The 57,671-nt window shown below is 69.5% G+C and carries 45 protein-coding genes (1 of these 45 running past the window's edge); 17 read left to right on the forward strand and 28 right to left on the reverse strand.

Annotated features, from left to right (window positions below; translation table 11 throughout):
- Nucleotides 1-7: 7 nt before the first annotated feature.
- Together B0F77_RS30890 and B0F77_RS30895 are read left to right on the forward strand one after the other, a co-directional pair.
- On the forward strand, nucleotides 8-820 hold the full coding sequence (locus B0F77_RS30890) for an aldo/keto reductase (protein WP_143466989.1): 813 nt from the start codon (nucleotides 8-10) through the stop codon (nucleotides 818-820).
- Between the two features lie 188 nt (nucleotides 821-1,008).
- A complete protein-coding gene (locus B0F77_RS30895; protein ID WP_086666531.1) occupies nucleotides 1,009-1,437 on the forward strand; it encodes an MgtC/SapB family protein in 429 nt (142 codons plus the stop codon).
- Nucleotides 1,438-1,442: 5 nt separating this feature from the next.
- Here the strand turns inward: B0F77_RS30895 and B0F77_RS30900 are convergent, their stop codons facing one another.
- Nucleotides 1,443-1,751, reverse strand: coding sequence for a DUF1540 domain-containing protein (locus B0F77_RS30900; RefSeq protein WP_086666532.1), 309 nt, complete (start codon nucleotides 1,749-1,751; stop codon nucleotides 1,443-1,445).
- 116 nt (nucleotides 1,752-1,867) lie between these two features.
- A complete protein-coding gene (locus tag B0F77_RS30905) occupies nucleotides 1,868-4,192 on the reverse strand; it encodes a DUF7617 domain-containing protein (protein WP_245848866.1) in 2,325 nt (774 codons plus the stop codon).
- A gap of 278 nt (nucleotides 4,193-4,470) precedes the next feature.
- Between B0F77_RS30905 and B0F77_RS30910 the strand changes: the two genes are divergently transcribed.
- Nucleotides 4,471-5,310, forward strand: a complete 840-nt coding sequence (locus B0F77_RS30910) for an AfsR/SARP family transcriptional regulator (RefSeq protein WP_158102864.1) — start codon at nucleotides 4,471-4,473, stop codon at nucleotides 5,308-5,310.
- Here B0F77_RS30910 and B0F77_RS30915 read toward each other — a convergent pair.
- Genes B0F77_RS30915 through B0F77_RS30925 form a run of 3 tightly spaced genes read right to left on the reverse strand, consistent with a single transcriptional unit; the run spans nucleotide 5,281 to nucleotide 9,116 of the window.
- A complete protein-coding gene (locus B0F77_RS30915) occupies nucleotides 5,281-5,799 on the reverse strand; it encodes a flavin reductase family protein (RefSeq protein WP_143466981.1) in 519 nt (172 codons plus the stop codon). The genes B0F77_RS30910 and B0F77_RS30915 overlap by 30 nt on opposite strands.
- A gap of 11 nt (nucleotides 5,800-5,810) precedes the next feature.
- Complete coding sequence (locus B0F77_RS30920) at nucleotides 5,811-7,886, reverse strand: tetratricopeptide repeat protein (RefSeq protein WP_086666535.1); 2,076 nt, start codon at nucleotides 7,884-7,886, stop codon at nucleotides 5,811-5,813.
- 24 nt (nucleotides 7,887-7,910) lie between these two features.
- Nucleotides 7,911-9,116, reverse strand: coding sequence for a hypothetical protein (locus tag B0F77_RS30925; RefSeq protein WP_086666536.1), 1,206 nt, complete (start codon nucleotides 9,114-9,116; stop codon nucleotides 7,911-7,913).
- Between the two features lie 304 nt (nucleotides 9,117-9,420).
- On the opposite strand from B0F77_RS30925, the gene B0F77_RS30930 reads away from it, so the two are divergent.
- On the forward strand, nucleotides 9,421-10,389 hold the full coding sequence (locus B0F77_RS30930; protein WP_245848868.1) for a threonine ammonia-lyase: 969 nt from the start codon (nucleotides 9,421-9,423) through the stop codon (nucleotides 10,387-10,389).
- On the opposite strand, the gene B0F77_RS30935 is transcribed toward B0F77_RS30930, so the two are convergent.
- Nucleotides 10,371-11,591 carry an extracellular catalytic domain type 2 short-chain-length polyhydroxyalkanoate depolymerase gene (locus tag B0F77_RS30935; RefSeq protein WP_086666537.1) on the reverse strand — a complete coding sequence of 407 codons (1,221 nt, stop codon included), beginning with the start codon at nucleotides 11,589-11,591 and terminating at the stop codon, nucleotides 10,371-10,373. The two genes, B0F77_RS30930 and B0F77_RS30935, sit on opposite strands and share 19 nt — an antisense overlap.
- Before the next feature lie 266 nt (nucleotides 11,592-11,857).
- Between B0F77_RS30935 and B0F77_RS30940 the strand changes: the two genes are divergently transcribed.
- Complete coding sequence (locus tag B0F77_RS30940; protein WP_086666538.1) at nucleotides 11,858-13,225, forward strand: alpha-amylase; 1,368 nt, start codon at nucleotides 11,858-11,860, stop codon at nucleotides 13,223-13,225.
- Nucleotides 13,226-13,259: 34 nt separating this feature from the next.
- On the opposite strand, the gene B0F77_RS30945 is transcribed toward B0F77_RS30940, so the two are convergent.
- Entirely contained in the window at nucleotides 13,260-14,291 is a 1,032-nt protein-coding gene (locus tag B0F77_RS30945; RefSeq protein WP_086666539.1) for a LacI family DNA-binding transcriptional regulator, read from the reverse strand.
- A 247-nt stretch (nucleotides 14,292-14,538) separates the two neighbouring features.
- Here B0F77_RS30945 and B0F77_RS30950 point away from each other — a divergent pair, with 247 nt between their 5' ends.
- From B0F77_RS30950 to B0F77_RS30965, 4 genes are read left to right on the forward strand one after another with little or no spacing between them, the layout of a single operon-like run.
- Complete coding sequence (locus B0F77_RS30950; RefSeq protein WP_086666540.1) at nucleotides 14,539-15,795, forward strand: ABC transporter substrate-binding protein; 1,257 nt, start codon at nucleotides 14,539-14,541, stop codon at nucleotides 15,793-15,795.
- A 9-nt stretch (nucleotides 15,796-15,804) separates the two neighbouring features.
- Complete coding sequence (locus B0F77_RS30955; RefSeq protein ID WP_086666541.1) at nucleotides 15,805-16,740, forward strand: carbohydrate ABC transporter permease; 936 nt, start codon at nucleotides 15,805-15,807, stop codon at nucleotides 16,738-16,740.
- 4 nt (nucleotides 16,741-16,744) lie between these two features.
- Nucleotides 16,745-17,632 carry a carbohydrate ABC transporter permease gene (locus B0F77_RS30960; RefSeq protein WP_086666542.1) on the forward strand — a complete coding sequence of 296 codons (888 nt, stop codon included), beginning with the start codon at nucleotides 16,745-16,747 and terminating at the stop codon, nucleotides 17,630-17,632.
- Nucleotides 17,633-17,645: 13 nt separating this feature from the next.
- Nucleotides 17,646-19,016: a GH1 family beta-glucosidase gene (locus B0F77_RS30965; RefSeq protein ID WP_086666628.1), complete on the forward strand. Its 1,371-nt coding sequence runs from the start codon at nucleotides 17,646-17,648 to the stop codon at nucleotides 19,014-19,016.
- Here B0F77_RS30965 and B0F77_RS30970 read toward each other — a convergent pair.
- From B0F77_RS30970 to B0F77_RS31045, 17 genes are all read right to left on the reverse strand, one after another.
- Complete coding sequence (locus B0F77_RS30970) at nucleotides 18,985-20,370, reverse strand: alpha/beta hydrolase (RefSeq protein ID WP_245848870.1); 1,386 nt, start codon at nucleotides 20,368-20,370, stop codon at nucleotides 18,985-18,987. The genes B0F77_RS30965 and B0F77_RS30970 overlap by 32 nt on opposite strands.
- A gap of 41 nt (nucleotides 20,371-20,411) precedes the next feature.
- A complete protein-coding gene (locus B0F77_RS30975; RefSeq protein WP_143466982.1) occupies nucleotides 20,412-22,619 on the reverse strand; it encodes an NACHT domain-containing protein in 2,208 nt (735 codons plus the stop codon).
- Between the two features lie 55 nt (nucleotides 22,620-22,674).
- Nucleotides 22,675-22,818: a hypothetical protein gene (locus tag B0F77_RS48125; protein ID WP_158102865.1), complete on the reverse strand. Its 144-nt coding sequence runs from the start codon at nucleotides 22,816-22,818 to the stop codon at nucleotides 22,675-22,677.
- Nucleotides 22,819-22,889: 71 nt separating this feature from the next.
- A complete protein-coding gene (locus B0F77_RS30980) occupies nucleotides 22,890-24,269 on the reverse strand; it encodes a hypothetical protein (RefSeq protein ID WP_086666545.1) in 1,380 nt (459 codons plus the stop codon).
- 46 nt (nucleotides 24,270-24,315) lie between these two features.
- Complete coding sequence (locus B0F77_RS30985) at nucleotides 24,316-27,636, reverse strand: CHAT domain-containing protein (protein WP_143466983.1); 3,321 nt, start codon at nucleotides 27,634-27,636, stop codon at nucleotides 24,316-24,318.
- A gap of 55 nt (nucleotides 27,637-27,691) precedes the next feature.
- On the reverse strand, nucleotides 27,692-28,648 hold the full coding sequence (locus B0F77_RS30990; protein ID WP_086666547.1) for a catalase family protein: 957 nt from the start codon (nucleotides 28,646-28,648) through the stop codon (nucleotides 27,692-27,694).
- An 8-nt stretch (nucleotides 28,649-28,656) separates the two neighbouring features.
- The gene (locus B0F77_RS30995) at nucleotides 28,657-30,405 is read right to left on the reverse strand and encodes a lipoxygenase family protein (RefSeq protein ID WP_158102866.1); all 1,749 of its coding nucleotides are present in this window, start codon (nucleotides 30,403-30,405) and stop codon (nucleotides 28,657-28,659) included.
- Between the two features lie 127 nt (nucleotides 30,406-30,532).
- On the reverse strand, nucleotides 30,533-31,066 hold the full coding sequence (locus tag B0F77_RS31000) for a phosphotransferase-like protein (RefSeq protein WP_086666549.1): 534 nt from the start codon (nucleotides 31,064-31,066) through the stop codon (nucleotides 30,533-30,535).
- 58 nt (nucleotides 31,067-31,124) lie between these two features.
- Nucleotides 31,125-32,486: a condensation domain-containing protein gene (locus tag B0F77_RS31005; RefSeq protein ID WP_086666550.1), complete on the reverse strand. Its 1,362-nt coding sequence runs from the start codon at nucleotides 32,484-32,486 to the stop codon at nucleotides 31,125-31,127.
- A complete protein-coding gene (locus B0F77_RS31010; RefSeq protein WP_086666551.1) occupies nucleotides 32,486-33,553 on the reverse strand; it encodes an LLM class F420-dependent oxidoreductase in 1,068 nt (355 codons plus the stop codon). Before B0F77_RS31010 ends, B0F77_RS31005 begins: the two co-directional genes overlap by 1 nt.
- Nucleotides 33,550-34,740, reverse strand: coding sequence for a cytochrome P450 (locus tag B0F77_RS31015; protein WP_086666552.1), 1,191 nt, complete (start codon nucleotides 34,738-34,740; stop codon nucleotides 33,550-33,552). Before B0F77_RS31015 ends, B0F77_RS31010 begins: the two co-directional genes overlap by 4 nt.
- Before the next feature lie 27 nt (nucleotides 34,741-34,767).
- On the reverse strand, nucleotides 34,768-36,471 hold the full coding sequence (locus B0F77_RS31020; protein ID WP_086666553.1) for an acyl-CoA dehydrogenase family protein: 1,704 nt from the start codon (nucleotides 36,469-36,471) through the stop codon (nucleotides 34,768-34,770).
- Nucleotides 36,468-38,168: an acyl-CoA dehydrogenase family protein gene (locus tag B0F77_RS31025; RefSeq protein ID WP_086666554.1), complete on the reverse strand. Its 1,701-nt coding sequence runs from the start codon at nucleotides 38,166-38,168 to the stop codon at nucleotides 36,468-36,470. Before B0F77_RS31025 ends, B0F77_RS31020 begins: the two co-directional genes overlap by 4 nt.
- The gene (locus B0F77_RS31030; protein WP_086666555.1) at nucleotides 38,165-39,934 is read right to left on the reverse strand and encodes a fatty acyl-AMP ligase; all 1,770 of its coding nucleotides are present in this window, start codon (nucleotides 39,932-39,934) and stop codon (nucleotides 38,165-38,167) included. The genes B0F77_RS31025 and B0F77_RS31030 overlap by 4 nt, the downstream gene beginning before the upstream one ends.
- Nucleotides 39,935-39,978: 44 nt before the next feature.
- Nucleotides 39,979-40,239, reverse strand: coding sequence for an acyl carrier protein (locus B0F77_RS31035; protein WP_086666629.1), 261 nt, complete (start codon nucleotides 40,237-40,239; stop codon nucleotides 39,979-39,981).
- Between the two features lie 44 nt (nucleotides 40,240-40,283).
- Nucleotides 40,284-40,988 carry a 3-oxoacyl-ACP reductase FabG gene (gene fabG / locus B0F77_RS31040; protein WP_086666556.1) on the reverse strand — a complete coding sequence of 235 codons (705 nt, stop codon included), beginning with the start codon at nucleotides 40,986-40,988 and terminating at the stop codon, nucleotides 40,284-40,286.
- A 26-nt stretch (nucleotides 40,989-41,014) separates the two neighbouring features.
- Entirely contained in the window at nucleotides 41,015-41,953 is a 939-nt protein-coding gene (locus tag B0F77_RS31045) for a cytochrome P450 (protein WP_245848872.1), read from the reverse strand.
- 867 nt (nucleotides 41,954-42,820) lie between these two features.
- Between B0F77_RS31045 and B0F77_RS31050 the strand changes: the two genes are divergently transcribed.
- From B0F77_RS31050 to B0F77_RS31070, 5 genes are all read left to right on the forward strand, one after another.
- On the forward strand, nucleotides 42,821-44,611 hold the full coding sequence (locus B0F77_RS31050) for an ABC transporter ATP-binding protein (RefSeq protein ID WP_086666558.1): 1,791 nt from the start codon (nucleotides 42,821-42,823) through the stop codon (nucleotides 44,609-44,611).
- Nucleotides 44,608-46,437: an ABC transporter ATP-binding protein gene (locus B0F77_RS31055; RefSeq protein WP_086666559.1), complete on the forward strand. Its 1,830-nt coding sequence runs from the start codon at nucleotides 44,608-44,610 to the stop codon at nucleotides 46,435-46,437. Before B0F77_RS31050 ends, B0F77_RS31055 begins: the two co-directional genes overlap by 4 nt.
- 103 nt (nucleotides 46,438-46,540) lie before the next feature.
- On the forward strand, nucleotides 46,541-47,323 hold the full coding sequence (locus B0F77_RS31060; protein ID WP_086666560.1) for an SDR family oxidoreductase: 783 nt from the start codon (nucleotides 46,541-46,543) through the stop codon (nucleotides 47,321-47,323).
- A gap of 18 nt (nucleotides 47,324-47,341) precedes the next feature.
- Nucleotides 47,342-49,327: a carbamoyltransferase family protein gene (locus B0F77_RS31065; protein WP_086666561.1), complete on the forward strand. Its 1,986-nt coding sequence runs from the start codon at nucleotides 47,342-47,344 to the stop codon at nucleotides 49,325-49,327.
- Nucleotides 49,328-49,439: 112 nt separating this feature from the next.
- Nucleotides 49,440-50,144 (forward strand): hypothetical protein, encoded by a 705-nt coding sequence (locus B0F77_RS31070; RefSeq protein WP_143466984.1) that lies wholly within the window; start codon nucleotides 49,440-49,442, stop codon nucleotides 50,142-50,144.
- On the opposite strand, the gene B0F77_RS31075 is transcribed toward B0F77_RS31070, so the two are convergent.
- Genes B0F77_RS31075 through B0F77_RS31090 form a run of 4 tightly spaced genes read right to left on the reverse strand, consistent with a single transcriptional unit; the run spans nucleotide 50,123 to nucleotide 55,513 of the window.
- Nucleotides 50,123-52,510, reverse strand: coding sequence for a bifunctional salicylyl-CoA 5-hydroxylase/oxidoreductase (locus B0F77_RS31075; protein ID WP_086666563.1), 2,388 nt, complete (start codon nucleotides 52,508-52,510; stop codon nucleotides 50,123-50,125). The two genes, B0F77_RS31070 and B0F77_RS31075, sit on opposite strands and share 22 nt — an antisense overlap.
- The gene (locus B0F77_RS31080; protein WP_086666564.1) at nucleotides 52,507-54,093 is read right to left on the reverse strand and encodes an AMP-binding protein; all 1,587 of its coding nucleotides are present in this window, start codon (nucleotides 54,091-54,093) and stop codon (nucleotides 52,507-52,509) included. The genes B0F77_RS31075 and B0F77_RS31080 overlap by 4 nt, the downstream gene beginning before the upstream one ends.
- 38 nt (nucleotides 54,094-54,131) lie before the next feature.
- Nucleotides 54,132-55,034 carry an acyl-CoA thioesterase gene (locus tag B0F77_RS31085; RefSeq protein ID WP_086666565.1) on the reverse strand — a complete coding sequence of 301 codons (903 nt, stop codon included), beginning with the start codon at nucleotides 55,032-55,034 and terminating at the stop codon, nucleotides 54,132-54,134.
- On the reverse strand, nucleotides 55,031-55,513 hold the full coding sequence (locus tag B0F77_RS31090; protein WP_086666566.1) for a cupin domain-containing protein: 483 nt from the start codon (nucleotides 55,511-55,513) through the stop codon (nucleotides 55,031-55,033). The genes B0F77_RS31085 and B0F77_RS31090 overlap by 4 nt, the downstream gene beginning before the upstream one ends.
- Nucleotides 55,514-55,553: 40 nt before the next feature.
- Here B0F77_RS31090 and B0F77_RS31095 point away from each other — a divergent pair, with 40 nt between their 5' ends.
- The 3 genes in view from B0F77_RS31095 to B0F77_RS31105 are tightly spaced (at most 33 nt apart) and all read left to right on the forward strand, a layout consistent with a single transcriptional unit that may run on beyond the window.
- Complete coding sequence (locus B0F77_RS31095; protein WP_086666567.1) at nucleotides 55,554-55,967, forward strand: RidA family protein; 414 nt, start codon at nucleotides 55,554-55,556, stop codon at nucleotides 55,965-55,967.
- 33 nt (nucleotides 55,968-56,000) lie between these two features.
- Entirely contained in the window at nucleotides 56,001-56,882 is an 882-nt protein-coding gene (locus B0F77_RS31100; RefSeq protein ID WP_086666568.1) for a fumarylacetoacetate hydrolase family protein, read from the forward strand.
- Nucleotides 56,791-57,671: the 5' portion of a PaaX family transcriptional regulator gene (locus B0F77_RS31105; protein WP_245848874.1), read on the forward strand. The gene runs 31 nt beyond the window's last position; 881 of the gene's 912 nt are visible here — the first part of the coding sequence; it begins with the start codon at nucleotides 56,791-56,793; its stop codon lies off the right edge, out of view. Before B0F77_RS31100 ends, B0F77_RS31105 begins: the two co-directional genes overlap by 92 nt.

Raw genomic sequence — 57,671 nt, forward strand, 5'->3', positions numbered from 1 at the left:
CGTCGCGCTGCCCTCCGGTGAGACCATCCCCGCGCTCGGCATGGGCACGTGGATGATGGCCGAGAGCCCCGCCAAGCGCTCGGACGAGATCGCGGCGCTGCAGGCCGGCATCGACCTCGGACTCACCCTGATCGACACCGCGGAGATGTACGGCTCCGGCGCCGCCGAGTCGCTCGTGGGCGAGGCCGTGTCCGGACGCCGGGACGAAGTGTTCCTCGTGTCGAAGGTCCTGCCGTCCAACGCCTCCGCCAAGGGCGCTGTGCGGGCCTGTGAGGCCAGCCTGCGCCGTCTGGGCACCGACCGGCTGGATCTGTACCTGCTGCACTGGCGCGGCCGCGTACCGCTCGCTCAGACCCTGGACGGCTTCGCGACGCTGGTCTCGGCCGGCAAGATCCGGCACTGGGGTGTCAGCAACCTGGACCTGGCCGACCTGCGCGAGCTGAGTGAGTTGCCGGGGTTCTGCCAGACCAACCAGATCCTCTACAACCTGTCGAGGCGCGGGCCGGAGCACGACCTGCTGCCGTGGCACGCCTCGGCGGGGATGCCGGTCATGGCCTACTCCCCCGTCGAGCAGGGGCGGTTGCTGGGGTCGCCGGTGCTGGCGGAGGTGGCCGGGCGGCACGGGGCCACGCCCGCTCAGGTGGCGCTGGCGTGGGTGCTGCGGCTGCCGTACGTGAACGCGATTCCCAAGGCCGGCACGGTCGCGCACGTGCGCGAGAACGCCGGGGCGCTGTCGGTGCGGCTGTCCTCAGAGGACCTGGCGGACCTGGACCAGGCGTTCCCGCCGCCTGACGGCCCGGAGCCTCTCGCCATGCTCTGACCCAGAGCTCACACCACGCCCGGTAGCGTGCACGACCGGTCTTACCAACCAGACACGAGGAAGCGAGGTGAGCGACACATGCCAGGCGACAGTAGCCCGTGCGGGTCTTTCACCTCGCACGTCCAATTCGGGCACGCTTCAGTTTCTGGCGTGTGACGCACACCCCTGCACAAAAGGGGAGTCACACGATGCACGTCTTCGACATGACGCTGCGCATTGCCGAGAGCATGGGCCTCGGCGCGTTGATCGGTTTCGAGCGGCAGTACCGCGCGCGGATGGCCGGCCTGCGGACCAACGCCCTCGTGGCGGTGGGAGCAGCGCTGTTCGTGTTGCTGTCCGCGCAGGGTTTCGACGGACAGGGCGGCGACCCCACGCGGGTGGCCGCTCAGGTGGTGTCCGGAATCGGGTTCCTCGGTGCCGGCGTGATCCTGCGCGACGGGTTGTCGGTGCGCGGCATCAACACCGCGGCCACGCTCTGGTGCGCGGCCGCGGTGGGGGCACTGGCGGGCGCCGGAATGCACGCGATGGCGGCCGCCGGCACCGTCGCGATCATCGCGGTCAACGTCGGGTTGCGGGAACTCGGCCGGGCCGTGGACCGCAAGGACGAGGAGAGCTAGCGGCGCTAACGGGGTTGGTAGGTCAGGCAGTTGGCGTGGTGGTCGCCGGCGCCGGGACCGATGCGCACGCTCTGCGCCGTGCATTCCAGCGAGGCGTTGTGCGTGCAGTCGGTGCGGAGACAGGCACCCACCTGCGCCACGACCTTCTCCAGGCCGCCCTTGGTGCTCAGCGGGATGAAGGTGCCGCAGTCGGCGGCGCCGTTGTCGCCGCGCACGGTGATCGCGAACGCGTGGCAGCCGTCGTGGTTGTACGAGCAGTCGCTCACGGTGCAATCGTGGACGGCGGGCATCGCCGGGTTCTCGAGGGTGGTCATGTCCGCTCCTGCCGTGGTGGGAAAGGTTCGGTGATTCGGACCATGCCACCACGGCAGGAGGGCCGCAATTCGAAAGGAATTAGGCGAGCCTATCCTCCAGAAATGCGAGACATCATTTAGTTGAGCACGCAGAGCAGCGAACACGCCTTGGCGGACGACCAGTCGGTGTAGGTCCGCGCGGCGTTGGGCGGGGTGTACTTCGCCTTCGCCTTGTTGGTCATCGGGAACAACGACAGCAGCGCGTAGGTCGAGCAGTACACCTGCTTCGACTCACCCGGCTGCAGGGCGAACGGTCCGGTCTGGCAGGCCGGTTCCACCTCGTCGACCACGTAGGCGTCGGCGATCGGGATCGGGCCGTTGTTGGTCACGGTGACGCGCCAGTACGCGGTCGCGAACAACAGGCCGAGAACACCCACCGGTGCTTCCTTCACCCACGGCCCGGCGCCGCCCGCCTTGCAGTGCGCGGGTGTGTGCGAGGCGCAGATCTCCTTGTTCACCACCACGTTCGGCATGCACGCCGCTCCAGGTGCGACCTGCCGGGTCACGGTGTTGGACGTGAGGGTGCCGGTCGCGTCGGTGCCGCCCGCGGTGTTGGCGATCGACGTGACCGGGCAGTCCGCGGAGATCGTGGTGCGGAAGCACATCTGTGGCGCGTCACCGGTGAACTCCACGACCAGCGACGGCTGGTTGCCGCCGCCGAAGTCCGCCGCGTTGTTCAGCACGAGCGACGCCGTGACGGTCAGCGAGGTGGCCGAGGCGCCGCTCAGGTCGACGGTGCCGTCCGGGGCGAAACCCGGTGTGGTCACCGGGTTTCCGTTCTGGTCGACGACCGCGACGGTGGACGCGCCGAAGTTCACGTTCGCCGGTGTCACGCCCGTCAGGCGTGCCTTCGTGTAGGTGACGGCGCGCGGTTTGCCGTCGCAGTAGAACTGCGACGGGGTGAGCGACACGGAGGCGCCACTGCGCACGCATGGCGACGCCCCCGTGTCAGGATCCATCGAGAACAGCACGCCCGCGTCCCCCAGTCCGATCAGGCAACCGGTGGGAGCGTCGTAGGCGTAGCCGTAATCCCTGGTGACGCCACCGTTGACGTTCGGATGGGTGATGCGCGGTGGCACGCCGGCGCACGACGTTCCGGTGCTCCAGTCGTGGCACACCGCCGCTCCCACGTACGGGCCGTTCCACACCGCGAGGTAGCTGCGCACGCGGTCACCGGTGCGGATCACCTCCGGGTTGAACACCAGCACGCCGCCTTCCAGCCCGGCCGCGGCCGACGGTGCGGGCAGGGACGACCCGTCCACCGCGTAGCAGGTGGTGACGTTCGCGCCCCCGGTCGTGCTGGAACACGCGCCGGCCTCCGCACCCGTTGTGCTGTAGGCGGTGTAGGCGTTGTAGGTGGAGTTGCCGGACGGACCGACCGGTTTCGGGGCCGGCCAGCCCGCGCACGCGGTCGTGGTGCCGGGATCGAAGCAGCCGAGCACGGGGACGCCTCCGCCGGCCGGTGACGACGAGGCGAACAGCTTGCCCGCGGCGACGGTCGCCGCACCGAAGTAGTAGCTGCCGTTGTTGGTGTACGGCACGATCGGCGGGTAGGGCTGGTTCGCGCACGCGCTCTGCGTGGCGGGCGTCCAGCAGAGGACATGACCGGAAGTCGCCACGCCGTAGAGGTTTCCGCCGACCTGGACGAGTCCGGCCAGGTCGGTCGTCTGCCCGCCGCGGGGCATCAGCGGCCAGTAGCCGCAGTTGCCGGGCGCGGCGAGGTCGAGGCAGCCGACGCCGATCGACGCCGCGGTGATCGCCGCGTAGTACACGCGGGCCGGGTTCGCCGGATCGCGGACGTACTGCGGTTCGAGCGGGCTGGCGATGTCGCCGGTGTTGCCCGCGCCGAACGGGCCGGGAGTCGTGTTGAGCGGCTTCGGCCACGGACCACCCGCGCACAGGGCGCTGGTCGTGACGTCGGTGCACACGAGTTTGGGGGCCGCGGCGGCCCCGTGGTGGTAGACGTTCCACGCCTGCAGGCGCCCGTCCGGCGTGCGGTGCAGGATCGGGGTGAAACCGTCGCCACCGGTGGCGGTCGCGCTGGCCTGCACGGGTGGCGTGAGCAGGCTGGACAGCGCCCTGCCGCCGTTGCGCACGGCGGGAATGGTCGCGCTGACCGGGTTGCCCTCGGTCCCGGTCCAGCCGGGCGGCACCTGCAGCGAGCCGGGCAGGTAGGTCTGGCCCGCGCCGATGGTGTCGGTGATGGTGGCGGCACCGGGAGCACCGCTCGCGTACGACACGACCCAGGTGGCGGTGTCGCCGTGACCGGCGGGATCGGACACGCCTTGCACGGACTTGGTGAGCGTGGAAACGGACGGCTGGGCGATCACGGGGACAGCGGCGGTGAGCGTGCTGCCAGCGAGCGCGGTCGCCAGCAACAGCACCGGCAAACGTCTTCGCACGAGCGAGATCCCTTCGGCGGCGGATGAGTTCGGGAACTGGTCGCCGACGCTAGGGACGTGTTCCGCGGCTCATCAACGCCCTCACCCGCGTGCGTGGGATGTCCGCCCCATCAGACGAATGCGCACAGCCGGAACATGTGATTCGACAAGAGATTCCACCACGACCCCGAATCGGATTTCACCTGAACGCCGCCGATCTGCCGATCCGAGAAACCAATGCGCGGCAGTTTCGGGCGGCGCGCTATCTCAAGGTCGGCGGGCTGCCCGACACTGGCCGAGTGAGTCTTCACGACGAACCACTGCGGATCCGGGTTCTGGGAACGTTCGAAATCACCCGCGGCAATCGAAGATGCACGCCGACAGCGCCGAAGCAACGGGCGTTGCTCGCGCTGCTCGCCCTGCACGCCAACGAGTTCGTGGCCACCCGCCGCATCGTGGACCAGTTGTGGACGCGGGGTGCTCCCCGATCGGCCATCGCCGCGTTGCACGGATACGTCACCGCGGCGCGGCGCGCACTCACACCGGGGTGGAAGAGTTCCCGCAATTCACATCCCGTCCTGAACACGCGCCCTTCCGGCTACGTGCTCTGCCTGGAACCGCAGCAGCTGGACCTCACCGGATTCCGTGAACTGGCGAAACGAGCACAGACGGAGATCGCGGCCGGCGACTGCGCGCGAGCACGGGAGACAGTCACAGCGGCGCTGAGTCTGTGGCGCGGCTCGCCATTGGCGGATCTGCGCGAGACCGGCATGTTCGACCACGACATCACTCGCTTGGAAAAGGAATACCTGGAATTGCTGCGCAACCGGTTCGACGTCATGCTCTGTGACGGCGACGGCCACCTCGCGGTGGGCGAACTCGAGGAGCTGTGCACGAACTACCCGCTGCGCGAACGGTTCCACGAACAGCTGATGCTCGCGCTGTGCCAGGCCGAGCGCCGCGCCGACGCGCTGACCGCCTACGCCAGGGCGTACCGCGAGCTGTCGAGTCATGCCGGCATCGAGCCAGGGCCCCGGTTGCGGGCCCTGCACCAGGTCGTCCTCAGCGGGGACGACCCGTTCGACCGCGGGCGCCGGCACCTCGCCGGGCTACGGGTGGCGCACGCCGTTTCTCCTTAACCCCCAGTCGAACAGCCGCCGGTAGCAGACCAGCGGCTCGGCCTCCGTCACCTCGGTCCGGGTGACCTCGCCGATCAGGACGGTGTGGTCGCCGTGGTCGAACACGGCGGTGGTGGTGCAGCGCAGGTAGATCGGCGCCGCGCACAGCCTGGGCACCGCACCGTCCCACTCCCACCCGACGCCGGCGAACTTGTCCGCGCCCCGGCTCGCGAACGTCCGCGCGGTTCGTTCCTCGGTCCGGCCGAGCACGTGCACGCCGAACTCCGCGCAGTGCGTCAGCGGGTCACGGCAGCGCGAGGCGTGATCGACGACCACCAGCACCGACGGCGGATCCACGCTGTACGAGCAGATCGACGAGACGAGCAACCCGCACGGCTGCCCGCTCGCCTGGCGCGTGGTGACCACGGCCAGGCCCGACACCAGCCGGCTCATCGCGTCGGTGAACGTGGCCACTGGGAGGCCGGCGGCCACGTTCTCCGTTGCTGTCACCGCGGTTCCTCCTACCGGGCCGTGGCGGCGGCGCAGAGTTCCCTGCGCTGCCGTGCGTCCTCGTCGTCGGTGACGGCGAGCACCGCGTCGTAGTCGAGGATCGCCGCGCCCAGGTCGCCGGACTCCTCGTAGGCGATCGCGCGGTTGAACCGCGCCTCCGGGTTGTCGTCGAGGGTGATGGCCCGGCTCAGGTAGCTGATCGCGTCGGTGAGGTCGCCGGACGCCACCGCGATCGTGCCGCGGATCGCCCAGGCCTCCGCCAGCCGTTCGTCGCGCCGCACGGCCTCGGCCAGCGCGGCGGAGGCCTCGGCGTACTCCTCCTGTTCGACGAGCAGCTGTCCCTTGAGACACAACAGGTGTGCGTTGTCGGGCGCCAGTTCGAGCGCGGCGGCCACATCGTGTGCCGCCCCTTCGATGTCGCCGACGGCGAGCAGCAGCCCGGCGCGGTTGATCCTGGCGTCGACGTGCCGCGGGTCCAGTTCGATGACGTACCCGAAGTCCGCCAGGGCACCTTCGGTGTCGCCGAGGGCGAGGCGAGCGTCGGCGAGGTTGTAGTACGCCTCGGGGAACGGCGGCGACAGTCGCAGTGCCTCGCGGTAGGCGGCGATCGCCTCCTCGTCGCGGCCGAGCCTGCGCAGGACGTTGCCGACGTTGAAGTGGTGCTCGGGGAAGTTCGGATCGCGTTCGAGGACGTAGGTGTAGTCGGCGAGCGCGTCTTCCAGCCGGCCCATGCCGCCGTAGACCTGCGCCCGGTTGTAGCGCAGCACCAGGCGGTGCAGCGCGTGTTCGTGCGGCTCCAGGTCCCGGTCGAGCCTGGCCATGCCCTCGTTGACGAGGGCGAGCGCGACCTCGGGCTTCCTTTCGCGCACTTCCACGAGGGCCAGGCCGTTGCGGGTGAAGACGGACTGGAACGCCTCAGCTTTGGGATCAGTCAACACTGAAGCCATCGCAATAGCCAAATTCATCCACGCCCGTGCGCGCACATAGTCCCGTTGGGCTTCCGGGTAGTGCCGGGCGTGCAACATCGCCGTCGAGTACGCCATTTCCAGGTGCACGGCCGGATCCGTGGACGCGGCACGACCCTCGACGTACAGCGCTTCCGCCTCGTCCGCCCGGCCGACCGCCGCCAGCACGATCCCGGTCTGCATGGTCAGGTGCCACCAGGTCTCGGTCTCCCGGTCCGCGACCGCCCGGCCGCGCAGGCCGGCGTCCGCGGCGGCCTGGTAGAGCCCGGTCTTGTGGCAGTGGTCCAGTGCGGCGCGCAGGGCCGCGGCACCGGCTCCGGCGGGGTCGCTGCCGTGCTCCAGGTGATATGGGATCGCACCGAGGTGCAACGAGAACTCCGTGGACCGTGCGAGCTCCTCGGCGCGGGCGTCGTGCAGCGCGGCTCTGGCCTCGTCCGACAGCGCGAGGTAGGCGGCGAGCACCAGCGGGTCGTCGTCGGTGCCGTCACTGTCCACATAGGCCTGGGCCGGGTGGTCGGGCAACGGGTGGTCTCCGCCGCAGGCTTCCACGACCTGTGCGTGTGCGGCGACCGTCTCCGCGAGCGACACGTCGATCTCGCCGCGCGGGTCCACCAGCGGTTCCCGGCTCGTGCCGACGACCACGGTGAGGCCGGGCAGGTCGCCGCGGCGCAGCAGGACCGCGATGAACTCCTGGTCCGACGGGTCGGCCTCGTGCGCGTTCTCGAACACCAGCGTGCGCGGCCCACCGCCGAGTGCGGCCAGATAGTCGCGCAACAGCTCGGCCAGGCCGTTCGCGATGTTGCGGGTGTGCAGCCGCGAGTAGTAGCGGGTGCGTTCGCTGTCCTTCACCTCCCACTCCAGCGTGTGCCACGCGCTGGGCACCCTCCCGGCCAGTTCCGGCGTGCTGGTGAGGAGCTCGATGTTGTGCCGCTCCCCCAGTTCCGGACACCGCTCCAGCAGGTCGTCGGCGATCATCCGCACCAACGACCCCGCCGCGGTGTACGGCCCGCGCAGCCGCCGATGCGCGTCGACAGCCGCCCAGACCGGTGGCAGGTCCAGTGCGGCGAGCGCGTGCGTCCGGTCGCCTCGCCGATCCGCGCGGATCCAGTAGCGGCTGTCCATGGTGCGTCCTTTCGGTGAACCGAGTCAGTGGATGACGTGCTGCAAACCGCGGTCCCGGCGGGTCTGCACGCGCTCGCGGACCATGAGCCAGCCGAGCACCGCGCACTGCGCTATCGCCACGCCGCCGAACACCACCGAGTCGAGCAACAGGGGCGCCGGCACCCCGTCACCGGTGATCCGGCCGATCACGCCGGTGGCGAACCGGTAGGCCACCGGGGCGCCGGCGAGCACGAACGTCGTGAGGCTGGCCGTGTACCCGGCCACGACGAGCCACGAGTACCAGCGCGCCACCTGGCGGTCGACCGGGTGCAGCAGCGACTCGTCGGTCTCATCGCGCCCGAACAGCCGCCGGAACCGGTTGCGGACGATCTGGCGGGCCGCGCCGTGCAGGTCGACGCAGCCGAGCACCGTGGTCACGAGGACGTAGATGTCCGTGCGCAGGTAGAAGAAGAACTGCCAGATGACCCGCAGCAGGGCGGCGAACGCCACTGCCAGCAGGAAACGACCCACACCCGACAGCGAACCGTCCGGGTGCCGCGTCAGGTCGGCGGCGATGGTGCACACGGCGATCCCGATGAGGTCGGCCAGCAGCCCGGCCACGATCGGCAGGTACCGCTTGCGCCGCGGCACCGCCACGAGCCCGTCCAGCGAGGTCTCCAGCACGATGAAGTAGAGCCGCCGCCCGATTCTCAGTCGCGATTTGACGCCGAGTCTGCGTCCGGCCAATGCGTGAAATGACTCGTGCATGAGCAGCAGTGGAATTGCGGCGACGAACAGGCCGGCCTGGATCACCATGTAATAGTCGGAGAAGAATATGTTGTGATAACTCGGCCTGAGGTCCGCGTTGAACACCATGACGAACAACGCCCACCCGGCCAGACCCGCGTAGACCACCCAGGCCACCGGGGAGAACAGCGCGGCACCGAGCCGTGAGAAGCGCACCGGCGCGCTCTCCGTGGCCAGTTCGCCGGACCTGCGGATGAGGTCGAGCTCGCCCAGTCCCGCGACGACGTCCTCGATGTCGACGTCTTCGCCGTAGGCCTGCTCGAACCAGCCGGCGGCCTGGCGCGGCGTGTCGCCCGCGACCAGTCTGCGCACGAGTTCGGCGCCCTCAACTGGGAAGATGCCGTAGGAGTCGACGTCGGCCCTGCCGATCGTCACCTCGTCGCCGTCCTCCAGGAACACCAGCGGGTGCAGTGGCACCGGCCGGTCCGGATCGAACTCGGTCACCTCGCTCCTCCCCCTGGTGAGATGCGCTGGGCGCCGAGGCCCAGCGCATCCGCGCCGCGCCTTAGACCGGCTTGGTGTTGTACTGCGAGCAGGCGGCCGCCGTGAGGCGGACCGGCCCCACCTTGCGCACCGTGATCTTCTTCATTTTCGTCGACTTGGTCTTCTCCATGAGAGCACCTCCTCTGGCCTGGATACCGACACGAGTGAGTCTGCCCGCGCTCTCCAAGAAATCTCCAAGAGTGCTCCAAAATCGAATTCACGCCTCCGGGAAATGAAAGTTTCGGCGATTGACTAAGGTGAGGCCATGGCTGAGCTGCTGACCATCGACGACGTGCGGGCCGCCGCCGAGGTGCTCGACGGACGGGTGCTGCGCACGCCGACGCTCCGCTCCCCCGGGCTGTCCGCGCTGTTCGGCGTCCCGACGACGGTGAAGCTGGAGTTGTTGCAGCGCACCGGTTCGTTCAAGACGCGCGGCGCGTTCGCGAAGATCCTCTCGCTGTCCGGCGCGGCGCGGGCGGCGGGCGTGGTCGGGGTCAGCGGCGGCAACCACGGCATCGCGCTGGCGGACGTCGCTCGTTCGCTGGACGTGGCCGCGACCGTCGTGATGCCCTCCACGGCACCCGCGCGCTCGGTGGAACTCGCCCGCGCCTCAGGGGCGGACGTGCGGCTCACCGACGATCTGCCGTCCGCGTTCGCGCTGTTGAACGAATTGGTGGCGGCAGGCAAGACGCTCGTGCACCCCTATGACGACCCGGTCGTGGCCGCGGGCCAGGGCACGGTGGGCCTGGAGTTCGCGACCGACGCCCCTGACCTGACCGACGTGCTCGTGAGCATCGGCGGTGGAGGGCTCATCTCCGGTGTCGCGACGGCGTTCCACGCGCTCGTACCCGGCATCCGCGTGTGGGGTGTGGAGGTCGAGGGCGCCGACGCGATGCACCGCGCGCTGGCCGCGGGCGGGCCGGTGGACTTCACGCCGACGTCGATCGTCTCGACGCTCTCGGCTCCCCACGTGTCGCAGCTGACCTACGACCACACCGTCGCTCTGGTCGAGGACGTGCTGGTGGTGTCGGACGCCGAGGCCGTGCGGGGCTCGATCACGCTGGCCGAGACGCAGAAGGTGTGGGCCGAGCCCGCCGCCGGGTGTCTCGTCGCGGCGGCGGGCTCGGTGCTCGATCGGGTCGGGCCGGGGGCCCGGCTCGGGATCGTGGTGTGCGGTGGGAACGCGACCTTCGCCGATGTGGCGAGGTGGGCCGATCAGCACCTCTCCCAGTAGTTCGGCGAGATCTGGCGGATGGTGCTGGTGGTGAAGGTGTTCCACAGGCCGAGCGGCTGGTTCGAGCCGAGCGCGTAGGTCTGCCCGAGCGTGGCGTAGGCGCGGCCGGCGGTGGTGTGGGCGTAGTTGCTCGCGGTGACGCACTGCGGGACCGGTGTGGTCGTGGTGGTCGTCGGCGGTGGGGTGTCGCCGCTCATCGCCTTGACCATGTTCACCACGGCGGCCATCTGCGGGCCGGTCTTCAACGCGTACTGGGCGGACTGGTAGCCCCACCAGTCCCAGCAACCGCGCGGGTTGCCGGTCATCGTGGTGGCCTGCGGGTAGAGCACGATCATGTTGTTCGTGTCGGCGTACTCGTTGAGGTATCCCTTGTCCATCAACGCGTTGCCGACCAGACCGTAGTACTGGTAGCAGCCGTGCAGCGTCACCATCAGCTTGCAGGGTCCGGACTCGCACGCCTTCGGCACGTACGCGAACCCCTCCGCGCCCATGCTGATCGACGCCGCGTTGCCGCCGGGTGCGTACCGGCTCTGGTCGAACCGGACGAGCTTGCCGGACAACGCCGACGCGGCCGGGTTCACCTGACCGAACAGGTGCGCCAGCATCTCCTTCACCGGATCGGCGGCGCCGCAGTTGTTGACGTACGGCGACGACGTGGACCCGCAGCTGTTCGGGCCGATCGGGCTGACCCACGCGTGACCGGCCGCGGAGGTGTTGTTGTAGGCGACCCGCGCGCCGAAGTCGCGGTAGTAGGTGGCCAGGTCGTCGTTCACCGCGGGGGCGACCGTCTGGTCGGCGGTGCCGTGGAACAGCCACACCGGGTCGCCGGACAGGTTCTGGGCCGGGTCGACGGTGCCCGCCGCCGCACGGGTGCGGGTCAACTGCTCCAGCTCGGCCGGTGTCTTGCGCGGCTGGAAGGTGTCCATGCACGCGTACAGGGCGGTGTTCACGTTGTTCTGCGCGCAGTCGTACGCGCCGGCGGAGAAGATGCCCGCGCCTTGGAACACCCCGGAGTACGCGACGTGCAGCTGGTTGGCCAGGAAGCCGCCGGACGACAACCCGCTGACGTAGGTGCCGGTGATGGTGTAACCGCCGAGGGTGCCCGCTTGGGGCGGTGGGACCGCGGCCGTGGAGATCGAGAGGGACGCCGCCGCCAGGCCGGTGGCCACGGCGAGTGCCAGGAACACTTTCCTCAATCGCATGTGCTCGCCTCCGTCGTTGCAGGCAGGACGGCGCCGAGGTTAAGAGCCGATAACAGGGCTGCACCACGTGTGCGGCCTACACCTCGCGTCGCCGCACGACGTCGGTCAGAGCCATAGTGCACTTTCGGCGACAGCTGATCGCACCACAGCGGACTGGTCCGTACGGCCCTGCGGCCCAATTGCGCACGAAACTTCTTGCAACACTTCCCGGTCCGTCCCAGGCCTGTTAGACCTGGAAGAGAACCCCCCTGCAGCTTGGAGACAACGTGGTTTCCTCGGCTCTTCGCGTCCTGCTCACAGCCGTGCTGGCCGTCGCCCTGTGCACACCCGTGCAAGGTTTTGCGGCCCCGCCCGGCAGCAAGGACGTCACCGTCACCCTGTTCCAATGGCCGTTCTCCCGCGTGGCCTCGGAGTGCACAGGCGTCCTGGGCCCCAAGGGCTACGGGTACGTGGAGGTCTCCCCCGCCACCGAACACGTCCAGGGTCCCCAGTGGTGGACCTCCTACCAGCCCGTCAGTTACCGGATCGCGGGCCGCCTCGGCGACGAGACCGCGTTCCGGAACATGATCACCACCTGTCACGACGCGGGCGTCAAGGTGATCGCGGACGCGGTGATCAACCACATGAGCGCGGGATCCGGCACCGGCACCGGCGGATCCGGCTACTCGAAGTACAACTACCCCGGCCTGTACAGCGACTGGGACTTCCACACCTGCCGTTCGGCGATCAACAACTACCAGGACCGCGGCAACGTCCAGAACTGCGAGCTCGTCAACCTGTCCGATCTGGACACCGGCAGCGACTACGTGCGCGGCGCCATCGCCGGGTACCTCAACCGGCTCCTCGCCATGGGCGTGGACGGGTTCCGGATCGACGCCGCCAAGCACATCGCCGCCGCCGACATGTCCGCCATCAAGGCCAAGCTGACCAACCCGAACGTCTTCTGGGTGCACGAGGTCATCTACGGCGCGGGCGAGGCGGTGCAACCCGGCGAGTACACCGGTTCCGGCGACGTGGACGAGTTCCGCTACGCCTACGACCTCAAGCGGATCTTCAACAACGAGAACCTCGCGTACCTGCGCACGTTCGGTCAGTCGTGGGGCTTCCTGCCCAGCGGCCAAGCACGGCCGTTCGTCGACAACTGGGACACCGAACGCAACGGCTCCACACTGTCCTACAAGGACAACTCCACCTACACGCTGGCCAACGTGTTCATGCTGGCCTGGCCGTACGGCGCGCCCCAGGTGTACTCGGGCTACGAGTTCAGCGACAAGGACGCGGGCCCGCCCGGCAACTCCGTCTGCTTCAGCGGCTGGAAGTGCCAGCACCTGTGGACGCAGATCGCGAACATGGTCGCCTTCCGCAACACCGTCGCCGGCACCGACGTGAACAACTGGTGGGACAACAACGGCCAGGACGCCATCGCGTTCGGCCGCGGCACCAAGGGTTTCGTGGCGATCAACCGGGAGACCTTCGCGGTCACCAACACGTTCCAGACCGCGCTGCCCGCCGGGACCTACTGCAACGTCCAGGAGAACGGCTGCGCCCGCGTGACCGTGGACTCCTCCGGCAAGTTCACCGCGACCCTGGGTGCGGGGACCGCGCTCGCGCTGCACGTCAACGCACGAGGGTGAGGCGAGTCGGGCCCGCCCGCGCGGCGAGCCCGACTCAGGACCCGCAGGAGTTCCGGACGACCAGCCGGGTCGGCAGCACGACGGGTTCCTCGCGGCCGCCGCCGGTGATCATGGCCATGATCGCCTTCGCCGCCGCCACCCCGAAGCCCGGCTTGTCCTGTGCCACGGTGGTCAGCGCCGGGTCGATCACAGCGGCGATCTCGATGTCGTCGAACCCGACGAGCGCCAGGTCGTCCGGCACGCGCAGGCCCGCGGCACGGGCGGCGAGCAGCGCGCCCACCGCCATCTCGTCGCTGGCCGCGAACACCGCGGTCGGTGGCTCGTCCAGCGCGAGAAGTCGTTGCATGGCAGCGGTTCCGCTCGCCCGGTAGAAGTCGCCGGAGACCACGTGCTCGTCCCGGAACCGCAAGCCCGCCTCCTGCAACCCCTTGCGGTAGCCCGCAACACGGGCGTCCGAGGGCTGGTTGCCGACAGGTCCCGTGATCATGGCGATCCGCGAGTGGCCAAGACCGGTGAGATGCCGGACGGCCGACCGCGCGCCGCCCACGTTGTCCGAGGTCACGTAGGTGGCTCTGGGGCCGTCGACGGCGACGTCCAGCGCGACGCACGGAACTCCGGACTGCGCGAAGGCTTCGAACGCCTCGGCGTCGGAGCCGCTGTCGATCAGGACCAGGCCGCCGAGGTGGTGGCGGCGGGTCATGTTCACGTAGCCGACGGGATCGGCGAGCGACGCGCCGACTTCGCGGGCGTCGCCGCTGGTGGCGAGCATCAGCAGGTGGTAGCCGTGCGCGCTGAGCGCGGACTTCAGCCCGATCAGCAGGTCCTGCAGGTACGGGTGCCGCCAGTCGGGCCGGCGGTGGTCGGTGTCCCAGACCAGTCCGATCATCGTGGACTGCTTCGTCGACAGCGCACGCGCTGACTCGTTGGGTTGGTAGCCGAGCTCTTTCGCCACCCGCAGCACACGTTCGCGCGTTTCCTCGTTGACCGTTTCCGGCTGGTTGAAGACGCGCGACACCGTCGCCACGGACACGCCGCAGAGCTGGGCGATCTCACGCCCGGTCGCCATCCGGCCCTCCGTTTCCACCGTAAGCGGTTACATAGACCCTATGAGCAGCGCTTTGCCTAGTCAAACCGGTGCGCGAGTTGATCTGTTTATCGTTTTGTTACTTGACGTCCACCGCGTAACCCCGCTGTCATAGGCGCCACACATCTTCGGCCGGTGGTTCGGACCACGCCGGTTCACCTGTTCCACCAACACTTTTCTGCTTCAGCGCGCCCAAAAACGACGCACACAGATCGACGGAGGCCTGGAAATGCGCCCCAAAGCACTCGCCCTCGGCTGCGCCGCGCTGGCGACAGCCGTGGTGCTCAGCGGTTGCGGCAGCGACACCGCCGGCGGCGGGAAGACCAAGCTGACCATCGGGTTGTTCGGCAACTTCGGGTACGCCGAGCTGCTCAAGGAGTACGCGAGCACGCACCCGGACGTCGAGATCACGGACCGCACCGCGTCCTACTCCGACCACCACAAGAACCTCGCCGCCCACCTCGCGACCAACAGCGGCGCCGCCGACATCGAGGCCGTGGACACCGGTTACATCAACCAGTTCAAGGCGACGCCGGACAAGTTCGTCGACCTCAACACCAAGGGCGGCGGCGAACTGAAGGACCGCTGGCTGCCGTGGAAGTGGGAGGGCTCGCTCAGCAAGGACGGCAAGCAGATCGGGTACGGCACCGACGTCGGCGGCCTGGCCATCTGCTACCGGCGTGACCTGCTGCAGAACGCCGGGCTGCCCGCCGACCGCGAGCAGGTGGCGGCGCTCTGGCCGACCTGGCAGGACTTCATGGCCGCGGGCAAGAGGTTCCAGGAGAAGGCACCCGAGGGCGTGAAGTGGTTCGACGGCGGGCCGACCGTGCTCAACGCGATCGTCGGCCAGGCCTCCGTCGGTTACTACGACAAGTCCGACAAGATCGTCGTGGGCGAGAACAAGGAGATCAAGGCCGGCTGGGACCTCGTGGTCGACGGCGTGCAGGCGGGTCTGTCGTCGAAGCTGCTGTACTCCACGCCGGTCTGGAACACCGGGTTCAAGCAGGGCCAGTTCGCGACCGTGACCTGCCCGGCCTGGCAGATGGCCAAGATCAAGGATCAGGCCGGCTCGGAGGCCGCCGGCAAGTGGGACGTCACCTCGGTGCCCGGCGGTGGCGGCAACTGGGGCGGTTCGTACCTCACGGTGCCCAAGGCGGGCAAGAACGTCGACAAGGCCGTGGAGCTGGCGGCGTGGCTGACCGCGCCCGAGCAGCAGGCCAAGGTGTTCAAGAGCGCCGGGTTGCTGCCGTCGATCCCGAAGCTCTACGACGACCCGTCGATCGTCGACTACAAGAACCCGTACTTCAACGACGCCCCGATCGGCAAGCTGTTCACCGACGCGGCGAAGAAGCTGAACCCGCAGTACCAGGGGCCGAAGGCCGGCGACATCCAGACCGCGATCGGCAACGCGATGCAGCGCGTCGAGCAGGGCAAGCAGAACGGCGAGGACTCGTGGCGCCAGTTCGTCGGCGACGTGCAGAAGTGACGCGCTGACATGGCTTTGATCGACCGGCAAGTGGTGGACAGGGCGGCCAGGAGGCACCGCTGGGACACGAAGTTCGCGCCGTACGGGTACGTGGCGCCGTACTTCCTGATCTTCGGTGTCTTCGGGCTGTTCCCCCTGCTCTTCACCATCTGGGTCTCGCTGCAGGAACGCAACCTGCTCGACGAGAACGCCGCGCACCTGGTCTGGTTCGCGAACTACGCGCACCTGCTGGCGGACCCGTACTTCTGGAACGCCATGGGCAACACGATGAGCCTGTGGCTGCTCACCACCGTCCCGCAGATCCTGTTCGCGCTGGGGATCGCGGCCCTGCTCAACCGCAAGGTCCGGACCCGCACGCTGTTCCGGATGGGCGTGATCCTGCCGAACATCACCTCGGTGGCGGCGGTGACGATCATCTTCGCCCAGCTGTTCGGCCGGGACTTCGGCCTGGTCAACTGGGTGCTGGACCTCTTCGCTGCCGGCCAGATCGACTGGCAGGCGGGCACGGCCACCTCGCACGTCGCGATCGCCGTCATGGTGGTGTGGCGCTGGACCGGGTACCACGCGCTGATCTTCCTGGCGTCCATGCAGGCCATCTCGCCGAGTCTGTACGAGGCCGCCACTTTGGACGGTGCGAGCGGGTGGCAGCAGTTCTGGCGGATCACGGTGCCGCTGCTGCGGCCGCAGATCATCTTCACCACGATCATCGCGACCACCGGGAACATGCGCCTGCTCGCCGAGCCGTTGCTGTTCAACCCCGGTGCGGCGGCCGCGACCGGCGGTTCGGACCGGCAGTTCCAGACCGCGGCGCTGTACCTGTACGAGCAGGGCTTCACCAAGTACGACTTCGGCTACAGCTCGGCGATCGCGGTCGTGCTGGCGATCGCCACGATCATCGTCGCCGGTCTCGGCTACCTGGTGACCAAACGGATCCAGACGGAGTGAACCCATGACCGCTGTGCTGGAACGTCCCGCACCGGTGCGCCCCACCGGTCCCACGGGAAGGGCGCGCAGGCTGGCCAGGCGCGTGGCCGGACCGTGGACGTACGCCGCGTTGATCGCGGTGCTCGCCGGGTCGGCCTTCCCCGTGTACTGGTCGTTCGTGGTGTCCTCGCAGACGCCGGACGCGATCGACAGCGTGCCGCCGGTCCTCGTGCCGGGCGGCCACCTGTTCGAGAACATCGCCCGCGTCTTCGACACCACCGACTTCGCGCTGGCGTTGCTGAACTCGATCATCGTGTCGGGCACGGTCACCGTGTCCGTGGTGTTGTTCTCGACGCTGGCCGGGTTCGCGTTCGCCAAGATGAAGTTCCGCGGCCGCAACGTCCTGCTGCTGCTCATCATCGGCACGCAGGCGATCCCGACCGAGCTCGGCATCATCCCGCTGTACATGATGATGAGCGAGTTCGGCTGGGCCGGACAGATCCACGCGGTGATCGTGCCGGGGCTGGTGACCGCGTTCGGCGTGTTCTTCATGCGGCAGTACTTCGAGCGGGCCATCCCGGACGAGCTGCTCGAGGCTGGACGGATGGACGGCTGCCACTCGTTGCGACTGTTCTGGCACGTCGCGCTGCCGGCGGCCCGGCCGGCCGCGGCGGTGCTCGGGTTGTTCACGTTCATGCAGGCGTGGAACGACTTCTTCTGGCCGCTCGTGGTGCTGGTGCCGGAGAACCCGACCGTGCAGACCGCTCTGTCCACTTTGGCCAGTGGTTACACCACCGACTACACGCTCGTGCTCACCGCCGCGACGATCGGCACGGTTCCCGTGCTGGCCGTGTTCCTGTTGTTCGGCCGCCAGATCGTCGGCGGCATCATGTCCGGTGCCGTCAAGGGCTGACCTCCCCGAGGAGATCGTTGTGAGTTTTCCGGCCGGCTTCCGCTGGGGTGTGGCGACCTCGGCCTATCAGATCGAAGGGGCGGCGCGACTCGACGGCCGCGGTCCGTCCATCTGGGACACCTTCGCCACCGTGCCCGGTGCCGTCGCGTCCGGCGACACCGGTGACGTGGCGGCGGACCACTACCACCGCTGGGCCGAGGACGTGCGGCTGCTCGCCGACCTGGGCGTGGACGCGTACCGGTTCTCGGTCTCGTGGTCGAGGATCCTGCCGGACGGGCACGGGCGGGTCGAGCAGCGCGGCCTCGACTTCTACCGGCGGCTGATCGAGTCGCTGCTCGACAACGGGATCGAGCCCTTCGTCACGCTCTACCACTGGGATCTGCCGCAGGCCCTGGAGAACCGGGGCGGGTGGCGCGTCCGCGAGACCTCCGGCTGGTTCGCCGACTACGCGGCGACCGTGCACGAGGCGCTCGGTGACGTCGTCTCCAAGTGGACCACGTTGAACGAGCCGTACTGCTCCTCGATCGTCGGCTACGGCGAAGGCCGCCACGCACCGGGCGCCCGTGAAGGCCACGGTGCGCTGGCGGCGGTGCACCACCTGCTGCTGGGCCACGGCCTGGCGGTGCAGGCCATGCGCGCCAACGGGTTGCCGGGTCAGGAGTTCGGCATCGTGCTCAACCAGTCCCCCGCCGTGCCGGTGACGGACTCCCCCGCCGACGTCGCCGCGGCGAGCCGTCAGGACTGCCTGTTGCGCCGGCAGTTCACCGACCCGTTGTTCGGTGGCGCGTACCCGGACGAGCTGACCTCGATGTTCGGTGCCATCACCGACTTCTCGTTCCGGCACGACGGGGATCTGTCGATCATCGGCGAACCACTGGACTACGTCGGCCTCAACTACTACTACCGGCTGCACGTCGCCGACGCGCCACACCGGGAACCGGACCCGGCCAAGCGCACCGCCCACGACATCGGCGTCGACACGACGCAGCTCCCGGACGTCCCCCGGACCGGCATGGGCTGGCCGGTGGAACCCGCCGGGCTCACCACCGCGCTGACGGACCTCAAGGCCCGGCACCCTGATCTGCCGCCCGTCTACGTCACGGAGAACGGCTGCGTCTATCCCGACGTGGACGGGTTCGCGGACCTCGACCGCATCAACTACCTCCGGGACCACATCGAGGCTGCCGAAGCGGCCGCGCGGGCCGGAGTGGACCTGCGCGGCTACTTCTGCTGGTCGCTGCTCGACAACTTCGAGTGGGCGCACGGCTACAAGCACCGGTTCGGCCTGATCCACGTCGACTACGCGACCCAGGCCCGCTCACCGCGAGCGAGCTACCACTGGTACCGCGCGTTCATCGCTGCGGCTCGACCGCTGGGCAGCTGACCGCCGGGATCGTCAGGTCCAGCAGGTAGGCGTCGACGCCACCGCGCGTGCAGTCGCTGCGGGGATAGGCCACGTGGCCCCAGCCCTCGTAGGTCAGCAGCGCGGTGTTGCGCGGCGCCTGCCGGTGGATGTTGGCCGCCCAGGCGTACGGGGTGTTCGGGTCGTGCCGCGCGCTGAGGACGAGGATCTTCGGCGCGTGGCCGATGTCCAGCCGGTGCGGTGGGTTGCTGGGCGGTCCTGGGACGCCGGCGCACGTGGTGGCCTCGTCGTGGCCGATGAGGCTGCCGCGCATGATCGGTGACCGGCGCAGTTCCTCGGCCCGCAGCCGGGAGTACTGCTCGAAGTTCCTGATGCGCAGGGAGAAGTCCTGGCAGACCGTCGCCAGCCGGACCGACTCGTAGTTCGGCTCGAAGACGAGGGAGGCTCGGCGTTGCGTCTCCGTGCCGGCGATCAGGTCCGCGCCCCAGGCCCAGTCCGGGGCGCCCAGCGCGAAGTACAGGGAGTCGATCAGCCGCTGCCGGCCGAACGGTTCACCGTCGGCGCGGACGAGGGCCGCTTCCCAGGCCGTGTAGACGTTCTGGCCGTGCAGGGCGCAGGAAACCGTGCGGTCGCACCAGCGGGCGAACTCGGCGAACGAGTCGTCCACGGCCGCGGCCCGGTCCCCCATGAAGCGCCTGAGGTCCGCGCTGTGGTCGACGACGCTGTCGAGGGCCATCGCGCGGACCCGGTGACCGAACTTCTCGGCGTACGCCTGCCCGAACACCGTGCCGTACGACAGCCCGAGGTAGCTGATCTTCCGCTCGCCCAGCGCCCGCCGGGTGGCGTCCATGTCCTGCGCGACGGTCGCGCTGTCCGCGTGGTCGAAGATCGGCCCGCTGCGCGCACGGCACTTGCCGAGCACGTTCTTGTTGTACTGCAACAGAGCGTCGAACCCGGCCTCGTCGGCCGGGTAGCTCGACGGCGCGTCGGTCATCAGGTCGGCGCAGCGGATCGGCAGGGTGTTGCCGGTACCCCTCGAGTCGATGCCGACGATGTCGAACCGCGCCCGGAGCTCCGGGCTGAACAGGCGGGACAAGGCGAACGCCGCCGCCGAGCCGCCCGGACCTCCGGGGTCGACCATGAGCACGCCGATCCGCCGCGCCGGATCGGTGGCCTTGTGCCGCGCCACCGCGACATCGATGCGCCGCCCCCACGGCTTCGCCCAGTCCAGCGGCACGCTCAGCGCGCCGCACTCGCCCTGCGGGTTGTCCGGGCATGGCGCCCATGCGATGGCCTTCGGTGGTTCGGCGTTCGCCGCACCTGCGCAGACCACCAGAACCATCGCGGCAAGCGAACTTGCCAGCACCCGTCTCACCAACCGCACAGTGCCTCCCGCTCTCAGGTGAAGTGATCACCCTATGAGGGAAAGGGCTTTCCGAACACGGCCGTCTGGCCGGAGGCCGAGCGCGACGCGAGGTGGGACTGCAGCGTGCGGTGCAGGAACGCGTGACCGAGCACGGTCTTCCGCATGATCACGCGATCCTCGGCGTGGGCGAAGAACTCGTCGATGTCCCGCGGCAGCGTGTCCGACTCGACAATCGCGCGCACTGCGCTGGTGTGGCTCCACCAACCGCTCAACGACACCGCGAAACCAGCGAGCCACATCCCGACACCGGTGGCCAGCAGGATGAAGTACATGGTCGGTCGCATCCCGGGGTCCGGGACGAACCTGATCAGCAACGACGGGAGCCACAGGCTCACGGCGAGACTCGCCGCGCCGGTCAGCGCGCGGACCCACAGCGTCGTCCGGGCGGCACGTCGCGCTGAACGGTGTCGTTCGCCGGACCGCCGCTGCGGCAACGAGATCACCGCGGACGTCAGGCCCGCCAGCGCTCCTGGCAGCAGACTGAGCGGCAACGCCTCCGGCCCGCCGACGATCCCGACGCAGACGCCGGCGAACAGGCCCATCACCGGTGGAATGATCATGGCTGAGCACCCCGCGGTGACGTCCACGTCCCACCGGCTGCCCACGGCGTCGCTGAGGTCCATCCGTGACCTCGCCTGTCGCCCCGGCATCTCGTGGTCGGCGCCGAACAGGTTGGCCAACGCAGTCCCCACCAGCACGAACACGGTGATCAACGCCACCACGAAGTCGGTCTGGACCCACGCCACCGCGGCCACGGCCGCCCCCGCCACGACTGCCGCGACCAGGTAGAGCCGCGTCGCCGTCCGGCCGGCGAGCGGGTCGATCGTCCGCACCCACGTGAGGTCCAGCGAGTTGACCGCCACGCTGTCCTGCTCCACGGCTTCCATCAATCGCGCAAGCTTGCGCAGGTAGGCGACGATCTCCTCGTCGCTGTGGCTTACGGCGCGCACGCCGGTGCGACTGCGTTGCCTCGGCAACGCCTCCTGCAGATACGCGTCCCACAGGTGATCGAGCCGGTTCGTCAGCAACTGCGCCACAACGTCGTCAGTGACGTCCTTGCCCTGATAGGTCAGGACCGCGACCGTCAGTGCGAGCGGCGTGTTCAACAACGTGGCCAACTCTGGATTCCGCTGACACGCCGTGCGCAGCGACACCAGCTCGTCGCCGGCCATCTCCAGATACTCGTCGACCTTCTCCGGGCTCAACGGCAGGATCTCGGCGGCCACCCCGAACCGCAGCAGGCTGCCCGTCTCGAAGTACTCCGCCGTCCGGCTGCACACCACGAGTCCGGTGTTCAACCTGGTGCGCAGCAACGACAACACGCGCACACACCGCCTGCGGTCAGCCTGATCGCGGATCTCATCGAGCCCGTCCAGGAGCAACACCACCGGGCTGTGGTCGGCCCGCAGCCACTCCGTGACCTTGCGCTGCGGCACCGCGTACAACTCGCTGATCTCCCACGCCAGCCAGTCGATCGTGGCGTCGAGCACCTTCTCCACGTCCTCGACCCGCTCCTGGTAGGCCTGCCGCCGCCGCTCCCGGACCGCGTCGTCGACCTCCTGGTCGGTGCGCAACGCGCTGAGCACGTGCTGCAGCTCGGGCAGGTCGAGCCGCCAACTGTTCGCCGACAACGTGACCACGATCGGCACGGGTCCGTCCTGCTCGGACAACAGGTGTTCGGCGAGCCTGAGCAGCTGCGTCGTCTTGCCCGCGCCGGGCGCGCCGAGCAGCACCAGCCTGCGTTCGGTCTCGGGCGAGGCGAACAGCTCGACCACGTCGACGTCGAGCTCGCCCTCGTCGTCACCGACCTTGCGCAACGGCCCGGAGATCGCGTCGTGCCGCTCCCGGAACCCGAGGCGCGCGGGCACGATCTGTTCCAGCGAACTGTGCAGGAATCCCTTGATCCAGGTCTTGTGCACCTGCTGACGGAGGTCGTCGAGATACCCGTCGGCAGCACGATCGAACGCCCGCCCGTCGTGCGGCCGCTCCACCGGCCCGCGCCGTTGCCACGCCAGCGCACCGGCCAGCAGTCCGACCGCCGCGAAGGCCAGCAACGCGAGCCCGGTGTGCTCCCGCATCCACGCCTGGCCCGGCAGGGGGTTCGCCGCGGCGAAGTCGCCCAGTGGCGCGAAGTAGGCGGCGGCGATGGCGGCCACCACGATGGCCGCGACCGCGGGCAACGCCCCGCCCCGCCTCACCGGGTGACCTCCCGCGCGAGGGCCGCCGTGCTCGCCCTCGCGCGAGCCTGCCCGCTCAACTCCCGGACCCGGTACAGGTGGCCGGGCCGCCCTCCAGCCCGGCGATGCCGTCGTTGACCGTGATCTCCCGCTTGAACCGCACACCGGCGGCGGAGTTCCGCACGCCGGGCACGGTGCCCTCGGGTTGATCGGTGGTCACTCGATGTGTATCAGAGGGCTCACAACTGTCGTTACGCCGCCGGGAAAGCGTTGCCGGATCGCGTGGAATGGTCAGGCGTTCTCCCGCGCCGCGAGCCACGGCGGCTGGGTGATCGTCCACGTCGGTTCGGTCCGCCAGCGGCCGAGCACGTCGCACGGCTGCCACGGGGCGTCCGGGTGCTGCCGCGTCTCCTCGGTGGTCGCGGTGTGCCGGATGAGCACCATGAAGCCCGGTTCACCGTTCACGACCTGGAAGTAGCGGGTCCCGGTCACCAGGCGCGCCTTGATCCGCTGCACCTGGGCCGCGTCGATCGGCAGCGTGACGAGCGTCAGCGGGCTCGCGGTGGGCACCCATTCGCCCTCGCGCAGGAACATCTCCCACCGCGGTGACGTGTCGGCCGCGCAACGGATGAGCGAGAACGCCTTGTCCGGCTCGGCGGCGTCGCGCAGGGAGTCGAGCACGGCGAAGTAGTAGTGGCCGTCCACGGGCCGGGCCTGGCGGCGCGCGGATCGCACGGTCAGTCGCAGGAAGAGGCGGTACGCCTCGAAGTCGCTCAGCGGCAGCACTACCGGGGCGTCCGGGTCCGGCGAGCGCGTCAGGCCGTAGGCGGAGTCGAGGTCCAGGACGTCGTTGGGGTGCTGGAACATCGCGTAGCCGCCGGTCAGCTCGGCCTTCTTCTGGTCGCGGTGGAAGCGGACGAGGGCGGCCATCACGGCGATCGCGTGGTCGAGGGTGACCTCCTCGGCGCCGGCGTTGGGTTCGTCGGCGATCTGGCTCAGCAGGTCGCCGGGCACGAACTCGCCGTCGGCCGTGAACATGATCGGGCCGACCGAGGAATTCTCCTTGCGCGGCACACCGGCCACGGAGAACGGGTTGCCGTTGATGGTGGCGACGTAGTGGCGCAGGATGTCGTTCTCCCACGTGGCGTCGATGCGCTGTTTGAGCTCGCCCGCCTCGGCCGCGCTGATGGCGACGTACTCCTGGCGCATGTCCTCGCCGCGGTCGATGTCGTGCAGCTTGTCGCACGACTCCCACATGTTGTGGCCCGCATATTCCTCGTCGCCGTAGAACTCGGGGCGGCGCACCAGCATGTACGCCAGGGAGAGGTCGAGGACGTCGAGCGTGGCGCGGAAGACCGCGAAGTACTTGTAGTCGGTGAACTCGGACAGGTGCTGCCGCGCGCGGATCACCTGCACCAGTTCGACGAGGAAACCGTTGGCGTAGCCGACGTTCGCCGGTCGGGCGGTCCACCGCGGTTCGGCGGGCACGCGGCTGAGCAGGTCCGAGGGTTCCCAGCGCAGGTTGTGCGTGAAGGCTTCTTCGACGGCGCCGGTCTGCCTGACCACGGCGAGCGGAAGTGCTTCGCCCGCAACGAGAATGATGGTGTAGCTGACGTTCGGGTCCTCGACGCCCGCGTAGTAGTCGCGCAGGCCCCAGTCGGCACCGGTCATGTGATCGCCCCCCAGCGGATCTTTCAGGCAGCATAGCGCCGCGGCCTCACGCTCCGGCGTGCAGGTAGCTCGCCCACCGCGATGGCTCGGCCGGAACCCTGTTCCGCAGCGCCGACTGCACCCGGTGCAGAGCCACGGCGGAACGGCCGGCATCCGGCCCGGCCCTGCCCAGAATCTGTTGGTAGACCTTCTCCGCCACCTTCGCCGCCGTCGCGTCGTAGACGGCCCACTGGGTGCCGACGACATGGCGGAACCCGGCCGTCTGGAACGCGGCGGCGAGGTGGATCGCCTCGTCCGAGAGCGTCGGCTCGGTCCTCGCGGTGTCGCAGGCCGAGAGGTAGGCGAACTCGGCGTCGGCCAGCCGCAGGCGCGCGATGTCGGGTACGCGCAACGGTTCGTCGGCGAGCAGGAGGTGGCTCTCGGACGGGTTCGCCGGGTCGGCGTGGCCGTGGCAGGCGAAATGGGCCCACGTCGTGTTCGTCAAGGCCTCCAGCACCGCCGTGCGGGTGGCCGCCGAGCCCGGGAGCACCGTGCGGGGTCGCATCCTGGCCACCACCTCGGCCTCGAGTCCGGCGTGCGGCAGGTCGCGGGCTCTCGGCGTGGCCGGCATCGTGACGACCAGCTGGTGTGGAGCGGTGCCCGCCGAGCCGCGCCGGGCGTGCCGCAGTGCGCGGATGGTGGGTGTGTAGGAGGAGACGACGTGATCGCCGACCCACTGTCCACCGTGGACACCGGCGGCGTGCAGCGGGAGCAGTGCCAGCGGGCCGACCGGCGACCACCACACCCTGGGCAGGCTGCCCGCCGGAGGTGCCAGCTCGTCGAGCACCGGGCGGGCGACGGTGTGCCACAGCCATTCGAGCGTCTCCAGCACCGCCTGGTCGCGAACGAGGCGGTCACCGTCGGCGAGACTGGTCTGGAACGCCGTGACACGCCGCCGCAGCTCGTCCTCTGCCAGTTCCGGCAGGGCAACGGCTCGCACCCCGCTGGGCGTCACGATCAGGGCGTCGCTGCGGTGCGCGCTCGTGTTGACGAGCACGATCGGCCCTTCTGCGGCCACCTCGGTCAGTTCCGCGAACGTCGGGCGTCGCAGGAACTCCTCGTGGCCGGGGAGCGCGCGGATGTCGGCCAGCACGTCCTCGAAGGACGCCGCCAGCGCCATCCGGTCCGCGTCCCGTTCGCTCTCGATCGCCTCGCTCACCTGCTCGAACCGCGCGGCGAGCTCCGGCGCGTCCTCGTGCAGCGCGCCCAGGTCGGCGCGGGAGTCGAGTGCTTGGGCGGCGAGCACGCCGCGGCCGACCTCCAGCGCGACGACCGCGCCCGCCGGGCTGCCTGCGGTGAGCGCGCACGCGGCGGCCTTGGCGCCGAGGCCGCTGAAGCGGCGCAGCCAGTACTGGGCGTCGTCGCGGCCGAGCCGTCGGGAAGCCAGGCGGGGCAACAACCCCACGGCGGTGGCGAACCCCACGGCGGCCTCCTCGGCGCGTCCGGTGTCCGCTGCCAGGTCGCCCCAGTCGATGGCTGCCTCCAGACGGTCGTCGACCGGCGAGGCCGCGAACCCGGCGGCGGTGCGCAGCACCTCCAACGCCTCGGTCAGCGCGGCACGATCGCCGGTCTGCGCGTACCGGGCCCGAAGCGCGCGGCCGAGCACGCTCAGCGTGCGGGTCCGGCCGAAGTGCCGGTCGTATCGGACCGCCTCCCGCGCCAGCGCGACGGCCTCGTCGACCTCGCCTCGCGACTGCAGCACCTCGCTCAGGTTCGTCAGGCGAACGGCCCGGTCCAGGTGCTTCCCAGGGGTGAGAGCGAGAGCGGCGCGGTGGGCGGCGATCGCGGCGTCCAGCGCGGTTCTGTCACCGTGGCGATCGAAGAGCGTGTGCTGCACCGCGCCCAGGTTGCCGAGATGACGCGCCCGCTCCGGGTGGCTCGCGGGCACACCGTCGACCACCCGGCGATGCACCTCAACGCTCTCCCGCAACGCGGCGGGATCACCGGTGCGGTCGTACCAGGAGGACAACATCGCGGCGAGATTGCCGGCGTGGTGCAGGAAGTCTCCCTCGTCCGGGATCCGGGTCGCGGACCGCCCGGTGGTCACCGCTTCCTCCAGCACGGCCAGTTCGCCGGTCGCGTCGTACCTTTTGCTCAGGCACACCGCCAGCTGACCGAGGTTGGCGGCGCTCGGCAGCCGGGCGACGGCCGCACGGGCGAGTTCGATCGCCTTGTTCACGACGGCGAGTTCACTGTTCTCCGCGAACACCGCGAGCAATGTGACACTCGCGTTCGCGAGGTGCCGTGCGCATGGATCCAGATCGATCGCTTGCCCGTGCAGCTCAAGAGATTCCGCGAGGTCACCGCCCCTGGCCCTGGCGAGTTCGAGCAACGCCGTGGCCAGCGTGTCCAGGTGACTCGCGCGACGCTCGCGGATCGGCGTGCCGGACTCCACGGCGGCCCTGGCGAGTGCGATCCCCTCCACCAGCAGGCCGGGCTCGCCGGTCTGCTGGTACCGCGCGATGCGGCGCACGGCCTCCGCCGCGAGCAGCTCTGCCTGGTCCGGCACGGTCGTCGCGCGCGGGGAAGCGTTGAGCGCCCTCAGGTTCCGCTCTGCCCGGTCCCTGGCCTCGTGGCCCGGCGGCGCGATCGTGGCCGCCAGCGTGTGGGCTTCGACGAGCACGGCCTTGTCCCGCGCCGAGCCCGTCCGCTCCCAGCGGGTGTCCAGCATCGCGCACAGGTGTTCCTGACGTTCGATCGTGCTCTCCGCGCCGACCGGGGACATCGTGACGGCCTTGCGAGCCTCGGTGATCGCGTGGTCCAGCGCGTCCAGGTCACCCACCGCGTCGTACCAGTCGGCGAGCGCCAACGCGTAGGAGTACTGGTAATGCGCGGGATCCTTCTGGTCGTCCGGCAGGTCGACGGCCGCACGGGACAGCGCCACCGCCTCCGCGAGCACGTGCCGCTCGCCGGTGCGCTCGAAGACCGCCCGCAGCACCCGCGAGAGCATCCGGTGATGTAGGGGACGGTCGGGACGCAGCGCCATCGCGTGGCGGGCCAGCGACTCGGCCTCGGCCAGGTCGCCCGGATCGCCGGTCTGCCGGTACAGCATGTGCAGCAGCAAGGCGTAGTCGCCGACCTGGAGGGCGTTGTCGGGGTCGTCGGCGAACGCGGCCCGTTCCAGCTCTCGTGCCTCGTGCAGGTCGGCGACCGCGCCCCCGCACCGGAACCGGTCGTACAGGATCCCGGCGAGGGGTGAGCGGTACCTCGCCCCTCCCTGTTCCGCCACGGCCCTGCGCCCCGCCGTCACCGCCGCCGACAGGGTCTCGGCGGACTGCGCGGCCTGCGCCACCCGCAGCGCTTCCTCGAAACGTGCTCCCCAGTCCATCGGGATCACCGTATCGGTCTGCGCCCGTACGCACGGCCGCGTTCGCCCGGAAGGGCTACTTGGCGCCCCGATTCAGCTGGCTCGGGCGGTACGCGACCTTGCGGGCGCGCATCACCTCGCCCAGCGGGCGGTGTTCGGCCAGTGCGTTCCACGGGTCGAACTTCGCGGCCTCCACCTGGGCGGCGAACTCCTCGTCCGGTTCCTGCCGGCCGATCACGAGTCGCGCCACCGTCCGGTACGGCGAGTCCCAGATCGCCGCGGCGTCCTCGATCGGGGTGCGCGCCTCGTCGACGAAGAACTGCACCTGCAGCTCGTGCACCAGCGGGGCTTCGGCCAGGCGGCCGTGGACGTCGGCCGACCAGTCGTCCGCGGCGTGCGGGTTCACCCGGTCCGAGGCGGCCCGCAGCCGGACCCGGACGGCGTAGGGGCCGCAGGAGATCGGGGCCGCGCTGAAGAAGTCCTCGGTGGCGAACCCGGTGAAGGGCTTGTTCAGGGCGCCGCGCACCTCCTTGAGGTCACCGAGCAGGCGCGGTGAGCGGAGCAGGGCGCGCAGGATGCCCGGCAGGCCACCGCCACCGGCCGTGGTGATCTGGCTGAACTCCCTGCTGGTCGAGGAGCTGAACTTCTCGTGGTTGATCAGCACGAAGTCCTGGCTCGCCGCCGGGCCGCCGAACACGGACTCGCCGGTCACGCCGAGCACCTTGAACGCGAACCCGCGGATGTCCGGTGTCCGGTCGCGCGCCCGGTCGAACCCGCCGTTGGACAGCCGCACCCACACGTCGTAGCTCGCCTCGGTGGCCAAGATGCCGTGCCTGGCCTCCTCCGGCAGGTCGGCGGGCACTTCGAGGGTGGCTCGCAGCGCCGGGCGTTGCTTGCGGTGCAACGCCCGGCCCGTGCCGAACTTCGCGGACTTGCGCCGCTGCATCTCGACGAACAGGTCGGCCTGGTCCTGGTGCCGCCGCGCCTCGTCCGGCGCGACGACCTCCTGCCATTGCGTGCTCGGTGTGCTCATGGCTCCCGCTAGATGTTGGTGCTGTTGGGGATCAGCGACGGACGCAGGTACTCGTACGGCATCGCCCTGCGCCGGTTGCGGGCGACGATCTCGGCCTCGATGCTGCCGAGATCGGCCTGGAAGCGCTGGTGTCCTGCGGACACGGGGGTGTTCCTGAAGTCGTCCTCGTAGTCGCCGAGGACCGTGTGGTGGATGGAGCCGAGGAAGTTCATGACGCAGAACTGCTGCACGGCCACGTCGAGCGGCGGCAGGTTGTCGAGCCAGTCGGTCTCGGTGTGGCCCCTGCCGGTCGGTTCGGGGGTGTAGCCGGCCAGCGGGTTGGCCGGTAGGAAGGCCATGTGGTCCTTCTGCGCGAAGTTGACCGCCGCGTGCTGCGGCCCGGCCGTCCAGATCACCATGGTCAGGATCTCGACGAGGTCCTGCACATCGGCGACCTGCCCCGGCGTGGCACCGAAGTCACGGACCTGACCACCGTCCGGTGAGGCGACCTCGGCGGCCCACGCCTGCAGTTCGTGGTCGCTCACGACGTCGGCGTCGGTGCGGTAGTAGGCGCCGACGAAGGTGCCGACCCACTCCGAGATCGCTTGCCACACCAGCAGACCGTCGTCGCGGTACGGGAAGTGCGGCAGCTCGCGGCTGCCCGCGGTGCCGGTCGCCGCGAGCGTCGCCGGCAGGTAGTTGCCGCGGAACGACCGGTTCGCGCGGTGCTTGGCGAGCCACGGGTAGGTGCTGGCCAGGTCGGACCCGATCAGGTACTCGACCGCCTTGCCCGGCTGGATCAGCAGCTCGACCGCGAGCTTGTTGATCGAGAACGTGCCCTCGAAGTGGCGCTTCAGCAACACGGCGACCGGGTGGTTGGCCGCGAGGTTGCGCACGGCGGCCAACAGCACGGGCTCGCTCATCAGGTGCGTGAAACCCAGGTGGGTCAACACCTCGTGGTAGGTGTTGTGCGCGGACAGCACGCAGTTCTTGGCGAGTTTCCACGAGTAGCCGTCGGCCGGGGTGTAGATGTCGCGGCCCGCCGGGTCCTGCCCGCACTGGATCGCGAACGGCCGCAGCGCCCCACCGCCGCGGGGGACGCAGAACGCGGCCATCGGCGCGTACATGTACTTCGGCGCCTGCGGGTGCTTGCCGTTGTCCAGTTCGGACATCGCCTCGTAGTCCACCCAGTACACCCGGCCCGCCGCGATGGCGGACTCCAGGTCGTCGCTCTCGAACCCCGGCACCGCGGTGAGGTGCGCCGAGGTGATCGGGAACTTGCCGGGGACGGCGGTCATCCGGTGCAGCCGGGTCGGGTCCGGACCGGCCACGAAGCACTCGGCGAAGTATTCGTCCGTCTCGAATCGCTCGACGATCGACGGCGGCTGGATCAATGCGAAAACTTCTCGGAATTCGTCCAGGCTCTTTTGTCTCATTTCGCCCGTCGTGCCGCCCGGCACCGGCATGAAGTAGTCGACGAGTCCGGCCATGTCGTCGGACCGGATCATCGCCGCCAGTCGCAACGGTGCCAGCGGCTGCAGTTCGTTGACGAAATTCCACCGGCCCCTGCGCTTGAGCAGGCGCAGGTTCATCCGGAGCTTTTCCTGGGCTTCGAGGGATTTGACCTGCCAGCGCTTCGCCGGACCGTCCTCCTCCGTCGTACCTGCGGCGACCGGGAAACCCATCTCCATGTTGTACCGGTACACCGACCGTACCGCGGCGACCTGCTCGGCCCGTTCTTCCCGGCTGTCGCGTTGCGAAATGAGATACTCCGGCACGAAACCCTCCACCCAGCCGACGCGATTTTCGCGATGATGCCACGAGTCGCGAACAAGCGCTCGCGAAGGCTCATTCAGGTCCGGGCACAGGTTCACCGAAAAAAGTGGAATGTCCGCGATGACGGAGCTACGCGAGCCGATGCCGGCCGGCCGCGAGAACGCGCCGGACCTCCGCGGCCGTCTGCTCCGCGTCGAGATCCCCGGAGTCGAGCGCGTGCCCCTCCAGATCTCCCAACCGGCCGAACGCCTCATGCAGGCCGGTGATCGCCTCGACGTTCTTCAGTTCGTCACCGACCCGCTCACGTGCCCGCGCCAGCGTGACGTCCAGAGAGGGCCGGAGGACCACATAGGACACTGTCGTCTGCTCCACGAGCGCCCGGAACGGCGCCAGGAACCAGGGTCCGAGGATGCCGTCGACCACGACGTCGTAGCCGCCGCGCGCGAAGGTCGCGACGGTGGCCACGATCGCGTCGATGACGACCTCGTTCTGCCGTTGCGCCGCTGGCAGGAACGGCAGCACGAACCCCGTGCGGATCGAGCGGTAGAACTGGTCGGTCGTCAGGTTCACGGTCGGGGTGTCCGCGCCGGTGGCGAGCAGCGCGGCCACCGTCGTCTTCCCCGAGGCGGGCGGTCCGGTCAGGATGATCACTTCGCCAGTCACGTCGGCGAAAGTTAGTCGCGGGTCGTCGCGAGAAACAGTCTTTTCTTTTCGCCGACGCTCATCGCTGGTGACGTGCCGCGGCAAGGATGTGGTGCATCCGCTCCACGAGTCGCGCGATGCCGTCCGCGCGCAGGAGGTTCGTCTCGAAGGTCAGGACCGGTTTCGCCGACGCGCCCATGATCGGCCCGACCCCGAGGTTGAGGGTGGCGGGGACGTTCGTGCGCTCCGCCGGGGTCTCGGTGATCGCGGGCTCGTCCGGATCCGCCGCCGCACCGGGCTCCGTCCGCTGGGCCGGTCCGGTCCAGCCGTCCCTGGCGACGACCGAGCGGACGTCGTTGAAATGGACGAACGGCGCGTGTTCCGGGTCAACGCCCAACCGGGGCAGGAACAACTCGCCGGGCGACTGGGCGTGGCGATACGCCGAGAGCGAGCCGCGGAACACTTCACGTACCGCGGACCGGAAGTCCGACGGGCCGCGCGAGTACGTGTACATGGTCATGTTCTTGAGCCGGGTGATCGATTCCTGGCGGGCCAGGTCACTCCGGTTCGAGCAGTGCAGGTAGCAGCCGAAGGCGTCGACGTCGAAGTGCTGTGCGGTGGCGAGCAGGAAGGCGGTGAGCAGGACCCCGGAGGAGCTCGTCCCGGACGTCCGGGCCACGTCGTCGGCGGAATCCAGCAGTGATCCGACGGGCGCCGTGATCGTGCGCACGGGTCCGCTGACGGCGAAGGACGGTCGCGGCAGGGCGTTGATGACCGCCATCTGCTCCTGCCAGTAGTCCAGTGCCTGGCGCTCGGCACGAAGGCCGGCCGCGGAGGTCTCCCAGCCGACCTGGTCGAGTTGCTGGAAGGGCCGGCCCGGCTCCGCCGAGGTGTCCCGCGTGATCGCCGCGAGTTCCGACCTGAACGACGTGACCACGTTCTCGCAGCCGGCGGCGTCCGCGATCATGCGTGCGACGCAGAACGCCACGTGGGTCACTTCTCCGTCCGCGGCCGCGAAGCCCGCGCGGAAGGGAAGGCCGTTCTGGATGTCGAGAGGCTCTTCGGCGGTCCGGCCGCGGAGGAGTTCGTCGGTCAGCGCCTGACCGGGCGGCACCTGGTAGCGGACGACGTCCACTTCGCCACCGCCGACGGACTCCTGGCTGACGACGCGGTTGCCGACGACGTGGAACCGCGTGCGCAGGGATTCGTGCCGGCTCACCATCCGGACGATCGCCGTCAGGAAGTCGTCGATCTTCGTGCCTGCCGGGACCGTCGTGCTGAAGCACAGGTCGTCGCTCAGGCCCCTGATCCCGGCCAGCCGGTGGTCCTTCCACCGAACCTGTTGTGCCCAGCCGATGTCTCCAGTGCGTTGCGAGCAGTCCCGGAAAGGAACCGGGCAAGGCTGCGGCACGAGAACAACGTCAGCGTCCGCCATGGTCATCAAGGCCCCTCGATCGGTAGGTCCTGGTTCACGACGCCGAGCGCGTCGGCGGCGACTCTCAGCGCCGCCGGTCCGTCCTGAAGCCCTCGTCTCCCGAACGGCGACACCGCCAGCGTCGTGACGCCGGCCGCGGCGAAGTCCCGCATCCGGCCGGCGATGCGCCGTTTCGGCCCGAGCAACGAGGTCGCGTCCAGGAAGTCGAACGGCACCGCGGCCGCCGCGCCGGAGAAATCCCTTTCCAGGTACCTCTCCTGGACTTCCGCGGCCTCCTGCGCGAAGCCCATCCGGCAGGCCAGCTGGTTGTAGTAGTTGTGCTCCTGGCTGCCCATGCCGCCGAGGTACAGCGCCGCGTACCAGCGAACCGCGTCGGCGCAGGCCCTGACGTCGTCACCGACGGCGATGGGCGTCATGGCGACGACGTCGAAGTCCTGGAGGTCCGTGCCTGCCCGTCGCCTTCCCGTTTCGACGTGCCGCAGCAACTCTCGCGCGAAGTCCGGGGAGAAGAACGACGCCAGCCAGCCGTCGGCGATCTCGCCGACCAGCTCCAGACTCGCCGGTCCGATGGCCGCCAGGTAGAGGGGAATGCGTTCCTGGACTGGGCGCAGGCTCAGCATCAGCGGCTTGCCGGGGCCGTCCGGCAGCGGCAGCGTCCAATGTGGACCATCGTGGGTGAGCAGCTCACGTCGCAGCGCCTTGCGGGTGATCTCGGCGTAGTCGCGCAGCCGGCCCAGCGGTTTCGCCCAGCGGACGCCGTGCCATCCCTCCGACACCTGCGGGCCGGACACACCGAGCCCGAGCCGGAAACGTCCTTGTGACAACGTGTCCAGGGTGACCGCGGTCATCGCCGTCATCGCCGGTGACCTGGCGGGAATCTGGAACACCGACGAGCCGACGCCGATCCGGTCGGTGTGGGCGGCGACCCATGCCAGCATCGTCGCCGCGTCGGACCCGTGCGACTCGGCGACCCAGCAGACGTCGTACCCGAGGCGGTCGGCCTCGACCGCCAGTTCGAGGCCGTTGGACGCGTAGCCGGCTCCCAGATAGCCGATGTTCAGCCCGAGTTTCATCGAAGCGCCACCGGCAGGGTCTCCAGGCCGAAGGTCAGGGAGCCGTCCCGGAAGGTGACGCCGTCCTGGACGTCGAGGCGGATCTCGGGAAACGCGGCGAACAGCGCCGGCAGCACGATCTGCATCTCCAGGCGCGCGAGCGGTGCGCCGAGGCAGTAGTGGATGCCGTGGCCGAACGCGAGATGCGGTGCGGGCGCGCGGGAGGGCACGAACTCCACCGGTTGGTACCGGTGCGGGTCACGATTCGCCACCGGAAAGGAACAGAGGACGCGGTCGCCCGAACTGACGGCGGTCCCCGCGATGACGACGTCGCGCCGCACCGTGCGTGGCAACGAGAAGTGGAACACGGTGAGGAACCGCAGGAGATCCTCTACTCCCCTGGCCGCGGACTTCTGGTCGCGCAGCATGACCTGACGGTCGGACGGCCGCTCCAGCAGCAGGAGGATGCTCTGCCCGATGAGGCTGGAGGTCGTCTCGTGGCCTGCCAGGAGCAACAGGTTTCCCATCGCGACGAGCTCGGCGTCGGTCAGCTCCGCACCGTGCCGGCGAACCAGGTCACCGAGAAGGCCTTTGCCCGGCGCCCGGCGCAGGCCGCGCACCAGATCGCCCATGTAGGACTGCATTTCGGCGCGGTTGTGCGCCCGTGCCAGCGGGGCGAGCCGGGTGTCGATGGCGATGCCGCTGCGGCGGCAGAACTCGTCGCGGTCCGTGCTCGGCACGCCCAGCAGTTCGGCGATCACGATGGCCGGGACGGGCTGGGCGAACTGGGCGACGAGATCGGCACGGTCGTCGTCGCGGAAACGGCTCAGCACCGACTGCGCGATCTGCTCGATGGCGGGACGCAGACCGGCGATGCGGCGCGCGCTGAACTCGGAGGTGAGGAGTCCCCGCAGCCGGGTGTGCTCTGGCGGATCGAGCCCCAGCAGCGATCCGGGTCCGGTGGGTGACGCGTCTCCCCCAGGTCCACCGGACGGCAGCCGCAGCACGTTGCTGAAGGTTTCGGGATCGCCGAGCACCCGACGGATCTCTTCGGCGTTCGTGACCAGCCAGGTCCGACCGGCACCCGGTGTCGTCATCGGCATGGCGATCTCCGTGATGCCACCCGCCGCATCGGCGGACAGCAGCTCAGGCGCCGGGTTCAGCGGCTGAGTCACGTCGCGGCGCATCGCCAGTGGCGCGGAGGTCATTGTTCTCCTCGTGGACAGGTCGGGTGATCAGAGATAGGAGGGCTCGGCGAGTCCGAAACCCCGTCCCGAACGCATGCGGGACATGGCTTCGTCCACGAGGAAGCCGGTCAGGTGCGGGGGAAGACTTCGTGGCCGGACCTCGGCCGCGGCGCGCAGCCGATGCAGGACCGCCGCGGGCCAGCGCGCGTCCGCGGTGAACGACGCGCTGTTCGCGCTCCGCGAGCGCCGCCACGTCTCGAAGCACGCGCTGGCCACCAGCACGCGGGCATAACGCTCGACGAGGTCGTAGACCGCGGGGTCGGCGGCAATGCCGAGACCGGCGATGTCGAGATCCGCACACCGTCCGGTGAGCGAAGCGAGCTCGGCGACGAAGTACTCCGCGTTCTCGACCAGCCCGCTCACCTCGCCGTCGCTCTCGATCTCCGCGAGCCCCACTGCGAGCGAGGTCGCCAGGCTCTCCTGTCCGCCCATGCCGACCCCGAGGGCGGCGAAGTCGAACGGCGGCAACTCGGCGTCCGGCACGAAGACGTTGTCGGGCAACGCTTTGGGCTGGGACCAACTTCGGCGGGCCAGCAGCGGTAACCGCGGGAACAACGAGACCTGGCAGGCGGCACGTGCGGCGTGCCCGAACCCGGCGGGCTGGATGTCCCGCAGCAGTTTCTGGAAGATCGCCGTCTCGCCGTCGCGCAGGTAGAAGTGCGCGCCGAGCACACCGGTGAGGTCGTTCATCGCGTCGATGAGGATCTTCGGCACGAAGAACTTCACGGCTTGGGCGTAGATCGCGGCTTCCGCGGGGACGACGTGCAGCGCCCGTGCCGCCACCGCGGCGAAGCAGTCGGCCGCGAGCAGGTCGGCGTGGGCTCCCGCGATCACCGCTCGGACGTGCGGCAGGTCGATCGCGGAGCCGCCGTAGAGACGGCGGCGCGTCGTGTGCCGCAGCGCGGTGCGGATGCCGGTGTCGAGTACGCCGCCGAACATGGCCACCAGCGTCGTGCGGGTCACCTGGAACGACCGCAGGGCGTTTTCCAGACCCGTTCCCGGTGCGCCCATCAGCGTCGAGGCCGGCACCCGGCAGTCGTCGAACTCGATGCCGCCGAGCTCGACTCCGCGCATTCCAGCGGTGTGGAACCGCGGCAGGTACCTCGATCCCGTGGCGTGCAGCTGCGCCTTGTCGACGAAGAGCTGCGAGTGGCTCCTGGCTCCTGCCTTGGCGCTGGTGCGGGCGAACAGCACGAACGCCTCACTGCGTTCGAGGTTCGTCACCACCTCTTTGCGGCCGTTGAGGCGAAGTTCGTCGCCGTCGATGTCGGCGCGGCATTCGGTTTCCGCCATGTCGTTGCCGTGAGCCAACTCGTGGTACGCCACCGAGATGCGCCTGCCCGCGGCGAGCATGTCCGCGGCGCACCGGCGTTGTTCGGCACTGCCGGCCGCCCAGATGTTGACCCCGGCGATGAAGGAGCTCGCGCCGTAGCCGAGTCCCAGGCACGGGTCTCGGCGGTAGACCGACCGCATGATCTCGACCAGGTCGTCCAGCCGGTTCAGCCGTCCGCCGAGTTCGGGCGGGACGAACTCCAGGTTCAGGCCCCACCGGGTCAGCGCCTGCTCCCCGGCGGCGAACATGGACCCCGCCTCGTCGGCGGCCAGGATGTTCTTGAACCCCAACGGGTTCCCAGGGTCGAAGGGATCACCGAGCAGCTGTTCGAGCCCGTGCTGCCGAGCTGGCGGCGTCATCGTCCCTCCCCGCGAGGGAAGATCGACAGGGCCTCGTGGCCACCGTCGTCCAGCGCGAGCCGGCCGAGCACGCCGAAGACGTCGTGCTCGGGTGTGTCCCGCGACGGGAGCCGGTCGACGATCAGCTTGAGGGCCGAGGTCAGCCACAGGCCGTCCTGCCACAGCCGCAGGTGTCTGGTCGTCGCGGCCCCGTCCGTCCACAACCGACAGATGGCCGCCGCGGCCAGGCACAGCTCGAAATCCCGTGCGATGTCGAATGCTTCCTGAGGCACCTGCCGCGGTCCGCGATCGACGTCGGCCATCTCCCCCAGTACTCGTCGCAGGCTTCGCAGAGCCGCCGCCGCGAGGCTCGCGGCGGCCGCCGGCACCTCCCCCGCGGTGGCCTGCGCGGCGATGGCCTCGCAGTCTTCCGCCATCGCCGGGATCAGCCAGCAGGAGCGGGCGAGCAGCCGCAGCCTGCTCGGATCCCACGGCTGCGACGGCGTGCCGAACACGCCTGAGCGGCCGGCCGGCTTCCGACCCGATCTGGTCAGGACCGGGAAATGCTCGACCGTCAGGTTTCGGCACACCGCCGTGCTGCCGTCGAAGATGCTGACGATGCGGTGATCACGGTCGAGCTTCTGGAAGGCCCGGTAGGGCTCGTTCGCGGTCAGAAAACCCCTGAGCCCGAGCAGTTCCCCGATCCTGGTGATCGCTTCCTGGCACACTTCCGGCACCAGTGCCTTGGTCACCGCCGAGATCAGCGACAGCTCCTCCGGGGCGTTGCCGGCGGTGCTGGCCGCGGCGAAGCTCATGGCTTCCGCCGTGTGCAGTGCGGCGATGCTTCGGCCGAGTTCCTGCTGGAGATGCGGCAGGTCCGCGAGTGTCTTGCCGTACAGCCGCCGCTCCCGCAGGAACCGCAGGCCGAGCGCCAACGCGTGGTCGAGCGCGCCCAACGACAGGCCGCAGCACATCGTGCGCGTCAACTGCAGTGCCTTCAGCGTGGTTTCGACACCGGAGCCGAGCGGGCCGATCACGGCCTGGGCGTCGACAGCGGTCTCGTGGAACGAGATGCCGCTGATGTCCGCGCCGCGGATGCCGTGCGTCGGCAGCTTCGGCGTCGCCGTCCAGGTTCGCGGATCAGCGCGGTCCTTGTCGAACAGGATCACGCTGAAGCCACGGGGTCCGCCCTCCGGGCGCGTCCGCGCGAGCACGCTGACCAGATCTCCGCGGGTCGCGTTGTTGATCAACCACTTCTCGCCGGTGAGCACCCAGCCCTGATCGGCCGGTGTCGCCCTGAGCTCGCCGGCGAGCAGGTCGGCGCCGTGCGCGCGTTCGGTCAGCCCCCACGAGACGATCGCGCGACCGTTGATCCGCTCGGCCAACCGGCGTCGCTGCCCGCTGTCGCCACCGAGCCAGACCGAGGCGGCCCCGAGAAACGTCTTCGGATGGCCGACGGCCAGGGTGAGGTCTCGCCGGGCGAGCAGCCGCACCAGGCTCGTGAGGTCGAAGAGGTGGTCGAGCTCGCCTCCGTTGCGGCGGTCGACGTAGAGGCGATGGATCTCCAGGTCGTCGAGGAACGCCGCGGCGGCAGCGGGAAAGACCTCCTTGTCGTCCAGCGCCAGCAACGTGTCCGGGCACAACGCTCCGCCGGGACGTGCCGCCTGTTCGAGCGCCGCCTCGATCTGGCCGAGCCGTGCGCCCGGCGTCCAGGTCATGATCCGGACCCGTCGTCGCTCAGCGCGATCTCGGGATCGACGGCGGACCACAGCGCCTTGCTGCGGCCGCGGAGAAAGGCGTCGCGGATGGCCAGCCGTTGGACCTTCCCACTGGTGGTGCGCTCCACCGAGCCTCGGCGGACGAGCTGGACGGCCGCGGCGAGGACGCCGATCTCGCGGGCGACCGTCAGCTTGACGGCACCGCCGATCTCCGCGAGCTGCTCCTCCTTCAGCCCCGGCCTGACCTCGTGCACCACCGCGATCAGCTCGTCGCCCGCGTGGCTGCTCACCCCGAACGCCGCGCCGAAGAGCCCGCGGAAGTCGGGGATCTCCTCCCTGATGGTGTGCTCGATGTCCTGCGGGTAGATGTTGCGCCCGCGGACGATGATCAACTCCTTGATGCGGCCGGTGACGTAGAGCTCGTCATCGTGGTCGATCACCGCGAGATCACCCGTGCGCAGGTACCCGGAGCGACCGTCGGCGGTGGTGCCGTTGAACACCCGTTCCGTCTCTTCGGGATTGCGCCAGTAGCCGGCACCGACGCTCGGCCCGCGCAGCCACAGCTCGCCGACCCGGCCCCGCGGCAGCACGGTGCCGTCCTCCGGATCGACGACCAGGGCGTCGAGGTCCCGGACGATCCCGCAGCTGACCAGGTCACGGGTGGCCGGGGTGGGAGCGGGGACGTTCGCCGCGGTCATGGTTCCCGCGCTGAGATCCGCTTCGTCGACCCGGCGGACCACCGGCGGGCGGTGTCCCGTTCCGGAGACGAAGACCGTGGCCTCCGCCAGGCCGTAGCAGGGGTTGAGCGCCTCCCGGCGGAAACCGGCAGGGGCGAACCGCTCGGCGAACGCGTCGAGGGTGCCGGCCTGCACCCGCTCCGAGCCGTTCGCCGCGTAGCGCCAACGAGAAAGGTCCAGCCCATCGAGTTGGTCGTCGGTGACCATGCGGGCGCACAGGTCGTAGGCGAAGTTGGGCGCCGCCGACCAGTCGAGGTCGTGTTCGTCCACGACTTCCAGCCAGCGCACGGGGCGCCTCAGGAACGCGGTCGGACTCATGATCGTCGCGGAGCTCCCGACGTACCACGCCGGAAGGATCAGGCCCATCAACCCCATGTCGTGGTAGTGCGGTATCCAGGCGCCGAACTTGGTGGTGGCGCTCATCCCGAAGTTGGACACGAGCATCGCCGCGTTCTCGGCGATGTTGGCCTGGGTCAGCATGACGCCCTTGGGGCTACCGGTGGAGCCCGACGTGTACTGCAGCAGGGCCAACGAATCGGGCGCGGTGGCGATCGGCTCGTCCACCGGCGGAGCCTCACTCGCCGAAGTGACGACGAACGCGGTCCGCCGGAGTCCGGCCGTGTCCATGAACGTCGTCACCTCGGCCCGGGTCGCCTCGGCGGTCAGCACCGCGGCGGGCTCGGCATCGGCGGCGATCGCCGCGACCCGGCGTTGCTGGTGCCGATAGCTGCCGGGCAACGGGGACGGCACCGCGACGACGCCCGCGTAGAGACATCCGAGGAACGCCGCGGCGAAGTCGGCACCGTCGGGGTACAGCAACAGCGCCCGGTCACCCGGCCGGCACACGAGCGCCAGCACGCCGGCGATCCTGCGGGCCGCCAGATCCAGTTCCCGGTAGGTGAGTTCGTGGACCGAGCCGTCCGCGGTTGCGTCGGTCACGTGCGCGATGGCCAGTCCCGCCGGCGTGGTCACCGCGTGCTCGTGCACCACGTCAGCGAGGTTGCGGACCGAGTCGACCCGTGGATTCATCGATGAGATGCCCTTCGGCTGAAGCACGGCGTGGCCGTCCCAGGTCAGTGGGCGGTGAGCTGGTCAGCGAGCGCTGACGTCAGTGCTGCCACGGACGGGTAGTCCCACATCATCGTGGCCTCGACGGAGACACCGAGGTGGTTCTCGATGTCGTCCACGATGGCCAGCGCGTACAGCGAGTCGACGCCGTAGTCGACCAGCGGCGTGTCCGCGTCGATGGCGGAAGGATCTCGTTTCAGGACCGCCGCGATGCGGTCGATGAGCCAGGTGCGGAACTCAGCCTCGTTGAAAGCCGCCGACGTCATGTGCATCTCCCAGTTGGTTCGTGTGCAGGGGAACAGACCGGTGCTCAGTGACCCATTCCGAGGCCGCCGTCGACCGGGATCACGGCGCCGGTGAGGTAGGCCGCGTCCGGCCCGGCGAGGAAGGCGACGACCGCGGCGACCTCGTCCGCGTCCGCCTTCCTGCCGAGCGGCACCGTCCCGAGAATCGCGGCCTCGCGTTCTTCCGAGAGCACCGCGGCCATGTCGGTGTCGACCAGTCCAGGTGCCACCACGTTGGCGGTGATCCCCAGCGGTCCGAGCTCACGCGCGAGCGACCTGGCGAGCCCGACGAGGCCCGCTTTCGAGGCCGCGTAGTTCGCCTGACCAGGCCACCCGTACAGGCCCACGACCGAGGAGATGAAGATCATCCGGCCCTGGCGCGCCCGCATCATGCCGCGCACGGCACGCTTCGCCACCCGGTACGCGCCGGTGAGGTTCGTGTCCACCACGTCGGTGAACACGTCGTCCTTCAGCGCGGCGAACATCCGGTCCGACGTGATCCCGGCGTTGGCGACCAGCACCTCGACCGGTCCCTGGTCCTTTTCCACGGACGCGAACGCGGACTCGACCGAGGCCAGGTCCCGCACGTCGCACGGCACCACGGACAGACCCTCGACCGGTTCGCCCGACCGCGAGGTGACGGTGACGCTGTCGCCACCGGCGGCGAGCCGCCGCGCGATCGCCAGGCCGATCCCTCGATTGCCTCCCGTGACCAGTGCGGAACGGCCCACGTTTCGTTCTCCTGTCGTCAGCGTCATCAGTAGGCGGCCTGCCCGTGCGGCACGCGTGGTTCGGCGGTGATCGGCAGCGACGCCCATCCCGAGATCGTGTGGGAGCGCAGCCGCACCCCTGGCCCTGTCTGGACCAGGTCGGTGAACCGGCTGAACAGCTCCGCGAAGAACAGCTTCAGGACGTCGCGGACGACGGAGTTCCCCACGCAGTAGTGCGGTCCGAGGCCGAAGGCCAGGTGCCTGTTCGGCCGGCGCCGGACGTCGAAGGTGGACGGGTCGGGAAAGGCGTCCTCGTCCCGGTTGGCGGAAGCCAGCCAGACCACCACGGCGTCGCCCGCGGTGATCCGCTGTCCCCGCAACTCCGTGTCCTGGACGGCATAGCGCAGGAAGTGCGTGTTGGGGGTGGCCCAGCGCAGGGCCTCCTCGACCCCGCTGCCCAGCAGGGAAGGGTCGGCCGCCCAGCTGTCCAGTGTGGACGTTCCCATGAGGTCGGCCAGGGTGGTCACCGGCACCTGGGAGATCGTCACGTTCCCGCCGAGCAGCAGGCTGTAGCAGTTCGAGACCACCTCGCGCTGGTTCAGCGGACGACCGTCCCAGTCGGTCTCGATGAGCAGGCTGACGAGATCGTCACCGAGGTGCGCTCGCCGGTGGCGCACGACGTCGTGGAAGAAGACCAGGAGCTCGCGATGGGTCTCCCCGAGCGAGGATTCGGCCGCGCCGGGCCGGCTGAAGAACGGGTCGTCGGGCGCGATGGAAGCCACGCTGAGTTCGGTGAGGCGTGCCCAGTCGTCGACCGGCAGGTCCATGAGGGTGCCCATGACCCCCATGGCCAGCCGTCGCATGTGTGCGGCCAGGTCATAACCCCGGCCGTCGGCCAGCGGCGCGAGCGCGTCAATGACGACCTCGCGGAATCGCTCGCGCATTCCGGTCACCGGTTTTGCCGCGAGCGCCTGCTGCAAGGGCATTCTCAGAGTGGTGTGCCGGGGCGGATCGGTGACCACTAGTTGCATTCCACCCGCCGGATCGTCGCGGCCGAGCTGATCCAGCAATGTTCCTCGTTGCGAGGAGAACACCGCGGCATTCTGCAGAACTTCCGATGCGTCCCTAAAAGACGTGACCGACCAGAATTCGCGGCCGTCCGGAAGTGTTTGCCGGGTTACCGGTGAACTGCGCCGCATCTCCGCCCAGAGGGCGTGTGGCACGCCCTGGCCGTAGAAGCCGGGATCGACGAGTGACGTGACGTCAGCAGTGAACGGGCACTGCGGCGCGACAGCGTCCACATGGCTCCCCCCATGAGTTTTCGCAGGTCCGGACCGTTCAAGCGGCGCTGCACTGCGCACTTGGTCCAGGACGCGTCGTGTCTGAACGTAACCGCACGATGTCCGACCGTAACCGCACGCTTTGAACGCTGTCAACATCGATCGACCATCGCCGCTCAGATTCCCTGAATTCTTCCGGTTGCCGCGAAGCGAATTCGGATCGTTTGGACGTGTCCGCTCGGCGCCCCATTCCCGTACTGACCAGGCGAAACGCTTCGACGAGCATCGGCCGCGAATGCAACGGACAACAAAGTGACCTGTGGCGACTGATCCGGCCAGTGCGCACCGACTGTCTGGAAAGCGCTTGCCTGGCGGATTGCCCATCGTGATACTGAGGATGATCGTGATGTGGAGCTGTGGCCCCAGGCCAATGACGCGCCCCGTCCGCGGGGTCATGAAGGGGTGCCGGTGGACACCGCCACTCGGGCAGAAACTGCCGTCCCGAACGAACACCCAAGCGCACCGCGCGGCCCGGCGGATCCGCGATTCGCACTGGGTGCGTTTCGCCTTTCCGTGTTGCGCGAGACGGCCGCCGAGCGGGTCGAATTGCTGCGGTTGTTCCGGTATGCCGGGCGTGGGCCGGTCGCGCTGCTGGTCGGCGCGCAGGTGGTCGGCGTCGCCACGGTCACGTTGAGCGCGCTCTCGATCGGCTGGCTGGTCGGCGCGGTAGGGGCCGCCCACCGGTTCGCCGACGTGCTCTGGCCGCTGGTGGTGGTCCTGGCGATCGTCCTGATCGACCGCCTGGCTCAGGTCGTGCAGGTGCTGCCGGCCGCGGTCGCGGCGCGGCGCGTGGACGGGGCCGTGCGCTCGATGGTGCGCCGGATCGCGTTGGCACCGAAGGGAATCGGGCATCTCGACGACGCGGAGTTCCGCGACGACGTCGAGCGCGCCTGCGATCTCGGCATCGGCTGGCGGACCCGGACTCCCGGCAACGCGGCGGTCGGCCAGCTGACGCTGATCTTCCGGGTGGTCGGCGCGCTCGCCGCGGCCGCGGTCGTCGCCGTGCACTTCCCGTTGCTGGCGACCGGTTTGCTCGTGCTTTCGCTGCTGGCACGGATGCTGACGCGCCGGCAGTGGATGTGGCTGGTGGCGTTGGACGATGCCCGGATGGGTGAGCACCGCAAGGCGCAGTACTTCGCGGGCCTGCTCACCGAGGCCGGTCCGGCCAAGGAGGTGCGGCTGTTCGGTCTGGCGGACTGGCTGCTCGGCCGGTTCCGCGGCGCGCAAGTCGCGGCACGACGACCGGGCTGGGACGCCCGTTCGTCGGTGCTGAAGCGTCAGGGTCTGACGTTCGCCATCGCGGCCGGCAGTGCCGCCGTGACGCTGGTCGTGCTCGGCGCTTCCGGACAGAGCCCCGCGACGGTGGCGCGCTGCCTGATCGCGGCCTTCGCGGTGATGAGCCTGGCCACCCTGGGCCAGGAGGCGTTCGACATCGAATACGGCGTGACGACCGTGCGTGCTCTCGCCCGGGTCCTCTCCCGGCACGAGCCGCCGGCAACTAGCGCCGGACGTCGTTCCTCGACCGGGCGGCCGCCGCACGTGCGGTTCGAGAACGTCAGCTTCACCTATCGGGGAACCGATCGCCCGGTGCTCGACGGCCTCACGCTGGAGATCCTGCCCGGCGAAACGCTGGCCGTCGTCGGCGTCAACGGCGCGGGCAAGACGACGCTGATGAAGCTGCTGGCAGGGCTCTACCACCCGGACTCCGGGCGCATCCTCGTCGACGGCGTCGATCTGCGCGAAATCGACCTGCTGTGGTGGCGGACCCGGATCTCCGCACTGTTCCAGGACTTCATCCGGTACGGGACGACCGTCGCCGACAACGTCGCCTTCTCCGCGCCGGAGCACGTCGGCGACGTCACCGGTGTCGACGCCGCGATCGACGCGGCCGGCGCCCGCGAGGTCGTCTCCAGGCTGCCCGACGGGACCGGGACCAGGCTGTGGCGCGGCGGCGAGCACGGCGTCGACCTGTCCGGCGGGCAGTGGCAGAAGCTCGCGATCGCGCGCACGTTGTTCGCGGCGGCGCACGGACGTGAGCTGCTGGTGCTCGACGAGCCGACCGCCCACCTGGACGTCGAGGCCGAACACGAGTTCAACGAGCGGGTGGCCGCCGGCGCCCGCGGGGCGTCGATCGTGCTGATCTCCCACCGGCTCTCCAACGTCCGCGGCGCGGACCGGATCGTCGTGCTCGACGGCGGCCGGATCGCCGAGTCCGGTACCCACGAACAGCTGATGGCCGCGGACGGCGGCTATGCCGCGTTGTTCCGCTTGCAGGCAGCGCGATTCGCCAGGGCGGAAGCATGATTCGCCGGGTGTGGCGGCACTTCGCGGTGATCCGGCATCTGGCCGGGTTGTCCTGGCGGGTCAGTCGCGCGGGTTCGCTGGTCACCGCCGCGGTGTTCCTCGTGGTGGCGTTCGGCAGCGTGGGCGTGGCCCAGAGCCAACGGTGGCTGATCGACGGCCTACAGGCCCACGCCGGCGACCAGAGCCTGACGTGGCTGATCCTTCCGGTGGTGGTCGTCGCGTTCGCGCATGTGGCCTCGACCATTGCGACCAGGGTCGCGGCGCATCTACGCGTGAACCTCGTGCAGAAGGTCGAGGTCGACCTGTCCTCCGAGGTTTTCGGCTACGTCGCACGCGTCCCCACGATCAAGCATCTGGAGCGTTCGTCCTATTTGGACCGCGTCTACCTCGTTGCCAAGGGCAGCGGCGCGTTGGCCTCCTACGGCTGGTCGATCGCGGAGACAGGTGCCGCCGCACTGATGGTCGGCCTGAGCGTCTGGCTCCTCGTGCTCGTGCACCCGGCACTGCTGGTGCTCGGGCTGACCACGTTGCCGTTGCTGGTGCTCGCCGGCCGTGGCCAGTCGGCGCTGCGCCGGGTCAACGACGAGTGCGCGGAGGCGACCCGGCTCGAAGCGAACCTCCACGGCCTGTGTCTCGACGTGGACGCCGCCAAGGAAATCTGGATCAGCCGGTCAGGTCCAGAACTGTCCACTCGGGCCGACCGGCTGTGGGCCGAGATCACCAGCGCCCAACGTAAACCGCTGCTCCGCGGCACGCTGCTGGACGCGGCGGGCTGGCTCTGCTACCTGCTCGGCCTGGGCGGCGGGCTGGCGCTGGTCGCCGCCGAGGTGATCGCCGGCCGGATCGGGATGGGCGCCCTGGTGCTCGTCGCCTCCCTGGCCGCGCAACTGCGCATGCAGCTGTGGGCGTTGCGCGACAACTACAACAGGGCCGCGGAGGCCGGCCACGTCGTGGGCCACTACCACTGGCTCCGCGACTACGTGTCCACGTTCGACGACGTCACGACGCCCGCGCCCCGGCGCCTCACCGACGGCATCACCCTGGACGAGGTCGGCTTTCGTTACAGCGACGACGGCACACCGGTGCTGCGTTCGATCAGCGCGCACCTGCCAGCCGGTTCGGTCGTGGGCCTGGTCGGCATCAACGGCGCGGGCAAGTCGACGCTCGTCAAACTGCTGGCCGGCCTGTACCAGCCCACCTCCGGCCGGATCCTCGTTGACGGCAAGCCGTTGAGCGAACTCGGTCCACGGTCGTGGGCCTCGTCGTCGTGCGGTGTGTTCCAGGACTTCGCCCGCCTGCAGTTGCCCGTACGTGAGTCCGTCGGCGTCGGCGACCTGGCGGCGCTCGGCGACACGCACGCGATCGCCCGTGCGGTGGACGCCGCGGGAGCGTCGGAACTGGTCGGCACGCTGCCCGACGGCCTCGACACGCAGCTCGGCACGATCTTCGGCGGCGTCGACCTGTCGGGTGGGCAATGGCAGCGACTCGCTCTCGCGCGCGGAATGATGCGCACCACGCCGCTCCTGCTGGTTCTCGACGAACCCACCGCGGCGCTCGATCCCCAGGCCGAACACGACCTGTTCGAGAACTTCGCGCGGCACGCCCGCGAAGCCGCCGCTCGCACCGGCGCGGTCACCGTCCTGGTGTCGCACCGGTTCTCGACGGTCAGCATGGCCGACCACGTGATCGTCGTCGCGGACGGAGGGATCGTCGAGTCGGGCAGTCACGCGGACCTGCTCGAGTCCGGTGGCCGCTATGCGGAGCTGTACGCGACTCAGGCCGCGGCCTACGCGGTGCCGACGGGGAAAGGCGACCCACCCACATGACCGCGAACGCCACGGCCGCCCAGCCCGACGGCCGCCACACGCAGCCCTGCACAACCCCAGCCACGGCCTCCCCGACACCGACAGGGAAGGGCAACCCACCCACATGACCACGGACACCGGCTTCGACCTTCAAGGCGCGCGCGTGATCGTCACCGGCGGCGGTGGCGGCATCGGAGCGGCGATGGCGCGCCGGTTCGCCGCCGCCGGCGCGGCTGTCGTGGTGACCGACGTCGACGGTGCCGCGGCGGCCGAGGTGGCCCGGCAGGTCGGAGGCGTCGCGATCACCGCGGACGCGGCGAGCGAGGCCGGCGTGCGGCGGTCCATCGCGGCGACCGTCGAGGAGTTCGGCGGCGTCGACCTGTACTGCGCCAACGCTGGCGTCGCGCCGGAGGGCGGCCCGGAGGCCTCGTGGACTCGGGCCTGGGACGTCAACGTGATGGCGCACGTCCGGGCGGCCGAAGCGCTGCTGCCGGACTGGCTGGAGCGAGGGCGCGGCCGGTTTCTCACCACGGCGTCCGCGGCGGGGATGCTGACGATGCTCGGATCCGCCCCCTACGCCGTCACCAAACACGGGGCGCTCGCCTTCGCCGAATGGTTGTCCATCACCTACCGGCACCGCGGCATCACCGTTCAGGCGCTGTGCCCGCAGGGGGTGCGGACCGGCATGCTCGCGGCGGCCGGGCCCGGCGTGCGATCCCTGGTGGAACCGACCGCCATCAGCCCGGAGCAGGTCGCCGACACCGTCGTCGAAGCCCTTGCGGACGACCGGTTCCTGATCCTGCCTCACCCGGAGATCGCCGATGCCTACCGGAACAGAGCCGCGGACACCGGCCGATGGATCGCCGGGATGAACGCGCTGCAACGCAAGATCGAGAAAACGCGATAGGACGGAGACCCGCGCACCATGCTCATTCTTGGTCTGAGCGGACATTTCTCGGACGAGGACGCGGACCTGACCCCGAACATGGAGGGCGTGCTCACCCAGGGCGCCTTCCACGACGCGGCCGCCTGTCTGATCAAGGACGGCGAACTGCTGGCGGCGGTGGAAGAGGAAAGATTCAACCGGATCAAGCAGACGACGAAGTTCCCCGCCAACGCGATTCGCGCGTGCCTCGACACCGCGGGAGTCTCCCCGGCCGAGATCACCGCCGTCGGGCACTTCTTCGGTGAGAGCATGCTGGACGAATGGCTCGACGAGACCTACGTGAGCCGTCCCCACCTTCCGCTGCGCGGTTCTCGTGAGCTCGTCCTGGCCCGGCTGTCCGAGGCACTGGGCCGGGAAATGCCGCCAGACCGGCTGTTCTTCATCCAGCACCACCTCGCGCACGGCATGTCCGCCTACACCCGTTCGGGGATGCGGGAAGCACTGGTGGTGGTCATGGACGGGCGCGGCGAGAAGCACTCGACCACCGTCTACCACGGCAAGGACGGGCACCTGGAAAGGCTCGCCACCTACGGTCTCGGGAAGTCGCTCGGCGCGCTCTATCTCGCCAACACCCGGCTCCTCGGGTACGGGCTCGGCGACGAGTACAAGGTCATGGGACTCGCGCCTTACGGCACCCCGGAGACCTACCGCGAGAAGTTCAGCTCCCTCTACGAACTGAGGGACAACGGCGATTTCTTCCTGCGGGACTTCGCCGTCCCCGGCTTCCGTCCCCGCCGCAAGGGGCAGGAGTTCACGCAGGCGCACATGGACTTCGCAGCGGCGCTGCAGGAGGCCCTGGAGAAGATCGCCCTGCACGTCCTCGGTCACTGGGCTGACCGGACCGGGCTGCGGGACCTCTGCTTCGTGGGTGGAGTGGCGCACAACAGCACGCTCAACGGACGCATCCTCGACTCGGGAAAGTTCCGCGAGGTGTTCATCCACCCCGTCTCGCACGACGCCGGCGCTGCCGAGGGCGCCGCCCTGGCCGCCGCTCTCCAACTGGGCGAATCCCCTTTCAGGCAACCGCGTATGCGCAGTGCGAGCGTGGGCCCCTCCCTCGGCACCACGGCGGAGATCGAGAAGGAGCTCTCCTCCTGGAGTGATCTCGTCGAGTTCGAACGACCGGCCGACATCGTGGACGCGGCCGCGCGACTGCTGGCCGACGGCGCCGCTCTCGGGTGGGCCCAGGGCCGGTCCGAATACGGGCCACGGGCGCTCGGCAACCGCAGCATTCTCGCCGATGCGCGGCCCGGCGAGAACAAACGGCGGATCAACGCGATGATCAAGAAACGCGAGGCCTACCGGCCGTTCGCGCCGGTCGTCACGCCGGAAGCCGCCGACACCTATTTCGACCTACCGGACACCCGCGCGAACTACGACTTCATGTCGTTCGTGGTCAAGGTGCGCGACGAACGGCGAGATGAGCTGGGGGCCGTCACGCATGTCGACGGTAGTGCGCGCCTGCAGATCGTGGATCCGGACTCGAACCAGCGATTCCACGACCTCGTGCGCAGGTTCGGCGAGTTGACCGGTACGCCGGTGCTGCTCAACACGTCGTTCAACAACAACGTCGAGCCGATCGTGCAGACCACACAGGACGCTCTCACCTGCTTCCTCACCACCGGCCTCGACTTTCTCGTCATCGACGACTTCGTGGTGCGGCGACGCGAGGGTGCCTCCCTCGCCTTCGACGAGCTGGCCCCTCGGCTGCGCCCCGCCACCCGGCTCGTCAAGCGGATCAGGCACACGTCCGCCGGCAGCCATGAGATCTGCCACGAACTGGTGCTCGATCACCCGAAAGGCTGGACGACGGAGATCTCCGCCGATGTTTTCACGCTGCTCGAGGGTGCGGACGGGGAACGGTCCGTGACCTCTCTCGCCGGCTCGGCCGGCGTCGGCGACGAGGTCCGGCGCGAACTGCATGACCTGTGGCAGCAGCGATTCTTCACGCTGCGTCCGGCTTGAGCTCTGGAGGTGTTCGTTGAAGCTGGAGACACACACGCTCGTGTCCGAGGAGCACGTGGACCGATGCAACGTCATGCTTCGCTCGCTTTCCCCGCACTGCGCAGTACGACCGGTGCTGCACGACGACGGTTCACTGACAGCACGCTCAGTCGACCGGCTGCGTGACGAGTGGCCCGACGCGCTGATCATCTCGCGGACCGAGGCCGACCAGCGCGTCGCCGAGCTGCTGACCGGACATCCCAAGGTCCGCTGGTGGCGTTCCCACAACATCCGCGCGACGCAACTGGTCGACTACTTCCTGCTGGCAGAACAAAGTCGAGTTCTCGCCCTCGACACCGACGTGGTCTTCCTGCGGAAACCGGCCGAAATACTGGACTGGGTTTCCGCCGCCGGGAGTTCGAACCTCTGCTTCGCCTACTCTCCGGAGTTCGATCCCGACCCTTCCGGGATCCACTGGCTCCCCGACGCGGTGCCGGACGCGCCGTTCATCCCTGCCATGTGCTGCGGTTTCGCCGCGGTTGAGGTGGATGAGTTCATGGATCTCGACTACCTCGACGACCTCATCGATCGCACCGATCCGGACATCGTCGGCCGCCAGCGTTTCGTCACGCAGATGTACTACTCGCTGATGGCCGGTCGTCTCCCCGCCCAGCGGGTCGTTTCCTTGGGCGAGCGGTACCGGTCAGGGCCCGTGGAAAATCTGCCGAGCCGGGAGGACCGGGTCATTTGTCACTATTTCGGATCCGCGGAGTCCGGTAGTGGCATCGAGGGGGTGTGGAACAGCTACCCCCACCTTCAGGAGATGTTGACGCTCTGAGCCACCCTGGACCGGTGCGGGGTCCAGCGCAGGTGGACGTTCCGATCCGGAGAGTCCGCCCGCAGCAACGAAAGCCGCGGTCGCACGGCGTCGGTGCGCGCGCTCGGCGGTTTCCGGCTGCCGGCCTGGAACTGCACCGGCCAGTCGACACCGCGATAGTCCTGCTCGGCGGCCGCGTGCAGGGTCCAGTGCGGGTCGTACAGGTGTGTGCGGCCGATCGCGCACAGGTCCGCGCGGCCCGCCAGCAGGATGGAGTTGACGTCGTCGTAGGAGGCGATGGCACCGACCGCGATGACGGCCGCACCGGGCACCTCGTGGCGGATCCGGTCGGCGAACGGGGTTTGGTACGAGCGGCCGTACGCCGGGCGTTCGTCCGCCGTCACCTGACCGGTGGAGACGTCGATCGCGTCGGCGCCGTGCGCGACGAACGCGCGGGCGATCTCCACGGCGTCGTGTTCGGTGTTGCCGTCGGGAGCCCAGTCGGTCGCGGAGACGCGCACGATCATCGGACGCTCGGCCGGCCACACGGCACGGACGGCGTCGAACACCTCCAACGGGAATCGCAGCCGGTTTTCCACCGTGCCGCCGTACGAGTCGGTGCGCTGGTTCGCGATCGGTGAGAGGAAGGACGACAGCAGGTAGCCGTGCGCGCAGTGCAGTTCGAGCAGGTCGAAACCGGCGGCGGCACCGCGCCGGGCGGCGGCGACGAACTCGGCCTTGATCCGGTCCATGTCGTCGCGGTCGACGACGCGCGGGACGGGGGAGCCAGGTCCGTACGGCAGCGCGGACGGCCCGATGGTCTCCCAGTTGCCGTCGGGCAGAGGCTTGTCCATGCCCTCCCACATCAGGCGGGTCGAGCCCTTGCGCCCGGAGTGGCCCAGCTGGAAACCGATGCGGGCGGTGCTGCGCTCGTGCACGAACGACACGATCCGCGCCCACGAGTCGCGCTGCTCGTCGTTCCACAGGCCGGTGCAGCCCGGCGTGATGCGGCCCTCCGGCGAGACGCAGACCATCTCGGTCATCACCAGGCCCGCGCCGCCCATGGCCTTGGAGCCGAGGTGGACGAGGTGGAAGTCGCCCGGCACGCCGTCGACGGCGGAGTACATGTCCATCGGCGAGACGATCACCCGGTTCTTCAGCTCCAGGTTCCCGAGCCGGAACGGCTGGAACATCGCCGGGGCCACCGCCGAAAGCCCCTGGGAGGCGGCGAACGCGGTGTCGACGCGGTCGGCGAAGTCCGAGTCGCGGGTGCGCAGGTTGTCGTAGGTGATCCGGCGCGAGCGGGTCAGCAGGTTGAAGCAGAACCGGGTCGGCTCCTGCCCCGCGTACATGCCGATGTTCTCGAACCACTCCAGCGATGCCTGGGCGGCGCGCTGCGTCGACTCCACGACGGGGCGCCGTTCGGCCTCGTAGGCCGCCAGCGCGGTCTCGACGTCGCGGTGTTCGTGCAGGCAGGCGGCCAGGGCGAGGGAGTCCTCCATCGCGAGCTTGGTGCCGGACCCGATGGAGAAGTGGGCGGTGTGCGCGGCGTCGCCGACGAGGACGAGGTTGCCGTGGTGCCAACGCTCGTTGCGCACGGTGGTGAAGCTGAGCCACTTCGAGTTGTTGGCGAACACCTGGTGGCCGGCCAGTTCCTCGGCGAACAGCTCGCGGATCCGTTCGACGGCCCGGTCGTCGGAGACACCAGGCGGGAACTCCCGCGCGGTGTCGAAACCGGCCCGGCGCCAGACGTCCTCGTGCATCTCGACGATGAACGTGGAACCGCTGTCGGAGTAGGGATACCCGTGGACCTGCATGGTCCCCCACTCGGTGTCCTTGATGAAGAACTGGAACGCCTCGAACACCAGGTCCGTGCCGAGCCACATGTACTTGTTGTGGCGGCGGTCCAAAACAGGCCGGAAGACGTCCGAAAAGGACTGACGCACGAGCGAGTTGACGCCGTCCGCGCCCACCACCAGGTCGTGCGACCGGCGCAGTTCCTCGACGTCCGGGGCGGGGGTCGAGAAGTGCACCACCACGCCGAGATCGCGGCACCGGCGTTGCAACAGGCCGAGCAGCTCCTTGCGGCTCATCGCGGCGAACCCCTGCCCGCCGACGGTGTGGGTCTCGCCGCGGTGGTGGATGTCGATGTCCGTCCAGCGGGCGAACCGGCGTGCCATCGTGTCGGCGAACTCACGATCGGCGTTCTCGATCCCGCCGAGGGTCTCGTCGGAGAACACCACACCGAACCCGAAGGTGACGTCCGGGGCGTCGCGTTCCCAGACGGTGACTTCGTGCGCCGGGTCGAGCTGCTTCATCAGGGCGGCGAAGTACAGGCCACCGGGGCCGCCGCCGACGATGGCGATCTTCTGGGACGCGACCTTCACGTGAGCACCTCGTCCTCGACGATCTTGCGGAGTGCGAAGCGCTGCAGCTTGCCGCTCGCGTTGCGCGGCAACGAGGTGCGGAACCGCACGTCGCGCGGGTACTTGTACGGAGCGATGGTCCGCTTGACGTGGTCCTGGATCTCCCTGGCCTTCGCGGCGTCGCCCTCCACACCCTCGCGCAGCACCACGAAAGCGCACACGACCGAGCCGCGTTCGTCGTCCGGCTTGGCGACGACGGCCGACTCCAGCACGTCGGGGTGGGTGTCGATGGCCTCCTCGACCTCCGGGCCGCCGATGTTGTAGCCGGAGGAGACGATCATGTGGTCGCTGCGCGCGTGGTAGTGAAAGTAGCCGTCCTCGTCGCGGTGGAAGACGTCGCCGGTGACGTTCCAGCCGCTCACCACGTAGTCCTTCTGACGCGCGTCGTCGAGGTAGCGGCAGCCGACCGGGCCGATGACCCCCAACCGCCCCGGCTCGCCGGGACCGAGCTCCTCACCGTCAGATCCGAGCACGGTCGCGCGGTAGCCCGGCACCGGTTTCCCGGTGGAGCCAGGCCGGATGTCGTCGCCGGCGGCGGAGATGAAGATGTGCAACAACTCCGTGGCGCCGATGCCGTCGATCACCCGGAGCCCCAGCCGGTCGTGCAGCCGTTGCCAGGTCTCCCGCGGGATGTGCTCGCCGGCCGACACCGCGGTCCGCAGCCCGCCGAGTTTCGCCTCGCTGCCGTCCCGCAGGATCGCCTTGTACGCCGTCGGTGCCGTCGCGAGCACCGTGACCCCGTGCTGCCGCACCAGATCCGCGACCTGCGCGGGGGTGGCGGCCTCGGTCAGCAGAGCGCACGCGCCCGCCCGCAACGGGAACACGACGAGCATGCCCAGGCCGAAGGTGAAGGCGAACGGTGCCGTGCACGCGACGAGGTCGTCCTCGTTCAGCCGCAGCACATGACGGCCGAAGGTGTTGTCGATGGACAGGATGTCGCGGTGGAAGTGCACGGTGATCTTGGGGGTGCCGGTGCTGCCGGACGTGGGCGCCAGCAGCGCCACGTCGTCGGCGGCGGTGTCCACGGCGGTGAACTCCCCCGGCTTCGTCCCGGCACGCGCCGCGAGGTCGCCGTACGTCACCACCGTCAGCCGTGGCAGGGATCGGACGTCGTCGGCGAACCGGTCGTCCACCAACGCGATGGACGGACGGGTCCGCTCCACGATCGGCATGAGCTCGCGGGTGCGCAACGCGGCCATGGTCGTCACCACGACGCCGCCGGCTTTCAGCACGCCGAGCCACGCGGCGACCGTCCACGGGTTGTTGGGCGAACGCAGCAGAACTCGTTGTCCGGGCTGGAGTCCGAGGTCCGCGGTGAGCACCTCCGCCACCTGGTCGGCACGGGTGCGCAGCTCGCCGTAGGACCAGGTCTCCCCGTCGGGTGTGCGCAGGGCAGGACGGTCGGGGCCGAACTTCGCCGCCGGCACGTCGATCAGTTCGGTGGCGGCGTTGAGCCGGTCCGGGTAGGTCAGCTCGGGCGTCGTGAACTCGATCGTCGGCCACAGGGCCGCGGGTGGGAGGTGGTCGCGAGCGAACGTGTCCATCGGTGAGTCCTTCCGCGGGCGGCGGTCAGGCAGTGACGTCAAGCGGGGCGGATCATGCCCTCCTGGGCAACGGTGGCGAGGTGACGCTGGTCGCGGGTGAAGAAGCGGCCGGAACCCAGGCCGCGGCCCGACTCCGCGGCGACCGCTTCCTGCACGTAGAGCAGCCAGTCGTCGACCGGGCCCTGGCGGTGGAACCACATGGCGTGGTCGAGGCTCGCGGTGACCAGTCCGGGTTGCGCCCACGGCAGGTCCAGCACGCGCAGGACGGGTTCGAGGATCGTGTAGTCGCAGACGTAGGCCAGCGCGGCGAGGTCGCGCTGGGCGTCGGTGAGCCCGTCGACCGGGCGCAGCGGGTCGAACGGCTTGATCCACACCGCCTGGTGCGGGACCCGCTCGCCGTCGACCGCGAGGTAGACGGGACCGGGCACGTGCCGCATGTCGAAGCTGCGGCCGCCGGACCAGTAGGCCTTCGACTCCTCGGTCATCGTGCCGCCGGTGCGGCCGGCCAGGTAGTCCGCCGAGCCGGGCAGCTCGTCCGGGCCCGGCAGCTCGGAGGTGAACTCGGCCTGGAAGGTGCCGCTCGGCTCGCCGGCCGCGAAGTTCGCCAGGCAGACGTAGAGCGGCTTGCCGTTCTGGTAGCCGCGGACCTGCCGGGTGCTGTAGCCGCGGCCGTCGCGCAGCAGCTCCACCTCGTAGCGCACCTCCGCGCCGATGTCGGCGGGGCGCAGGAAGTAGCTGTGCATGGAGTGCATCGTCTTGCCGTCGGTGACCGAGCGCATGGCCGCGGCCGCCGCGGCGGCGACCAGGTCCCCGCCGTACGCCTTGGGCCACGGGCAGGGCTGGGTGACGGCGGTGAAGGCCAGGTCGAAGTGCTCCGGCTCGGCCTTCTCCAGGGTGATCGCCTCGGTGAAGATCGCGGAGGTTCCCAGCGGCCCGGTCATCGGGTCAGCCAGTCGCGCAGGTCCTCGTCCGGGACGTCGTCGAGGTTGACCACGATGTTCTCCGGCGTCCTGGTCGTCATCCAGGTGAGCGACTTGTTGCGGTCGAGGTTGCACTCGATGTGCGGCATGAACGGCGGCACGAACACCCAGTCGCCCTCCTCCATGTCGACGTAGTCCTCGAACTTCTCGCCGAAGTAGATCCGCGCACGGCCGGACAGCACGTATCCCCCGGTCTCGGCCTCACCGTGGTGGTGGGTGACCGAGCGGTAGCCGGGTTCGTTGGTGACCTTGCCGAACCACAGCCTCGTGGCCGGGGTGTGCTGGATGCTCACGCCGGAGATGCGGATCGCGCCACCGGAGTTCGCGGTGTCCGGGTTCTCGCTGCCACCGCGCGTCACCACCGGGGCGACCAGCCCGCTGGGCAGCCGGTACATCGAGTTGTCGCCTTCGAGCTGGTACTTGCTCAGGTCGGGCTCCATATCTCGTATTCTTCACGACCGTCAGCTAGTGTCAATACGCATGAGGCCTGTAGCAGTGAACCCGGCCAGCCTTCCCGTCCCGCGCGGCTACTCGCACGGAACGCTCGCCGGCACCACGCTGTACCTGGGCGGTCAGACGGCCCTCGACGCCGACATGCGGATCGTGCCGGGCGGCATCGTCGAGCAGTTCCGCCAGGCGTTCGGCAACGTCCTCACCACCCTGCGCGAGGCGGGTGGCGAGCCGGAAGACCTGGTCAGCATCACGATCTACCTCACCGACATCCCGGACTACCAGGCGCACGGCAAGGAGATCGGCAAGGTGTGGCGCGAGCTCGCCGGGCCCGTCTACCCGGCCATGGCGGGCATCGGCTGCACCGCGCTGTGGCAGCCGGAGGCCCTGATCGAGATCCTCGGGGTCGCCGTGATCCCCGAGGATCGACTGATCAGGCAATAGCGTTTTCATGATCAGCGAAATGGAGACGCGATAGTGAAGCTGGCTTCTCTGACCGTGGACGGCGTGCGACGCGCTGGCGTCGTGGACGGGCAGTCGATCACGCTGCTGTCCACCACGGTCGACGACATCGTGCGAGGCGCTCCCCTGGGAGTTCGTGGTGAGGTGCTGCCGCTGGCCGAGGTCCGCCTGGAGGCGCCGCTGCACCGCTTCAACCGCGACATCCTGTGCACCGGCTGGAACTACCTGGACCACTTCGAGGAGCTGAAGGGCAAACGCGGCGGGCAGGAACCGTCCTCACTGCCCGAGCACCCGACCTTCTTCACCAAGGGCCCGGACACCGTCATCGGCCCGTCCGACGACATCGCCTACGACCCGGACATCTCCGCGAGCTGGGACTACGAGGCCGAGATCGCGATGGTCATCGGCCGCGACGGCCGGTCGATCCCCGAGGAGAAGGCGCTGGACCACGTGGTCGGCTTCCTGGTGGCCAACGACGTCTCGCAGCGCGATCTCCAGCGCGCGCACGGCGGGCAGTGGCTCAAGGGCAAGAGCCTCGACGCCACCATGCCGCTCGGCCCGTGGCTGACCACCGTCGACGAGGTCGATCCCACCGGCATGCGGGTGCAGTGCGAGGTCAACGGTGTCCTGCTGCAGAACGCCTCCAGCGCGCAGATGGCGTTCTCCTTCGCCCGGATCATCGCCGAGCTCAGCCACGGCATGACCCTGCGTGCCGGCGATGTGATCCTCACCGGCACACCCAGCGGCGTCGGGAACGCCCGTGAGCCGCAGCTCTTCCTGCGCGACGGCGATCTCGTGGTGACTCGTGTCAGCGGACTGGGCGAGCTGCGCAACACTGTCACCCTCACACCACTGGGCCGAGAAGGAGAAGGCGCTGAACGTCGCGGTGAAGAATGACGCCGACGTGGCTCTCGCCGGGCGCGACCGGCTCGGCCCGCTGATCGTCACGATCTTCGGCCTGTACGCGCGCGGCGAGGACAACTGGCTCTCCGTCGCGTCCGTCGTGCAGCTCATGGCGGACCTCGGCGTGGAGGGCCAGGCCGTGCGGTCGTCGATCTCCCGGCTGAAGCGTCGTGGCGTGGTCCGCAGCGACCGCCGTGACGGCGCCGCCGGTTACGCCCTCGCCGAGCCGACCCTGGAGATGCTCGCCGAGGGCGACGCGCGGATCTTCGAACGCAGGCGTGCCACCGCCGAGGACGGGTGGCTCGTGGTCGTGTTCTCCGTGCCCGAGTCCGAACGCGACAAGCGCCACGCGCTGCGCACCAGCCTGACCCAGCTCGGTTTCGGCACCGCCGCGCCCGGCGTGTGGGTCGCTCCCGGCAACCTGGCCACCGAGACCCGCCGCACGCTGGCCCGCCGCGGCCTGGCCGAGTACGTCGACATCTTCACCGGCCAGCACTTCGCGTTCGGGGACCTGCGGTCGAAGGTGCGCGCGTGGTGGGACCTCGACGAGCTCGCCGACCTCTACGCCGACTTCCTGCGCCGCCACCGCCCCGAACTCGACGTCGCCATCGTCACGCCTGAGCAGGCGTTCGGGCTGTACGTGCCGATGCTGACCCAGTGGCGGCGCCTGCCCTACAGCGATCCCGGACTGCCCCTGTCCCTGCTTCCTCCCGGCTGGAACGGCGTGACGGCGGAAGCGTTGTTCGAGGAGCTGAACACCACGCTCAGCGCACCGGCGCGGGA

This window comes from Lentzea kentuckyensis (genome assembly GCF_002150765.1).
GTDB classification, from domain to species: domain Bacteria; phylum Actinomycetota; class Actinomycetes; order Mycobacteriales; family Pseudonocardiaceae; genus Lentzea; species Lentzea kentuckyensis.

Coding starts and splice junctions, on each gene's coding strand:
- B0F77_RS31025 (WP_086666554.1), bottom strand. CDS start 38,168: ATGACCTGGACGCCGGGCGCACGGCTCGGCCAGATCGAGGCGGCGCTC.
- B0F77_RS31035 (WP_086666629.1), bottom strand. CDS start 40,239: ATGACGTCGGCGGCTTTCAACGAGGCTGAGTTCCGCACCTGGCTCATC.
- B0F77_RS30985 (WP_143466983.1), bottom strand. CDS start 27,636: ATGGACTGGGGAGCACGTTTCGAGGAAGCGCTGCGGGTGGCGCAGGCC.
- B0F77_RS31020 (WP_086666553.1), bottom strand. CDS start 36,471: ATGACGCCGCCAGCTCGGCAGCACGGGCTCGAACAGCTGCTCGGTGAT.
- B0F77_RS31030 (WP_086666555.1), bottom strand. CDS start 39,934: ATGAATCCACGGGTCGACTCGGTCCGCAACCTCGCTGACGTGGTGCAC.
- B0F77_RS31065 (WP_086666561.1), top strand. CDS start 47,342: ATGCTCATTCTTGGTCTGAGCGGACATTTCTCGGACGAGGACGCGGAC.
- B0F77_RS30960 (WP_086666542.1), top strand. CDS start 16,745: ATGACCGCTGTGCTGGAACGTCCCGCACCGGTGCGCCCCACCGGTCCC.
- B0F77_RS31085 (WP_086666565.1), bottom strand. CDS start 55,034: ATGACCGGGCCGCTGGGAACCTCCGCGATCTTCACCGAGGCGATCACC.
- B0F77_RS30920 (WP_086666535.1), bottom strand. CDS start 7,886: ATGGACAGCCGCTACTGGATCCGCGCGGATCGGCGAGGCGACCGGACG.
- B0F77_RS31055 (WP_086666559.1), top strand. CDS start 44,608: ATGATTCGCCGGGTGTGGCGGCACTTCGCGGTGATCCGGCATCTGGCC.
- B0F77_RS31045 (WP_245848872.1), bottom strand. CDS start 41,953: ATGCCCTTGCAGCAGGCGCTCGCGGCAAAACCGGTGACCGGAATGCGC.
- B0F77_RS31080 (WP_086666564.1), bottom strand. CDS start 54,093: ATGGACACGTTCGCTCGCGACCACCTCCCACCCGCGGCCCTGTGGCCG.
- B0F77_RS31015 (WP_086666552.1), bottom strand. CDS start 34,740: ATGACCTCCGCGCCACTGGCGATGCGCCGCGACGTGACTCAGCCGCTG.
- B0F77_RS30990 (WP_086666547.1), bottom strand. CDS start 28,648: ATGAGCACACCGAGCACGCAATGGCAGGAGGTCGTCGCGCCGGACGAG.
- B0F77_RS31060 (WP_086666560.1), top strand. CDS start 46,541: ATGACCACGGACACCGGCTTCGACCTTCAAGGCGCGCGCGTGATCGTC.
- B0F77_RS31005 (WP_086666550.1), bottom strand. CDS start 32,486: ATGACCATGGCGGACGCTGACGTTGTTCTCGTGCCGCAGCCTTGCCCG.
- B0F77_RS30955 (WP_086666541.1), top strand. CDS start 15,805: ATGGCTTTGATCGACCGGCAAGTGGTGGACAGGGCGGCCAGGAGGCAC.
- B0F77_RS30930 (WP_245848868.1), top strand. CDS start 9,421: ATGGCTGAGCTGCTGACCATCGACGACGTGCGGGCCGCCGCCGAGGTG.
- B0F77_RS31090 (WP_086666566.1), bottom strand. CDS start 55,513: ATGGAGCCCGACCTGAGCAAGTACCAGCTCGAAGGCGACAACTCGATG.
- B0F77_RS31010 (WP_086666551.1), bottom strand. CDS start 33,553: ATGAAACTCGGGCTGAACATCGGCTATCTGGGAGCCGGCTACGCGTCC.
- B0F77_RS31095 (WP_086666567.1), top strand. CDS start 55,554: ATGAGGCCTGTAGCAGTGAACCCGGCCAGCCTTCCCGTCCCGCGCGGC.
- B0F77_RS30945 (WP_086666539.1), bottom strand. CDS start 14,291: ATGGCGACCGGGCGTGAGATCGCCCAGCTCTGCGGCGTGTCCGTGGCG.
- B0F77_RS30895 (WP_086666531.1), top strand. CDS start 1,009: ATGCACGTCTTCGACATGACGCTGCGCATTGCCGAGAGCATGGGCCTC.
- B0F77_RS30980 (WP_086666545.1), bottom strand. CDS start 24,269: ATGACCGGTGCCGACTGGGGCCTGCGCGACTACTACGCGGGCGTCGAG.
- B0F77_RS30935 (WP_086666537.1), bottom strand. CDS start 11,591: ATGCGATTGAGGAAAGTGTTCCTGGCACTCGCCGTGGCCACCGGCCTG.
- B0F77_RS30900 (WP_086666532.1), bottom strand. CDS start 1,751: ATGACCACCCTCGAGAACCCGGCGATGCCCGCCGTCCACGATTGCACC.
- B0F77_RS30950 (WP_086666540.1), top strand. CDS start 14,539: ATGCGCCCCAAAGCACTCGCCCTCGGCTGCGCCGCGCTGGCGACAGCC.